Origin of the sequence: Prevotella sp. P4-119 (genome assembly GCF_002251345.1) — a bacterium.
Taxonomy (GTDB): domain Bacteria; phylum Bacteroidota; class Bacteroidia; order Bacteroidales; family Bacteroidaceae; genus Prevotella.
In genome coordinates this window covers 1-57,671 of sequence record NZ_NPJB01000022.1, presented here as the reverse complement: position 1 = coordinate 57,671, position 57,671 = coordinate 1, and the positions used below count along the sequence as shown (strand labels likewise).

40 protein-coding genes (1 of these 40 running past the window's edge) are annotated in these 57,671 nt (G+C 47.4%); 15 read left to right on the top strand and 25 right to left on the bottom strand.

Annotation, left to right across the window (positions count from 1 at the left end):
* Positions 1-1,075 carry the 3' portion of a sodium:alanine symporter family protein gene (locus CIK89_RS02105; protein ID WP_094389784.1) on the top strand. It extends 278 nt beyond the left edge of the window, so the window shows 1,075 of its 1,353 coding nt (coding positions 279-1,353); its start codon lies beyond the left edge, outside the window; the stop codon is at positions 1,073-1,075.
* Positions 1,076-1,147: 72 nt separating this feature from the next.
* Here CIK89_RS02105 and CIK89_RS02100 read toward each other — a convergent pair whose 3' ends face one another.
* The 9 genes from CIK89_RS02100 to CIK89_RS02060 all read right to left on the bottom strand — a co-directional run bounded on the left by CIK89_RS02100 (position 1,148) and on the right by CIK89_RS02060 (position 19,614).
* Positions 1,148-1,936, bottom strand: coding sequence for a sensor histidine kinase KdpD (locus CIK89_RS02100; protein WP_158214956.1), 789 nt, complete (start codon positions 1,934-1,936; stop codon positions 1,148-1,150).
* Between the two features lie 59 nt (positions 1,937-1,995).
* A complete protein-coding gene (gene tsaA, locus CIK89_RS02095) occupies positions 1,996-2,685 on the bottom strand; it encodes a tRNA (N6-threonylcarbamoyladenosine(37)-N6)-methyltransferase TrmO (RefSeq protein WP_094389782.1) in 690 nt (229 codons plus the stop codon).
* Positions 2,686-2,747: 62 nt separating this feature from the next.
* Positions 2,748-5,201, bottom strand: a complete 2,454-nt coding sequence (locus CIK89_RS02090) for a CotH kinase family protein (RefSeq protein ID WP_094389781.1) — start codon at positions 5,199-5,201, stop codon at positions 2,748-2,750.
* Between the two features lie 117 nt (positions 5,202-5,318).
* Positions 5,319-7,670 carry a TIM-barrel domain-containing protein gene (locus tag CIK89_RS02085; RefSeq protein ID WP_094389790.1) on the bottom strand — a complete coding sequence of 784 codons (2,352 nt, stop codon included), beginning with the start codon at positions 7,668-7,670 and terminating at the stop codon, positions 5,319-5,321.
* On the bottom strand, positions 7,670-10,027 hold the full coding sequence (locus CIK89_RS02080) for a glycoside hydrolase family 2 TIM barrel-domain containing protein (protein ID WP_094389780.1): 2,358 nt from the start codon (positions 10,025-10,027) through the stop codon (positions 7,670-7,672). The genes CIK89_RS02085 and CIK89_RS02080 overlap by 1 nt, the downstream gene beginning before the upstream one ends.
* 985 nt (positions 10,028-11,012) lie before the next feature.
* Complete coding sequence (locus CIK89_RS02075) at positions 11,013-14,015, bottom strand: TIM-barrel domain-containing protein (protein ID WP_094389779.1); 3,003 nt, start codon at positions 14,013-14,015, stop codon at positions 11,013-11,015.
* A gap of 37 nt (positions 14,016-14,052) precedes the next feature.
* Complete coding sequence (locus CIK89_RS02070) at positions 14,053-17,133, bottom strand: two-component regulator propeller domain-containing protein (RefSeq protein WP_158214955.1); 3,081 nt, start codon at positions 17,131-17,133, stop codon at positions 14,053-14,055.
* Positions 17,134-17,268: 135 nt separating this feature from the next.
* A complete protein-coding gene (locus tag CIK89_RS02065; protein WP_094389777.1) occupies positions 17,269-18,294 on the bottom strand; it encodes a LacI family DNA-binding transcriptional regulator in 1,026 nt (341 codons plus the stop codon).
* A 261-nt stretch (positions 18,295-18,555) separates the two neighbouring features.
* Entirely contained in the window at positions 18,556-19,614 is a 1,059-nt protein-coding gene (locus CIK89_RS02060; protein ID WP_094389776.1) for a DUF3810 domain-containing protein, read from the bottom strand.
* A gap of 509 nt (positions 19,615-20,123) precedes the next feature.
* On the opposite strand from CIK89_RS02060, the gene CIK89_RS02055 reads away from it, so the two are divergent.
* Together CIK89_RS02055 and CIK89_RS02050 are read left to right on the top strand one after the other, a co-directional pair.
* Complete coding sequence (locus CIK89_RS02055) at positions 20,124-20,660, top strand: DUF3237 domain-containing protein (protein ID WP_094389775.1); 537 nt, start codon at positions 20,124-20,126, stop codon at positions 20,658-20,660.
* Between the two features lie 44 nt (positions 20,661-20,704).
* The gene (locus CIK89_RS02050; protein ID WP_094389774.1) at positions 20,705-21,292 is read left to right on the top strand and encodes an epoxyqueuosine reductase QueH; all 588 of its coding nucleotides are present in this window, start codon (positions 20,705-20,707) and stop codon (positions 21,290-21,292) included.
* Positions 21,293-21,477: 185 nt separating this feature from the next.
* Here the strand turns inward: CIK89_RS02050 and CIK89_RS02045 are convergent, their stop codons facing one another.
* The 8 genes from CIK89_RS02045 to CIK89_RS02010 form a co-directional block, all read right to left on the bottom strand.
* Positions 21,478-22,089 carry a polysaccharide deacetylase family protein gene (locus CIK89_RS02045; protein WP_094389773.1) on the bottom strand — a complete coding sequence of 204 codons (612 nt, stop codon included), beginning with the start codon at positions 22,087-22,089 and terminating at the stop codon, positions 21,478-21,480.
* Positions 22,090-22,126: 37 nt separating this feature from the next.
* Positions 22,127-25,504, bottom strand: a complete 3,378-nt coding sequence (locus CIK89_RS02040; protein WP_094389772.1) for a DUF2723 domain-containing protein — start codon at positions 25,502-25,504, stop codon at positions 22,127-22,129.
* A gap of 89 nt (positions 25,505-25,593) precedes the next feature.
* Positions 25,594-26,046 carry a YqaA family protein gene (locus tag CIK89_RS02035; RefSeq protein ID WP_094389771.1) on the bottom strand — a complete coding sequence of 151 codons (453 nt, stop codon included), beginning with the start codon at positions 26,044-26,046 and terminating at the stop codon, positions 25,594-25,596.
* Positions 26,022-26,960 (bottom strand): hypothetical protein, encoded by a 939-nt coding sequence (locus CIK89_RS02030; RefSeq protein ID WP_144007329.1) that lies wholly within the window; start codon positions 26,958-26,960, stop codon positions 26,022-26,024. Before CIK89_RS02030 ends, CIK89_RS02035 begins: the two co-directional genes overlap by 25 nt.
* 16 nt (positions 26,961-26,976) lie before the next feature.
* Complete coding sequence (gene purD, locus CIK89_RS02025; protein WP_094389769.1) at positions 26,977-28,245, bottom strand: phosphoribosylamine--glycine ligase; 1,269 nt, start codon at positions 28,243-28,245, stop codon at positions 26,977-26,979.
* A gap of 39 nt (positions 28,246-28,284) precedes the next feature.
* Positions 28,285-29,517 carry a phosphoserine phosphatase SerB gene (gene serB / locus CIK89_RS02020; RefSeq protein ID WP_094389768.1) on the bottom strand — a complete coding sequence of 411 codons (1,233 nt, stop codon included), beginning with the start codon at positions 29,515-29,517 and terminating at the stop codon, positions 28,285-28,287.
* On the bottom strand, positions 29,514-31,742 hold the full coding sequence (locus tag CIK89_RS02015; RefSeq protein ID WP_371593167.1) for a DPP IV N-terminal domain-containing protein: 2,229 nt from the start codon (positions 31,740-31,742) through the stop codon (positions 29,514-29,516). Before CIK89_RS02015 ends, serB begins: the two co-directional genes overlap by 4 nt.
* On the bottom strand, positions 31,729-33,270 hold the full coding sequence (locus CIK89_RS02010) for a THUMP domain-containing protein (RefSeq protein ID WP_094389767.1): 1,542 nt from the start codon (positions 33,268-33,270) through the stop codon (positions 31,729-31,731). Before CIK89_RS02010 ends, CIK89_RS02015 begins: the two co-directional genes overlap by 14 nt.
* 127 nt (positions 33,271-33,397) lie before the next feature.
* Here CIK89_RS02010 and CIK89_RS02005 point away from each other — a divergent pair, with 127 nt between their 5' ends.
* From CIK89_RS02005 to CIK89_RS01965, 9 genes are all read left to right on the top strand, one after another.
* Positions 33,398-34,660, top strand: coding sequence for a HAMP domain-containing sensor histidine kinase (locus CIK89_RS02005; RefSeq protein WP_094389766.1), 1,263 nt, complete (start codon positions 33,398-33,400; stop codon positions 34,658-34,660).
* A gap of 336 nt (positions 34,661-34,996) precedes the next feature.
* Positions 34,997-35,833 (top strand): hypothetical protein, encoded by an 837-nt coding sequence (locus CIK89_RS02000; RefSeq protein ID WP_094389765.1) that lies wholly within the window; start codon positions 34,997-34,999, stop codon positions 35,831-35,833.
* On the top strand, positions 35,830-36,546 hold the full coding sequence (locus CIK89_RS01995; RefSeq protein WP_254046277.1) for an HAD family hydrolase: 717 nt from the start codon (positions 35,830-35,832) through the stop codon (positions 36,544-36,546). The genes CIK89_RS02000 and CIK89_RS01995 overlap by 4 nt, the downstream gene beginning before the upstream one ends.
* Positions 36,547-36,558: 12 nt before the next feature.
* Positions 36,559-37,887, top strand: a complete 1,329-nt coding sequence (locus tag CIK89_RS01990) for an inositol-3-phosphate synthase (RefSeq protein ID WP_094389764.1) — start codon at positions 36,559-36,561, stop codon at positions 37,885-37,887.
* Positions 37,871-40,480 carry a DUF5686 family protein gene (locus CIK89_RS01985; protein WP_094389763.1) on the top strand — a complete coding sequence of 870 codons (2,610 nt, stop codon included), beginning with the start codon at positions 37,871-37,873 and terminating at the stop codon, positions 40,478-40,480. The genes CIK89_RS01990 and CIK89_RS01985 overlap by 17 nt, the downstream gene beginning before the upstream one ends.
* Before the next feature lie 276 nt (positions 40,481-40,756).
* Complete coding sequence (locus tag CIK89_RS01980) at positions 40,757-41,512, top strand: head GIN domain-containing protein (protein WP_094389762.1); 756 nt, start codon at positions 40,757-40,759, stop codon at positions 41,510-41,512.
* Between the two features lie 80 nt (positions 41,513-41,592).
* Entirely contained in the window at positions 41,593-42,318 is a 726-nt protein-coding gene (locus CIK89_RS01975) for a sugar phosphate nucleotidyltransferase (protein WP_094389761.1), read from the top strand.
* Positions 42,319-42,345: 27 nt separating this feature from the next.
* The gene (locus CIK89_RS01970) at positions 42,346-43,299 is read left to right on the top strand and encodes a CDP-alcohol phosphatidyltransferase family protein (protein WP_094389760.1); all 954 of its coding nucleotides are present in this window, start codon (positions 42,346-42,348) and stop codon (positions 43,297-43,299) included.
* Positions 43,300-43,310: 11 nt separating this feature from the next.
* On the top strand, positions 43,311-43,958 hold the full coding sequence (locus tag CIK89_RS01965) for a response regulator transcription factor (RefSeq protein ID WP_094389759.1): 648 nt from the start codon (positions 43,311-43,313) through the stop codon (positions 43,956-43,958).
* On the opposite strand, the gene CIK89_RS13415 is transcribed toward CIK89_RS01965, so the two are convergent.
* From CIK89_RS13415 to CIK89_RS01945, 5 genes are all read right to left on the bottom strand, one after another.
* On the bottom strand, positions 43,917-44,066 hold the full coding sequence (locus CIK89_RS13415; RefSeq protein ID WP_158214683.1) for a hypothetical protein: 150 nt from the start codon (positions 44,064-44,066) through the stop codon (positions 43,917-43,919). The two genes, CIK89_RS01965 and CIK89_RS13415, sit on opposite strands and share 42 nt — an antisense overlap.
* A 429-nt stretch (positions 44,067-44,495) precedes the next feature.
* Positions 44,496-45,599 (bottom strand): cytochrome d ubiquinol oxidase subunit II, encoded by a 1,104-nt coding sequence (locus CIK89_RS01960; RefSeq protein WP_094389758.1) that lies wholly within the window; start codon positions 45,597-45,599, stop codon positions 44,496-44,498.
* Between the two features lie 47 nt (positions 45,600-45,646).
* Complete coding sequence (locus CIK89_RS01955; protein WP_094389757.1) at positions 45,647-47,209, bottom strand: cytochrome ubiquinol oxidase subunit I; 1,563 nt, start codon at positions 47,207-47,209, stop codon at positions 45,647-45,649.
* A 77-nt stretch (positions 47,210-47,286) separates the two neighbouring features.
* Positions 47,287-47,502 carry a DUF4492 domain-containing protein gene (locus tag CIK89_RS01950; protein ID WP_094389756.1) on the bottom strand — a complete coding sequence of 72 codons (216 nt, stop codon included), beginning with the start codon at positions 47,500-47,502 and terminating at the stop codon, positions 47,287-47,289.
* 266 nt (positions 47,503-47,768) lie between these two features.
* Complete coding sequence (locus CIK89_RS01945) at positions 47,769-49,055, bottom strand: GTP-binding protein (protein ID WP_094389755.1); 1,287 nt, start codon at positions 49,053-49,055, stop codon at positions 47,769-47,771.
* A 130-nt stretch (positions 49,056-49,185) separates the two neighbouring features.
* On the opposite strand from CIK89_RS01945, the gene rhaD reads away from it, so the two are divergent.
* Positions 49,186-49,995, top strand: coding sequence for a rhamnulose-1-phosphate aldolase (rhaD, locus tag CIK89_RS01940; protein WP_094389754.1), 810 nt, complete (start codon positions 49,186-49,188; stop codon positions 49,993-49,995).
* A 461-nt stretch (positions 49,996-50,456) separates the two neighbouring features.
* Here rhaD and CIK89_RS01935 read toward each other — a convergent pair whose 3' ends face one another.
* The 3 genes from CIK89_RS01935 to CIK89_RS01925 form a co-directional block, all read right to left on the bottom strand.
* A complete protein-coding gene (locus CIK89_RS01935) occupies positions 50,457-50,912 on the bottom strand; it encodes a transposase (RefSeq protein WP_094389753.1) in 456 nt (151 codons plus the stop codon).
* Between the two features lie 471 nt (positions 50,913-51,383).
* The gene (locus CIK89_RS01930; RefSeq protein WP_254046594.1) at positions 51,384-52,085 is read right to left on the bottom strand and encodes a peptidylprolyl isomerase; all 702 of its coding nucleotides are present in this window, start codon (positions 52,083-52,085) and stop codon (positions 51,384-51,386) included.
* Between the two features lie 101 nt (positions 52,086-52,186).
* On the bottom strand, positions 52,187-53,431 hold the full coding sequence (locus CIK89_RS01925) for an aminoacetone oxidase family FAD-binding enzyme (RefSeq protein ID WP_094389751.1): 1,245 nt from the start codon (positions 53,429-53,431) through the stop codon (positions 52,187-52,189).
* A gap of 163 nt (positions 53,432-53,594) precedes the next feature.
* Here CIK89_RS01925 and rbr point away from each other — a divergent pair, with 163 nt between their 5' ends.
* Both rbr and CIK89_RS01910 read left to right on the top strand, forming a co-directional pair.
* The gene (rbr, locus tag CIK89_RS01920) at positions 53,595-54,134 is read left to right on the top strand and encodes a rubrerythrin (RefSeq protein WP_094389750.1); all 540 of its coding nucleotides are present in this window, start codon (positions 53,595-53,597) and stop codon (positions 54,132-54,134) included.
* Positions 54,135-54,993: 859 nt separating this feature from the next.
* Positions 54,994-57,222, top strand: coding sequence for an exo-alpha-sialidase (locus tag CIK89_RS01910; protein WP_254046593.1), 2,229 nt, complete (start codon positions 54,994-54,996; stop codon positions 57,220-57,222).
* Positions 57,223-57,671: the final 449 nt, after the last annotated feature.

Sequence of the window (57,671 nt, the reverse complement as noted above, 5' to 3'; positions counted from 1 at the left end):
AGTATTGTGGTGTTGGCTGACTGGTGTATTTGGCATTGCCACCAAATATGCAGAGGGCCTACTGGCTATCAAATATCGCGAGAAGAAACCTGATGGCAAAGTGATTGGAGGACCTATGTTTGCGCTGGAGAAAGGATTGGGATGGCGTTGGGCAGCAATTCTCTTTGCCATTTTCACTGCCCTCGCCTCGTTTGGCATCGGCAATACGGTGCAAGCCAATGCCATTGCCACACTCGCTTACGAAACCTATGACATCTCACCCTATATCACAGGAACAGTCATCTGCCTACTCACTGGTGCTGTTATTTTAGGTGGTGTGAAGAGTATTGCACGTGTCTGCGCAACCCTGGTACCCCTCATGGCACTCTTTTACATTTTAGGTTGCATCTATATAATAGGAGTAAACATCGATTATGCATGGCCTGCCATCAAGCTCATCGTCACCTCGGCTTTCAGTCCGCAGGCAGCAGGAGGAGGTTTTGTAGGTACTACAGTCATGATGGCAGCACGTTATGGCATAGCACGCGGTCTTTTCAGCAACGAATCAGGACTCGGTTCTGCTCCCATCGTAGCTGCTGCCGCACAGACACGCAACCCAGTACGCCAAGCCTTGGTGTCCAGCACTGGTACATTTTGGGACACGGTAGTCATCTGTGCCATGACGGGAATTGTTATTGTAAGCAGTGTATTGGCATACCCCGACATTACTTTCGACAATGGTGCGGTACTGACCAAGATGGCATTTTCTAAAATTCCCATCATTGGTACACCTTTACTGACTTTCGGTCTGTTGACCTTTGCATTTTCCACTATCTTAGGTTGGTGCTATTATGGTGAACGCGCAGTAGAATATCTGAAAGGTCGTCGATGGATGCTTGTCTATCGGATGATTTTTATCGTTGCTGTATTTATAGGCAGCGTGATGCAGTTGGGTGTGGTATGGAACATGGCCGATTGTATGAATGCACTCATGGCAATTCCCAACCTGCTATCGCTCTTGGCGCTGAACGGCATCATCGTACACGAAACACGCAAATATCTGTGGCGCGACCATTTGGACAGAAGCGATCTGTAAGTCCGACAGGATGTGACACACCATCCCTTCGTGACGGAAAGAAAAACTATAATTTTGTTTCTGTATTACAGCCTACTTGATGGGCAATACCAGCACCACACGAGTTCCCTGACGTGCATAGAGTTCGTCGATAAAAAGCACACCTCCAATTTTTTGTGCCAACCGCTGGCAAATGCTCAAATCAAGTTCTGCCTCATCGCGCATATCGTCGGGCTGTTCAAACCAACTAAACAGGCGACTCAGACGATCTTTGGGAATTCCTGCACCAGTATCACTGACATCGAGTGTCAGCATACCCTCATTCTCTGTAGTGTTACACCCCACGACCACTTCCCCTTTTTCGGTAAAGCGACAGGCATTCTGAATCAACTTATTGAGGATAATCTCTATGACATGGCGATCACTTTCTATAAAGAACTCATCGCTCATGGTACGATGAAAATTCAACTTGACAGCCTGTCGATGATAAATGTTGGAGATATTGATTTCCAGACAACGTCGACAAAGTTCGTTAGGACTGAACTGTTCCCGTCTCACGTGTGCCACCTCATCTGAAGGATTAGTGAAGAGCATAAGTTCATTCAACAATGTATCGATGAAATAAGCATAGCCATTCAACTGTTCTGCCATATTGTGTTTTTCATTCTTGGAAAGGTATAAATCATCCTTTGAAAGCATCTTAGCCATGCGAGAAACTTGCCGAAGGGGAAGTTCTGACTCTTGAATAACATTCTTCAGAAAGATGCGATGCATCATTATATCACGTTCCAACACACGCATTCTTTTCCGCATCTGCCAAGCCCAACAGAAAGCCACCAGACAGCCCATAGCCAAGATAAGTATCAATACCATTTCCATCATGTCAACCATTTTTCGGACACAAATATATTAAAAATTTCCGTCATCTACAAATAATGCTGTTACTTTTTTTCTGGTACAGCGATACAAGGGATAATTTTCTTGACATACAACATGTTGCCGTCCACACAGAATACCACTTCATAGCCATCGAAAGGCATCACATACTGCCGGTCGGGATCTTCATGATAATGAGGACGAGGATCAAGCGCAAGTGCATCGGTCAGTGTCTGCACGATCTGTGGTGATAGGGTCTTCGTCAGTTCGTCAGGTATAACCACCTCCAACCGCTGCCACTGTTTGCGATCGGTAAAACCGCCCCGTGCACCAGGATGACTATCCACATAAGCCAAATAAGGTTTGATATCGTAGATAGGTGTGCCATCCATGAGGTCAGCCCCTGCCACTTCCACTACTCCATCTTCGGGACGCACCGCCACAATACGCACCGATGAGAGTCCGAGATTATTGGGTCGGAATGGCGAACGCGTTGCCCAAACCCCGACGCGCTCGTTTCCTCCCAACAATGGTGGTCGCACGGTAGGATGCTTACGTGCATCGACATTTTCAGAGAATCCCCATATCAGCCAGATGAAATCATACTCTTCCAATCCCCGCAGTGCCTCTGGTGTGGCATAATCGCGAGTGAGTTCTATGCGTCCATGCAACGTTTCTACGATACCACTCTGTCGTGGCAATCCGAATTTCGAGGTGAATGGTGATCGAAAATAAGCAATTGGTTGTATGTCCATAAGTATTCTATTTCGCGTTTAACGATGTTCAAATCATACTATTCTTCAACACTCCTTTCGATTTATCGTCGAGTAGAATCAGTTACTTTTGCAGCCTCATCGCCAACTTTCAGGATGCAGGTCTTGGCAGAAACTGCGAAGGAAAGCGGTGCACCAGTTGCTGTAGTCCGATGGAGTATTCTGCCTAATAGGTCATATACGCACACCTTGGTACCCTTCTCCACCTGGTCAACCTGTAGTGTTCCTGCAGCAAACGACCAGTGCCATGTTTTGGTATCAGGTTGCGTGATGGCAGTAGGTTCACCTATTACAGCGGTAATCTCCACCTTGTCGCAATCGGGTAGCGCCATAGTAAGGGTAGCTCCCGACTGCTGTATAGTAGTAGTGGCAATACCTTGATGCTGTACGATATTCCATGCTTTCACCTCCCGTCCGTCGGAGAGCACCCCATTGATCTGCATGGATCTATTCTTGAAGAATTTTCCGTCAAAGCATGCTTCTGTCAAGCGCACGCCATTGAATGTGATCGTCATGGCATTTCTGTCGCTTTCAGCCATCGTGGCATTGATGGTGAGTGGAACAGGATTTCCCACTTTATAGAAGTCGGAAATCTGCTGATAGAAACTCGGAATACGTTCGTTAAGCCATTTATGTGCTGTATTCAATTCGTTGGTATAATTTGGCCACCACTCGTTGACAAGCTTGCGATGGTGAGGATATTCCGTTTTGATCTGATTATACATATCATCCCATAGCAACCGTATATTCTTTTCCGACAAGAAGTCACCCAGATAGATGGCAGCACGGTCTATGAATTCCCGTTGAAAATCGGCATCTTCCATTAATCGGCGAAACAATCTTGTAGCCTCAGATGTATTTGCCCATGCGTGGTCTTTGTCATAATTGGGGTTGTAGAACCATTCAAAGGTTTTATAGGTAGCTGCCGAACCATAAAGCCCAAGTCCGAAGTCCGTATCTTTAGCCACCCATCGCCATCTGCCAGTTTCTGTGCGTGGTCTCCACCATACGATGTTATTGCCGGGAAAGTCCTGATTATTGTAGAAAAGATTCATGATCATCAGGTTGATATACTCCTTGCAATCCATCCATGTTTCATATTCTGCCAGGGTATGTCCATGTTCTTGATAGAACGCCTTGAAGCGGTTGAAATGTTCCCAATCGCCTACTTTCAGTTCCCATCCGTTTTCTATCATATCAATATCCTCCAATCCCTCATAGTTGGTATAGATATTATCTTCGTTGCTTCGTTCACGGATGTTGAGCATACCGTTGTACTTTCCGTTGATATAGACAATGGCAGGACGCCATGCCTGCCAATCAAGATCGACATAGGCAGCCATAGACCGTTGGATGACAGCATCGCGCATGTAGAGATAGTCGAAGTCGTTGCCGGCATTGCGCAGTGCGAGTGACTTATAATCGGTGATACCCGGTCGCTGGTCAGGGAAAAATTCATATTGAAGGCGCTTCGTACCAAATCGCTTGTTGGCATAAATAGCCATCGACTTCATCATATTATCACGTGAAGCACCTCCCATGACACGTGTTTCGCAGAGTTGGTTGAGCTGACTTTTACTACCTGCGGCAGTAAAAAGTTCCAAGTTGATGGGGCGTCGCCAGTTGTATTTATAGTTTTCCTGACTGCTGTTATAGTTGCCTTTCACCAGTATTCCTTGTTTGTTATCATAGAAATACACATTCTTAGTAACGATGGAAATAACGGGAAGCGTCATCTGTCGTCCGTGGAAGATATACGACTGGGTGACTGACCGAGGTGACAGATACCCCGTACAGAATGGTTTTGCGCGCACCACCTGTGAGGCGCTGATGGTGATTGGAGCGGTATATTGCAAACTTGATGCTATTGGTTCGCTACCATCTGTAGTATATCGGATGACAGTTTCTGCAGGCGCTCCGTCAGGAAGTGACAGGGTGAGTTTGAGAGTCTGCGCATTTTCCAAGACCCGTCCAGGTTCGCTGAATACCACATCGCCCAAGAGATCCTTGCAGGTAGATCCGCAGTTGGTGCCGCCTGGTGTTGGTATAGCCATATATCCCCATGTGTCGCTACCGTCTGTTTTGCGTCCATAGGCAATATTAGGCGCAGGCTGTTTTTTCATTTTGGTCAGTTTATCGACCACTTTATTGTTTTTGAACAGATAGATTTCGCCGTTCTTTCCCGACTCAAGGCGGAAATCAGTATGCATACCCGATGCCGCCTTGTCGCAATAGATGAGTACGCGATATCCTTTGTTGATAAGTGATGCCGGCAAAGCCCATGCCTTTTGAGCATCAGTGGTAAGTCCGATACTGTAGTTAGAAAGCTGTTCGCTACTTTCGCCATTGTTGTATAATTCCACCCACGAATCAGGAAATTCGTTCATGTCGTCCATGATACAGTCGATATTAGACTGCATGACTTCATTGATGACCAGTTGTGCGTGCATCGGTGCCGCCATGGTCATGGCTGCAAGTGCCACCCATATTGTTTTCATAGCATGTACCTATAATTGATAATAAAGCGTTATCGTATATACCAAAGAGGAATTGTAGTTATAAAAAATACCGGGTAATGAAACATTGTTGATGTTCATCCCCCGGCTCATGAATAGTTATTTCTCGATATGTTGCAGTTCCTTATCGCCAGGGCGGAACAGGAGTCCTGTACATTTGGTAGCATCGGCCTTATAGGCTTTCAGCTCGACCTTGTCCCATTTGATATCGCCTGTGTTTTGTGCGACAGGTACATGGGGAATGAGTGATCCATCCTTGACGAGGATGACGCAGGGAATCTCAGCAGTTGGGATAGTCTGATAGCCCCCCTCATAGACTTTTCCTGTCTGATAATCAATCCACTTTCCACGGGGCAGATATACGGTGCGGCTTTTTCCAGTTTCGAGCATTGGAGCAACAAGAATCTGCGAACCAAACATATACTCGTCTTCCACAAACCATGCACCTGGATCATCGGGGAATTCCACGAGCAGTGCACGTACCATAGGCAGTCCGCGCTCAGAGCAATCCTTTGCCTGTGCATAGACATAAGGCATGAGTTTGTATTTCATTTCTGCCGACTGGCGGAATGCTTTGGTAAAGCTTTCGCTGATGAGCCAAGGTTCGGTAGGAGGTGCTCCATGGGCACGTGTATGGCTTGAAAGGAATCCGAATGGCAGCCAACGACGGTAGAGATCGTCGGGACTCTTGGTGACAAAGCCACCCATGTCATGACTCCAGAAGGAGAATCCGCTGAGTCCGAATGACAAACCGCCACGGAGATCGCCCAACATACCTACGCTACCAATCTCGTTGGTAGCAGCATCGCCACCCCAATGGAGCGGATAGCGCTGGCTTCCAGCCCATGCGCTGCGAGCCCAGATGACACCTTCATGGTCGGGAGTATTGTCGCGCACAGCCTGCCAGAGTGCTTTGTTGTAGCGCAGGGGATAGAGGTTGTGCTCATAGAATCCTGTTTTACCGCTGGCATAGATGCCATCGTATGGTGCAGCCTCACCGAAGTCACACTTGATAGCGCTGACTCCTTGTTTGATGAGGTTAGCGATTTTGCCTTGATACCATGCTACGGTCTTGGGATTGCTGAGGTCGAGCACCGCATCTTCATAGCTCAATGTTCCGTTGCCGTTGTGTACAGCCATGCCGCCATCAACGAGTTCACGGAAGTAGCGGTTCTTCGGTGTGAAGTAGGGCAACTGCCAAAGACAGGTATGGAAACCGTCTTTCTTCATCGACTTGAGCATGGCTACTGGATCTTTGAAACGATCTTTGGCAAACTCATAGTCGCACTGCCAATCTACGCCAAACCATCCTGTATCGAAATGGATAACATCTGATGGTATCTTGTTGGCACGGAGTTTACGGGCAATGTCGAGTCCTTCCTCCTGAGAGAAATAGGTGATGCGGCTCATCCATGTGCCGAAAGTCCAGAGGGGAAGCATAGGTGACTTACCAGTGACGTCGGTATAAGCATTGAGCACGTCTTTCGGTTCACCGAAGAAGATGAAGAAGTCCATCGTTTCGTCGCCCATAAAGAGGCGCTGTGCACCGATGTAAGAGGCACCGAAATCAGCTGTTGTAGGTGCCGAGGTGTGCATGAAGATACCATATCCCCGATTAGAGAAATAGAAAGGCACGGGTTTATACATGCCATCGGTCTCTGGTCCTTGTGGATCGACTACCGAGATTTGCACTTTCTGTCCTACTTTGTTGAGCGATGTGAAACTTTCGCCGCAACCGTAGATGCGCTCGTTTGGTGAGAGCATCAGTACGGGATTGATGCTGCGCGAATTGTCTGAACCGCGTTTGATAAAGTTGAAGGGCAGGAGTTTCACCTGTGTACTGTCGTTATCGATGATGTGGCGGGTCTGCGTGAGCAGTTTGCCCTGTCCGTCGCGCAGCACGATACGGAACGGATACTTCTGTATTTCGAGTGAACCGTTATTGTTTTTATAGACAATAGCTTGGTCGGTAGCTTTCACGTTCCAGCGTCCACGACCGTTTTTAGCCTGTTCGCCAGTTTGCTGTGCAATAAATTCCGGTGAGAACATGGGGTCGTTGGCATCGTCCATTTTCGGCTCGATGGGTGAAGTGAAGATGGTGACACGAAGTGTGCGGTTGTCTATTTTCTGCACTTTGATGCGCAGGTTGGGGTCGTTGTCATACTGTGTGTCGGGGAAATCGAGCATCTTCATGCGCACAGGCCAATAGCCATTGAGGTTGAAAGCCTGTCGCGGTGCGAGACGGTAGCGTTTCCAGTTGAGCAGTCCTTCGCCCTTGTTGAGGTCGAAGCCAGCCAGACTGTCAGCCAGAAAATAAGTGTTGGAGAGGTCAGAGAACTCGCCCGACATATCTTTTGCCTGGCATTGCAGATACTGTACACCTGCCGATGTCTGTATCTGCGCAACGGCTGCCATAGGCAGGAGCGCTGCTGATAATAAGATTTTCTTCATCATAATTTGATAGTTGCTGTTGGTAGTCCGTATGATTTAGCAGTCAGCGTGCCATGTCCGTCGAGTACGACGAAGCATCTGCCGAAGAATGCTTTGCGCTTATTGTCCTTGAAGCGTTCGAGTGATGTCTGGTTTCCGTTATCCACACCGATGATGGTGGCATCGGTATCGAAAAACACTTGGTTCTCTGCCCAAGGGCATCGGTTGCCGTTCTCATCAACCACTTCCACCTTGACGAAGGTGGTGTTTTTACCTTGATAATCGATGCTGAGTTGCAAATGATGGGGCTGTCCGGCAGTATGGATAGTCTGCTGGCGCACCTCTTTACCGTCTTTGCGTGCCACGACCTTCACTTCTCCGGGTTCAAAGGTTACGCGCCACATCACATGATACTGGTGGCTATCTGCCTTGCGGCGCACGCCATGACTCTTGCCGTTGATGTAGAGTTCCACTTCGTCGGCTTGATTGTAGTAGCACCACATATCGATTTGTTCGCCATCGAGCCAGTTCCAATGGGGGAAGAGATGCAGAACAGGGCGATTGGTCCATTCGCTCTGATACATATAATAGACATCTTTAGGCTGACCAGCCAAGTCGATGATGCCGAAATAACTGCTGCGAGCAGGATAAGAATAAGGTGTGGGTTCGCCGATATAGTCGAAACCGGTCCATATAAACTGTCCACCGACATAGGGAGTATGCTTCACCACATCCCATGTTTCCTCGTGAGTACTGCTCCATGAGGCATGCATGTTATCGTAAGACGAGCATTTGAACGAAGGATCGGTATAGGGCAACCACCATTCCTTAGGTGCTTTGATGACAGAGTCGCTGGGCATGGTGTAAAATCCCGTTGTCTGCAGGGCTGAAACGCTTTCGGTCATGATAAACGGACGACCGGGGAAATTCTTGGGTACATCCTTAATCCACTGATGATGATAGTTGAAGCCTACAATATCGAGTGCCTTACCCTTGAACAGGTGGTTGTCGGGTGATGGTTCGTTACATCCTGCGGTGATGGGACGTGTCGTGTCGTAGCGACGCACAATGTCAGCCAAATGGTCTGCCAACAATGTATTGACGCTGGTTTCGCCATCCTTGGCAAGGGTCGAAGCATCGTGTCCGGCATTGAGTATGAGGTTGGCTTGCTCAAGAGTCAACGTATCAGCATCGGCAGACGACCACTGTTCGAGCACCTCATTGCCGATGCTCCACATCAGTATGGAGGGATGATTGCGGTCACGCAGTATCAAGTCGGCAAGGTCGCGCTCGTGCCATTCGTCGAAGAAGCGTGCATAGTCGTTTTGAGTCTTACGGCGGCGCCACATGTCAAACGACTCGTCCATGACGATAAGTCCCATGGTGTCGCACATGTTGAGTAGTTCGGGAGCAGGCGGATTGTGTGATGAACGAATGGCATTCACACCCATTTCCTTCAGTCGCACGAGTTTGCGGTGCATGGCATCTTCGTTGACCACAGCACCCAAACAACCGAAATCGTGGTGTTCGCAAACCCCGTTGAGCTTCATGTTCTTGCCATTGAGCCAGAAACCTGTCTTGGCATCGAAGCGGAACGAGCGGAATCCGGTGTTGGTCCACACCTCATCGACCACTTTTCCACCTACCAGCACTTGCGTGCGTACCTTATAGATATAGGGGTCATCAACCGACCACAGATGGGGACGGCGCACTTTCAAACCAACTGCTCGTCCTTGGGCATCAAACACTTGGTTGCGCACCTTATAGGCTTTGCCCTGACTTTCCACATCAGCAGTCACGGAGATACGTCCGTCGGGATTGGCAACCACATGCACTCCCCAGTGTTTCACATGCACATCGGCGGTTTTGGTAAACCACACATGGCGGTAGATACCGCATCCGCTATACCATCTGGAATTAGGCTGATCGCTATTATCCACACGCACAGCCACCACGTTGCGACCGGCTATGAGATAAGGTGTGATGTCGTATTCAAACGAGCTATAACCGTAAGGGCGGTAGCCCACTTCCTTACCGTTGATATAGACACGGGCATTCATATACACTCCGTCGAACTCAATGAAGTAGCGTTCTCCTTGTTTTTTCTGCAGATTGAAAGTCTTGCGATACCATCCAATGCCGCCAGGAAGTGCTCCCCCACCCGCTCCTGATGGGTTAGAACAGAGAAAATCACCCTCCACAGCCCAATCGTGTGGTAGGTTTAGTGCACGCCAATGCGTATCATGATAATCGGTTTTTGACATTTGTGCCGAGTCTGCCAGCACAAATCGCCATCCGTTGTCAAAGTTCTGGCGGTCGCGTGCCTGTGCGGTCAACATACAGCCAATGGCACATGCCAGAATAAAGAATCTATACATAAGAAATTAGTATTGGTAAATCGTTGGGCAAAGTTAGCGATTTTCAGCAAGAAGACAAAGGCTTTCTGTCATTTTTTTACCTCCACCCAACGGCAACTGCTATGATTTTTCCAGCAAATTTATGAAGATGGATGGAAATGAGAACTTTCATTACCAGAAAACAACTTCTGTCTATCGTTGTATTAAGCATCATTTTAATTTGAATCTGCGCTTAACCATACGGGGCTGTTGAATGATATTGAGACGAATCAAGGATGTAGCGCACCAAAGGAGAAATCTAACAAAAACAGATCAATGAGCATCGGCGAACTTCCTTTATATTATGTACGCGTATATGCGCACGCACACGCGACGTCGTAAAAATCGACCACTCGACCACCAGAATCAGATAAGTGACTACAGCACAACACCATAACGGGTGGTCGAACCTTCTGTTTTTTAGATTTTCGACCACCATTCGACCACCCCTGCAACGCCCTGAGTATACAAAACATAAACAATTAACTAACGCCATGAAAGGACAAAAGTAAAGCGTGATCCTATTTCCCTTATAAAAAGCTATCGTTTATCAACGTTTTTCCAAACCTTGATAATCTTTTTATCCAACGTTGGATAATACCCTTATCAAATATTGGATAATACTTTTATCAAATATTGGATAATACTTTTATCAAATATTGGATAACATCTTTATCAATCGTTGAAAAGATCTTTTTCAAACGTTAGACAATACTTTTGCAAAACATGGGGTAATACTTTTGCAAAACATGGGGTAATACTTTTGCAAAACATTGGAAATGCCTTGGCAAAATAACGGGCAATATCTTGTACATGGTAAATGGAGCATATAGACAACTTGTATATAGAAGAAGGGCGATGTCAGTACGATGGTTATGCAGGTGGTCAATGGGTAGTCATTGGGTATTATATAAGACAAGAGGGGTGTGCCGTATGGCACACCCCTCCTATTGCAATATCTTTAAAATCAGAGTTTCACGCTAACAGCCTTACCGCTGTACTGCACCATTTTACCCTCAGGATTGTCGAGGTTGAGGTCGCGGGGCTGGTCTTTCTTCACGAGTACTACATTGAAACGACGGTTTTTCAGCATACCCTTGAAAGCACCATTGCGCTTGCCGAAGCTGACAGTTTTGTCGGCATCGTTATAGGCAATCTCGATGGTGGCATACTTACCCTTCTCGTAGTTGTAGTTGGTTCCCTCGTCTTCGTAGAGTTGGAACGATCCGTCCTGACCCTCATAGACATAGAGATTGATGAGTTCGGCAGGTTTCTCGTCGCACCACTCCATGGCAGGACCAAATGGAATGATGGCACCTTCACGTACGAAAACAGGAATCTTCTCGTAGGGTGCATCAACTACCAAATGCTGACCACCATCATAGTGTTCGCCAGTATAGAAATCATACCAACCACACTGTTTGGGGAAATATACGCTACGGTTGCGAGCCTTGTAGTAGCCAACAGGACAAGCCATGAGCGCAGGACCAAACATCCACTGGTTGCCGATATTCTCCACTTCCTTATCGCCATTGAAATCCATAACGAGTGCACGCATCAGCGTATAGTCTTTGAAGTGAGCCCATGCAGCCATGCTGTACATATAAGGCATCAAGCGATAGCGCAACTGGTCGTAATAAACAAACGACTTATAGGCAGGATGATTGTCGGGAGCGATGTTCCAGATTTCGCGAGTAGGCCACTGACCATGCGAACGGAACAAGGGGATGAAGGCTCCAAACTGATTCCAGCGAGCCTGGAGTTCACGCCATTCCTTCAAATCTTCGTTCTCTTCACCTGTTTCGTTGAAGAGTTTCTGAGCCGCAACATAGCGGTTTTCTACACAGAAGCCACCTTGGTCCATTCCCCAGAAAGGCACACCCGACATAGAATAGTTGAGTCCGGCTGTCATCTGAGCGCGCATATCCTCCCAACGGGTGCCGATATCACCACTCCAAGTGGCTGTAGAATAGCGCTGTTCACCAGCGAAACCGCTACGGGTGAGCAGGAACACACGAGGTTCGTTGGCTTTACCCTTCCATACCGAACGCTGTCCGTTGTAGATAGCATCGGCATTGACGGTAGAATAGGCATTGAAATATTCGGTAGAAGTGCCGAGGGCAGTAGGTCCGCAAAGTGCTTTGCGATACCACATCGGAGTGCAGTCGCGCACATTAGGCTCTGAGGCATCCATCCACCAAGCATCGATGCCAGGCACACCATTCTTATTAAACTTGCTATAGAGATGGTCGTCCATCTGTTTCCAGAAGAGTTTGCGAGCTCCTTCATCATAGGCATCATACATCGAACCACGGAAGCCAAGCCAGTCGTGGATATCGTCCTTGACAGCCTGACGATACATCCATCCCTTCTCATCGAGTTCCTTATAGTGTTCGGTGGTGTCGTAGAACTTAGGCCATACACTAATCATGAAGCGTCCGTGCATAGCGTGAACAGAGTCGAGCATAGCCTGTGGGTTGGGATAACGGCTTGCTTCAAAGTCGTGAGCACCCCAATCGGGCAGATTCCAGTAGTTCCAGTCCTGCACGATATTGTCGATAGGAATGTGGCGACGACGGAACTCTGCGAGGTTATCCTCGATGTCCTGACTGCTCTGATAGCGTTCGCGGCTCTGCCAGAAGCCGAGCACCCATTTCGGATAGAGCGATGCTTTTCCTGTCAAAGTGCGATAGCCGCTGATGACATCATCGAAATTCTGACCTGCAATGAAGTAGTAATCCATATCGCGCGCCATCTCGCTCCAGATACTGAGTTGCTCACGCTCTGTCTTATTGCGAGGTTGTGAGACACGCAGTCCGCAATAGGAATCGCCACCATCGGGTTGCCACTCAATGCGCAACTGTGCCTTCTTACCCTTGGTCAGTTCGGTGCTAAACTTATAGCTGTTGGGGTTCCATGCGGTACGCCAACGCTCAGGCACCACCTCCTTGCCATCGATATACACCTTGATATAACCGGCATAGTAGAGGATAAACTGATAGAGTTGCTTCTCATTCTTGCCAGCCTTGGCACAACGACCACAACATTCAGGCTCGATAAATCCTTCGTATGTCACAGTGGCACCTTGGAGATTGAAGCCCTTGGGGAGGTTCTTCAGACCACCATTATCGGTCTTGTTGGCAATTTCTGAAGTTGGAGGACAAGCATACTCATAATAGATGCTATCCTCATCGCGCACCAGTTTCTTACCATTCTTATCGACGTAGGTACCAGTCAGATGACCTTCTTTACCGCGACGGTCGTAGAGTTTGAAGGCGCGGTTCAGCTGCAAATAGTCGTTAGGATTGCCAAAGCGGCAATAACTGTAGCTGTCCCACAGGATACCATAGTTCTTGTTGGAGAGTACGAAAGGAATAGAGACCTTGGTGTTATATTGGAACAGGTCTTCGTTTTTGCCTTTCATATTAAATTCCTCAGACTGATGCTGTCCCAATCCATAGAAGGCTTCATCGGAAGGACTGTCGAAAAGCATCTGCCAAGTCAGTCCGTGCTTCATCTCTTCGGTCACTCCACCGATGTTGCGCACACCGTATTCGCGCTCAGGGACTGTGAAGTTCTGGAATTTCTTGCCATCCTTAGCCTCTTTAAGCAGTTGTTTTCCTGTGGCATCAAAAAATACGATCGCACCCGTTGCCTTATTGACTACGGCAGTCACATTCTTCGCTTTGACTATTACAGACTGCTCGTCCTCACTTATCGTATAGTTTTTTTTGGCAGGAGCTATCTGCGGTACAATCATCAGACTGGGTTTCTTGACAGGTAATGCACTCTCGGATGTGGCGCGCACACGGATGATGTTGTCGTTCATCACCTCAAGACAGATAACTTTGGCCTGACCACCATCGGGTTTGACCATTACCTTGTTGCCATTCTGCTGCACTTCTGCTGCAGCCATTGTCAATGCGGTCATTGAGAACGCACCGACCATGAGGGTTTTAATAATATTCATTTGATCATTTAGGGTTATTATATACTACTTTTTTCAATTATTTTATTTCATCGTCAGCATGGTCGTCGTCCATAATTTCAGCTTCTTCCACCATGCCTTTTGCTGGCAAGTCGATCACCATGATGGTTCCGCCACCAGGGTTGTCCTTCACTTCGATGGTGCCACCATGTGCCACTATGATGTCTTTGACAAGAGCGAGTTCGAGTTCGTCAACACCTGCTGTATGGTCAAACATATGTGGTTTATACTCATCAGCCACTCCGATACCATTGTCAGCCACTTGAATCTGTACGTTACCATTGTCCTTTCGAATGAGCCCAACACTAATGTGGCAGTTCTTGGCGGCAAATTTCTGTGAATTGGTAAACAAGATGTTGAGCATGCGCTTGATCAGAACGACGTCAAACTCCATAAAGAGTTCGTCGATAAGCATGACATTGCTAATCTTTACACCCTTGTTGCCTTTCACATATTCAGCACATTGCTTCTTAATCACTGCTACAAGGTCGGCATATTCCGTATGCATCATAAGGTGGCGCACAGGTTCTTCAACAACAGCATCTCCTGTTGCTGGCTGTTCTGCTGCCATCGATGCTTTCATCTCTGCCATCCATTGGCGCTTCTCCATCTCAAGGCGCAATGCGAAGGCGGCTTGGCGTTTAGCCTGACGACGCATATAATTCTTGCGCCACCACCAAATGCCAAAGGCGGCAACCAGCAACAGCATCATGATCATCCACCATGAACGCCAGAACGGAGGCTGTATAATAATGGTGAGTGTTGCCTCTTCACTACCAATGGTACCATCGTCGTTGAGCATGCGTACGCGCAGGGTATAAGATCCTGAAGGCAGACTCATATAAGTAATGTTGGGGTTGGCTTCTTCGGTTCTAATCCAGTCGTTGTTCACACCATCGAGGCGATAGAGGAAGCGCGAGCGGTGATGGATTTCGCCATTGGAACTTCCCAACTGAATGGTAAACTGGTCGTTGTATTTCAAGCGAACGGCACGACAGATGTTCAGTGCCTTACGTAATATGATGCGACCGTCAATCTTTTCACCAACCTTTACGTCCTGTTCAAAGAGTTTCAGGCCGCTGAATACGGGATATTCCTTATACTTCTCTTCGCGCATCAGCTTCGGATTGATGACATCAAGACCTTCCTGACCACCCACCAGGATAAGTCCATCGGCAGTCTTACAGATGGCACGCTGGTTGAACGGACCGTTCTGGAGACCGTCGTTGCTATTGAAAGTGCGGATGATAAAGTTCCATCGTCCGTCTTTTTGCTGCGGGATGACGTTTGATACGCCATGATCAGTCACCAACCATACCGTGTGGTTGTTGTCTTCCACCATGGCATTGACGGTAGAACCAATGAGTCCGGAACGCATATCAATCAGATAGACAGCATTGGTCTTCGTGTCCCAGATGGTTGCACCCGATGAAGAGCCCTGCCAGGCAAGTCCCCGACTGTCCTCCATAGTACATATTGAGGATTCGGTAATACCGATGCCCTCTTTATTGTCAATAATATTGCGATTGATAATCTTGCCAGAAACGGGATTCACAATCGAATAGAAATTGGAATGGGATACCATCAACCAGTTTTTCTTCGTCAAATTGACAGTCGAGATATAGTCTGATACCAAGATAGAGTTATGGCTGGTGATAGGTGTGTCAAAGCGTCCTGCACGGGTTAAGCGCTGAATACCGTTACCCAATGTGCCAATCCAGATATTGCCCTGACGGTCTTCACATATCGACCAGATATTGTTATTGGCCAATTCACCCGGTTTACCCGATGAGCGGAAATTAGTGATAGCACCACCACGGAAACGTATCAGTCCACCTTCATAGGTTCCAAACCATACGGTACCGTCACGTGAAACCAACGAACTGACCATGGTATTGGTGGCAATGCCACTGTTGTTGCGGTCGAAAACAACCTGTTCGCCAGTTTTACGATCCATGCGAATGATACCCGCATCATTGGTTCCCAGCCAGAAGAAGGATTTATCGGAAGTGATGGTGGTGATATTTCCCAGATCAAGATGGCGGAAATTGGAGAGTCCCTCTTTAAACATATTGACGCCATTCATATAGGTACCAATCCAAATACGACCCTGCTGGTCGCGATAAAGAAAGCGGAGGGTGTTTTCGCTGATAGACGTACCGTCGTTTTTCTGAGTCAAGAACTGGCGCACCTCATGCGCTTGGCGGTCAACAAGAAAGAGTCCTGTATGGTCGGTAGCTATCCAAACGCGCTTTTTGCTATCCGAACAAATATCCCAAATGCTCAGTCCGTCAGGCAATTCCACGCCCCAGCGTTTCGCCAGTTCTTTATAAGAAAGAATCCAACGTCCTTTCGACTTCACAAAACAGCCTACCACGGTTATCATCCAGAGATTACCATCGGCATCGGTACGCAACTTACATTCCTGATTGTTGAAGAGTCCTTTCTCACGAATATAAGCATCTTTCCAACTAATCCAGTTTTTCTCTCTGTTGAAACAGAACACCTCACCATTGTGTGAAGATACCAACAAGCTCTTGCCTATCTCTGCAAAACTCGATACACCAAAGTCGGAATTGAACTCTTGGCGGCCATAACCGAAATTAAACTGCTTGGCTTCTTTGGTATAAGGATTATAATGCCAGAAACCAGTATCATAGGTTTTTACCCAAAAATGATGATGCTTGTCTATATAAAGGCGCTCGATACCACCCGCCACGCCGTGTTGCTGCAACCAACGCTCAGGATGTCTGTCACATGACTCGGTTACTGGGTCGAAGATGGTATAGTTCATACCCTGCTTCAACCATAGTTTTCCATCGTATGCCTCATAGATCTCATCCACATAATTGTTGCGTAGCGTAGTGGTATCTTTGGCGTATGAGTAGAATGTCTTGATACGATATCCGTCGTATCGATTAAGGCCATAGGGAGTTCCTATCCATACAAATCCCTTGGAGTCGCGCTTCACACAAAGAATCTGTGAGTTGCTCAGTCCGTCACGGGTATCAAGTCGGCTAAACTTAATGTCATCAATAGCAGCACCGACTGTCAGCACAAAGCTGACCATCAGCGTCAGTAACATGATCATCCTTCTCATATTTACAGTCATTAGCATCAATGCCAGAGGCATTTATTTTAGGTTTTACGAGTTATATATAATATGGTGCAAATGTACTCTTTTTTATTGAAAAGACCAAACATAGTCAGCCTTTTTTGGTCCTCGACCTACTACTTACTGCGGTTTTTTAGCCGAGGTACCACGGATGACCAACTTTTGTGGCACAATTTTGTGATATACGCCTGTATCACCTGCAATATTCTTGAGCAGCAATTGACAGGCTGTTGCACCCATTTGGTGAGCCTGATCGACGATGGCTGACATTTGCGGCGTGACGAATGCAGCATGCACGTCATCGGTAAAGCCGATGAGTGCCACATCGTCGGGTATGCGCAATCCTGCCTCACGAATGGCATTGAATGCGGCAAAGGTGATGATATCGTTGAAAGCCACTATGGCATCAGGTTTCTGCTCTTTAAGTAGGGTAACAGTATTGGAAAGTACGGCATCATAATCTATCGATCCGCATTTCACAAGTTCACGCTCGATGGGAATCTGATTTTCACGAAGTGCTTCAAGATAACCATGTTTACGACGCTGAACCATATCGAGGTGGTTAGGACCGCCGATAAAGGCTATGCGACGACTACCGGTATCTATCAAATGCTGAGTAGCCATCTGGGCGGCTTGGTCACCATTGGCTGTGACACACGAGAAGCGCTCTTTCAGACAAGTACGACCAAAGAATACCAAAGGAATGCCCATCTCTGCAATCTCCTCAAAGTGGCTGTAATCAGTAGTGGATTGTGACAAACAAGCTATAATGCCCTCCACATGGAGATTGATAAAGTTGTCGATGGCTTGTGTTTCAATATCAAATGATTCATGGCTATTGGCACTAATGACGCTATAGCCCGATCGTTTGGCCTCATCTTCTATGCCATCGAGTACCGCAGCATAATAGTGGGTCACCAAATTGGGCAGCACCACGCCAATAATCTTTGGAGCTTCTTTACGCAAACTCTGTGCAAAAGGGTTGGGGCGATAGTTGCGTAGTTTGGCTAAAGCCTTCACCTTTTCCTGCATTTCATGGCCTATTTCCGAAGAACTGCGCAGGGCACGACTGACTGTAGCAATACTCACATTGAGCTCTTTAGCCAGGTCCTTCAACGATGTTCTATGTTGCTTTCTATTGTTCATTGCTGCAAAAATACAAAAAAACTCGCAATGGCGCAAACGTTTACGTGTATTTTTTCATTCATTTTCTGTTTTTTATCATAAAATGTACATACCTTTGCATCAGCAAACAAGAAATAATTTTGTGCATAACAAAGAAAGAGTAATGAATAGTTGATAATAAGTTAGTTAGAAAACAGAAACTGGGATTGTCGCGAGACACACCCAGTTTTTTTTGTATCAGCCATTACCTATCCGTCTATAACACATTGTTTTATAGTCTATTCAACGGCGTTGCATCTGTCCTTGGCGTTGCTCCCATGAGAATATCAGCGCCACCACTTGCGAATAACTCTTCCGTCCGCCATCAACCCGATTGGTTCTCAGATAAAACTCATAGACCGCATTTTGCAAGTTGCCCAACCAGGTACTGTATTTCGAACGCCAATAGTTGCGGTCGGCAGATGCCATCTGCCTGATTTCCGGTCGTACATATTGCAGGAAATCTTCGGCTGCCACATCACCAAGTACAGCATCTACACTACGCAACACATGAAAGAAGATGGCATAATAGCCACAAAAGCGCATCGTGCGGTCGGCAGATGAAGTACAAACCTGATAGGCATAGAAATTGGCTTCACCCTCGTTGGTGATGCCAAGTAGATGAGCATACTCGTGGGCAAACGTGGATGGATACTCGTGGGCACGCAAATCGCCATTGAGCGTAAACTCGCAGAAGAAAGGACCCATACTGCCGGTCACTCCTACCTTGGAACTCAACGGAGTGAAAAGCATGGTCTTGGCTTGCGTATGAACATGGAAAGGGGCATGGACACCCATATTCTGCTGGGCTAAACGCTTATAACCTGCCACCACCAAAGACGGCACTCGCAGAGTATCATAAATGGCTGTTTTACTATAAGTGGCATTCAAGCTATCGGCATAACGCCATGCAAAATGTCGCAGTTGATCATTGTTGGCTTCATAACGGGGTGTATGACTTCGATGATAAAAATCAGACTGGGCATAGTTTAATCCCCATGCCAGATAGAACCACACATAGACCCACAACAGATACTCACCCACCCCAGCAATGGCATAGCCCACAGTTTTATTCTTCCGACGAACAGCATAGAACGGAAATGCCACAATACCGATGATACTCAAGGCTATAAACAAGTCGCCTATGGCAAAGGGCACATATCCTGACAAGAATGTCAAAACGGTAGCAACACATGGATAGACCGCTTGGGCATAATAGTCACCCAACCCACCTATACCTTGTACGGCAACAACGATTACCAAGAATACTACGAGTATCTTTCTACGTCTATTCCACTTCATATTCTATCGCATCTTTCAGAAAGATGCAGCAAAGATACACTTTTCTCTTCAATCCACAAAGGATGTTTATCGCTTTTTCTTCTATACTTCAGCCATCGGGAATGATACTATCCTACCGACATAAAACACATCCCGAACGGATCCCGAAGGCATCCCGAAGGAAAACAGCACCAATAGTATCGTCCATAAACAGGAATAGCATTGTCGTTTGCAATAGCCATAAAAATATCAAAAGGCAACACCCACCATCACGATGGACATTGCCCCAAACCTAAATTGATAATTATGATTTGTGTTTATGAAAGTCGGTATTGTGGTCGTGCATCTCTTCATTCGTCTATAGAAATGATTTTTGATTGCCGGTGCAAAGGTAGCAATTATGACGCCATATCATTTTAACATAACGGAATATCGGCACCTCATGTTTTGGTGCAAATCTGCCATTAGATTTGGGTATAAAGAAAAAAGATAGTAACTTTGCAGACCAACCAACAATTCAACGGCTGACAATGAAAAAGACTATTCTATACTTGATGACAACAATGGCTTGGCTACTGATGCTTGCCACGCCACTAACGGCCATGGCTCAGGAACCAACTACGCCACAACTCACTCACGTACTGACATTACATGTAGCATGTTCACCAGCACAAACATTGGGAAATACTGCTATGGGCAAACGCATCGTCATACCGATTATAGGCGGACACTTCGAAGGAACACATCCCAACGGCAGCAGTTTCAAAGGAGATGTCTTGGCAGGCGGTGCAGACTATCAACTGGTAGATACCATACGCAACCGTACTCATCTTGAAGCCATCTACAACATCCGTACAGCAGATGGAGTGATGATTCATGTGCGTAACGAGGGAGTTCTGGCCAACCCTATCCTTCCCAACGGGAAAACGGGTTTCTACTTCAACACAACACCTGTGTTTGAGGCACCCACCGAGAGTTGTTATGCTTGGCTCAATGACGCAACCTTTGTTTGCACACCATTTTTCGAGCAGAACACTATCGGCTTGAAAGTTTGGAAAGTTAATTGACGGACCATAGAATTGTTGCTGACACAGACATCCTATACTACACAATGAAAAAAAAGAAAAACGATATCGAAATTCCAGAAGGCATCAACCGCATCATGCTACATGCCTGTTGTGCTCCATGTTCTTCAGCCATTGTAGAATGGATGCTGGCACACGATGTGCACCCAACTATCTTCTACTTCAATCCAAACATCTGGCCACATGAAGAATATGAAATCCGCAAAGAAGAAAGCAAGCGCCACGCCACTTCACTCGGCATCGAGTGGATAGATGGCGACTACAATCATGAAACATGGCTTGCGGCTATCAAAGGGCTGGAGGGCGAACCTGAACGGGGAGGCCGCTGTCTGCAATGTTTCCGTATGCGACTCATTGCCACTGCCATGGAGGCACAACAACGTGGTTTCACCACGATTGCCACCACCCTTGCCACATCACGTTGGAAGAGTCTTGACCAAATAGCAGCAGCAGGAAAAATGGCAGAAGAGGCTGTGCCAGGCATCCACTTCTGGGCGCAAAACTGGCGCAAAGGAGGACTGCAGGAGCGTCGCAACGAACTGTTAAAGCAATACCAGTTTTACAACCAGCAGTATTGTGGATGTGAATTCAGCATGAGAAAGGAACAGGAATAAACCATATTCTGTATGGTCCGAACATGGGCATCCATCACATTCAAAGATGCGGTGGTGTGCTGCAAATCCTACATTTACAGTCATATATTCTGTTTTTACAGCATCGCATGTGCACCTGCGCACATACGCACGCATGAGTATGCGTGCGCGTACATATTATGATTGTACAGAAACAAAAAAGGTGTTCATTCGAACACCTTAAATTCATAGCCTTGCTCACGCAACCATTCTATACTTGCTGGCAATGCCGTTTTCAGTTTATCAATACTCTTGAGAGAATCGTGGAATGTGATGATGGAACCGTTGCGAGCATAGCGTTTCACATTAGCCAACACATCTTCTGCCGTCATCCACTTGGAATAGTCTCGCGTGACAAGATCCCACATCACTATGCGATACTTTCGACCTAAGATGGCATACTGTTCCCATCGCATCCAACCATGTGGCGGGCGCACCAAATCAGTATGAAGATAGGCATTAGCCTTTTCTACATTATAGCAATACTGATGGATGCTATGACGGAAACCACTAATATGGTTGTGTGTATGATTACCCACCCGATGACCTTCGTCGATGACACGCTGCAACAATTCGGGATACTTACGAGCATTGTCGCCCACCATAAAAAAGGTGGCTTTGATGCCATAATGTCTAAGCGTATCAAGAATAAATGGCGTGGCCTCGGGGATGGGACCGTCATCGAAGGTCAGATATACTGACCGTTCGTGACGGTTCATCCGCCAAGTGGCTCTGGGATATAGCCACCTTAGCCATATTGCCGGTTGTTCTATTATCACTTGCAGTTAATACTTTTCATATTATCACTATCCACGATCAGCGATCTATGCCCTGTGCACCGCCACGCTCCTCAAAGGTGCGTATCATGCGGCTATACTGCTCGTAGTGTTTGTTGAACCATTGCTGATCTATCTGCTGAGCCACGAGAAGTATCTGCTGCAAATAGTAAGCATGGGCATAAGCATTATTCTTAGAGAAGGCAAACTGCTCTGCATTGAGTTTGTTGTACCAATTGAGGTATTGCTGAGAATTGTGCCACATCTCATTGAGCACCTTGATGGCTTTCTGCTTCTGACCTACCTGATACCATCCTTCTGCAATATCAAGCGAACCCGATGAGAATTCATGCGGGATATTATATGAAGGAAGCATCTTGTCAATGTAGGCAAGAACTTCAGCGGCACGCTTCTTGTCACCTTCCTCAATGAGTTTGTTGGCCAACTGCGACATGATACGACGATGGCTGTAGCACATGCGCATCACAGTCTCATCGATATATATGCCCTTTTGGTTGAGTCCACCAAACTTGAAACGATGCATCACGTTATCATAGGTGCGCTTCGTATCGAAGTTGCGTGCGCCTTGAGCATTGGTAGTGAATGGTGTGATACGATATGCCAATCCTTCAGTCACCACATTGTTGCCAAGGTTGATATAACTACTCTCACCAACAGTTGCAGCCACGTAGATGGGGCGTTTCCAGTTACACTCAGCCAACATCTCCAGAATCATCAAGTCGCCTTTGTAGAGTGCACTCTTGCCTGCAAGCGAGATAACCATGCGGTCGGGAATGCTATCACTTGCCATCATCATACCACTCTTGCGTACTGCCTCCTTGTCGATAGTCATATAGAGTGTGTCGGTTGGAATGACGTGGAGTTCTGAATTTTTGGAACGTGCCCAATACTTCAATACATTCTTCAACTCAAATGGGTCATCACCAAACTGTGCTTTGGCAGTTTCGGGATCTTGCTTATAGAAATCGAGAACAGCCTGCTTCATATGAGGATCGATGGGCACATACTCGTTGGTACCAGTAACATACTCCAAACGATTCCATTTAATGGGAATGCCAGGAGAGGTATAAGCAGGACGACGCATCTGGTCTATATACCAATCGGTCTGCAGATACGACAGGTTGCAAACGCGCGCATCGGTGCGCACACCTTCTACATCCTGATTGTACCACAAGGGGAATGTATCGTTATCACCATTGGTATAGATGATAGGATTGCCCTCATTCTGCAGCGACATCAGATAGTTTTGTCCAAAGTCACGGCACGAATAACGACCACTTCGGTCATGATCATCCCATGTCTGACTACCCATTTGTATGGGAACAGCCAATGCCACTACAGCAATAACTGCGGCAACCAACACATTTTCTTTCTTCAGCTTGCGGTTCAACAGGTCGATGAGAGCTGCAACACCCATACCACACCAGATGGCAAAAGCATAGAACGAACCCGCATAAGCATAGTCGCGTTCACGTACCTGCTCAGGATTCTGATTAAGGTAGATGACAATAGCCAAACCTGTCATGAAGAACAGGAAGAACACAACCCAGAACTGGCGGATGCCCACTGGTTCTATATCTTCTTTGTCGCTACCGGGCACACGACGTTTGCGAGTGTACCACGACTGCCAGAAGAGTCCGATAAGACCGAGCATCAATGGCATCATATAGAATACATTGTGGCCTTTGTTGTTTTTCAACTCATCGGGCAATGTCGATTGGTCTCCCAGACGCCAGTTGTCCAACCAACTGAAACCACTTATCCAGTTGCCATGTTCCAATTCGCCCTGACCTTGAATATCATTCTGACGGCCTGCGAAATTCCACATGAAATAGCGCCAATACATGAAATTGCACTGGTATGAGAGGAAGAAACGAATGTTCTGCAACATGCTCGGCATCTTCACCGTAACCATCTCGCCACAACGATCGTATGCTTCTTCACTTCCATCGGGCTCTTCGCCCAACCAACTACGATATGATGCAGCCTTACCTGAATCCCACATACGCGGGAACAGCATATTCTGAGCATATACATAGTCGTCCTTAGTACGTGCTACGAAGTATTCATCCTTCTCGTCGGCAGATGCTTTCTCCTTGCGCTGCCAAACAGGTGCGCCCTTTGTTGAGACTGGACGGCAATAGTCGCCCGCCTTCTCCAAAGCCACCTGTGAGGTATAAGCCTGACCGTAAAGCAACGGACGCTGTCCGTACTGGTCACGAGCGAGATAGTCGCCAAGGGTAAATATATCCTCTGGAGAGTTCTGGTCCATTGGTGGATTGGCTGCCGAACGAATGACGATGACAGCATATGACGAATAACCAATGAGGAGCATCATCATGCAGAGCAGAGATGTATTCTTGATACGTGAGGTGATGAGCAACTTGCCTTGGCGCTTATATTGAAGTACCAGCCAAATCAGAGCCAATACAACAATGCCGATAAGCACTGCTGACCAGCCATAGCCAAAGAAAGGAATACCCAACATGGCTACAGACAACAGAAATGCTATATTCTGACGTTTCAGACTTTGATCCTTGTAGGACTCATAGATCGCCCATACCAATGTGGCAATAAGCAGGATGATATAAACAATCTCACCTGTATTGAACGGACAACCAAACACGTTGACAAACAACAGTTCGAACCATCCACCCACACGAACAATACCCGGCACAAGACCATAGAGCACAGCGCCCAAGATAACTACTGATATCACCAAAGCGGCAATAGAGCCATACAGATCTTTACGTGAATCGGGCTGGGGACACTTGCGATAGTAATATACCAGTACGATGGCAGGCAGACACAACAAGTTGAGCAAGTGAACACCAATCGAGAGGCCTGTCATATACATGATAAGCACCAGCCAACGGTCGGAATGAGGCTCGTCGGCATGTTCTTCCCACTTCAGGATCAGCCAGAATACCAAAGCGGTAAATGCCGAAGAATAGGCATACACCTCACCCTCAACAGCTGAGAACCAGAAGGTATCGCTGAACGTATAAATCAGCGCACCTACCAGTGCCGAGCCTTCAATGGCTATGGTTTTGGCGGGTGTCAACTCGCTCCAATCCTTGACCAACAAGCGTCGAACAAGATGCGAGATAGACCAGAACAGGAACAGAATGGTTACTGCCGAGAGCAATGCGCTCATCGTATTGACCATACGTGCTACCTGCGAGGGGTCGCTGGCAAAATGTGAAAACAGATTGGCGGTAAGCATGAAGAACGGTGCACCCGGTGGATGTCCGACTTCGAGTTTATAGCCCGTAGAGATAAATTCGGGACAGTCCCAGAAAGAGGCTGTCGGTTCAATAGTAGAGCAATAAACAAAGGCGGCAATCAAAAAGGTGACCCACCCCAGTATATTGTCTAACAGTCGAAATTGTTTCATTGTGTATTATTAATTATGATCTTAATTACCTAATAAAATACAAAAGTACAATATTTCTATCGAAGCGCCGTATCTTTCAGCAATTTTAACTAGATAAAGATGCTTGCACCATAGATGAGCAACACATAGCGTAGTAACTTACCTATGCTGATGCTGACCAATGAGATGACTATATTGGCACGCATCAAGCCAAGAGCGATGGTAATACCACTGCCCAAAATAGGCAGAAAGGCAAAGAATCCCATCCATGCACCACGGCCACCCATGAAACGCGTAGCCTTGTCGATACTCTCTTTCTTGACGTGGAGATACTTCTCTATCCACTCCAAACGCCCCATTCGTCCAACGCCATAATTGAAACATGATCCCAACACATTACCTATCGTACCATAGACTATAAGGCCTATAGGGTCAAGCCCTGCCGCCATCAGTCCCACCATGACTGCTTCACTGGAAAAAGGGAAGAACGAACCAGCCACAAAAGCAGCTATAAGCATTCCCCAATAACCATAACTAATCAGAAAAGTAGTGATGATGTCCATAGATTATAAATTGTCAGAAGTACAGCCATGAATAGCAACACCTGGAAGGTGATATTAGTGATACGGGTATGGGTAAGCGCCAGATAATGGGCCAGCAAGGGCGACACAAATACAATAAGCATGCGAGTAAGAATGTTGTAAAGCGTTGGCTGTAGCAACAAACATGCAAACATCAGCAATACCGACCAACTGAAGACATGGTAAAGTTGACGCACACGTATGCGGTCGAGATAACTTGTGCGAATATAATGCACTATACCTATTACACTTATCAGCGCCAATAGCAACAGCACAGCAACCTGACTCCCATCCCACGCGCTGAAGTCAAAGGGTTGACTCCATTCTGTCAATGCCATGAAATGGTCAGTTATCTGGTCGATACTCTGTTGATACACCGACCAGCATGTCCAAAACCAATAGGGAGTGAGCAAGCCAAAGAAGCCGGCAAAAAATGTACGCCACGACAAAGAGTGAAGCACAACACCATGCATCAACAACAGTAATGGTATCAAACATACTATCTGGACAAATGACAAACTGGCAAGTCCTATACACAGATAGGCATAATAGGAACTTCCCACCGATGTGCCATCTTGATATGTTCGGAAAATCATCAGCAAGGCACCAACCACACACACTTGTACCCATGCACCTTCGGTTGAAGCAAACAATGGACATGCCACTGCCGAAAGTACCAAGAAGACACACGACACCATACGTGAATAAATACGGATGAGCGCATTGCTGTTGTTCAACTCTATCATCAGATAGGTCGAGACAACAAAGCACGCAAAAGATGCCCACCAATCTCCTTGTGTGAGTCCTGCCAATAACCACACCCCCGTCACACAAAGTACGGTGACAGGTAGTGTGAGTTTGCTTTCTGATATTCTATTCTGCAGTAGTTTCGTCATGCTTGAGAGCTATCGCTTAAAGGTCTGCACCTATATCACGACGGAAATACTTGTCGGTAAACTGAATTTTCTGGGCTTCTTCAAATGATTTCTGCAGAGCCTCGGCCTTGTCCTTACCATAAGACGAAACGGCAATTACACGTCCGCCATTGGTTACCACCTGACCATCCTTAAGGGCAGTTCCGCTATGGAACACGATACTTCCCTCCACCTGGTCAATACCGGTAATAGGATAGCCTTTCTTATATTCCTGCGGATAACCACCGCTAACAAGCATAACACATACAGCAGCTCGTTCGTCAAATGCTATTTCGCGCTCGTCGAGATTGCCTTCAGCCACTCCCTCAAACAAATCTACGATATCGCTTTTCAATCGCAACATGACACTTTCGGTTTCTGGGTCACCCATACGGCAGTTGTATTCGATAACCATCGGTTCCCCTTCAACATTGATAAGACCGAAGAATATGAATCCCTTATAGTCAATATTTTCAGCTTTCAAACCTTCCACAGTAGGACGGATAATACGGTCCTCCACCTTCTGCATCCACTCCTTAGTGGCGAAAGGTACAGGTGTAACACTACCCATACCACCAGTATTCAAACCGGTATCATGTTCGCCAATGCGCTTATAGTCCTTGGCTTCAGGCAGAATTTTATAGTGATCGCCATCGGTCAGCACGAACACCGAGCACTCAATACCACTCAAGAATTCCTCAATAACCACTTGCGAAGAGGCATTGCCAAACATTCCGCCAAGCATTTCTTTGAGTTCCTTTTGTGCTTCTTCAAGTGTAGGCAGAATCAAGACGCCCTTGCCTGCACAGAGTCCATCTGCCTTCAGTACGTATGGAGCTTGCAAGGTTTCGAGGAAACACAATCCGTCTTCAAGATGTTCCCCGTCAAAAGTCTGATAGCGTGCAGTAGGAATCTGATGACGTTGCATAAATGCTTTTGCAAAGTCTTTCGATCCTTCCAGTACTGCACCTTGTTTAGAAGGACCTATCACTGGGATGTCCTTGGTGCGTGAATCGGCTTTCAACTCATCATAAATACCTTTTACCAATGGGTCTTCTGGACCTACGATAACCATATCTATGGCTTTCTCTACACAGAAAGTCTTGATGGTTTCGAAGTCATCAGCCTTCATGGCCACATTCTCACCACAGTTGCCAGTACCGGCATTGCCTGGGGCGATGTAGAGTTGCTCACATTTCGGACTTTGGGAGATTTTCCATGCCAGGGCGTGTTCACGTCCGCCGCTGCCTAAAAGTAATATTTTCATATCTTGTTACACCTTAATTATATTAATGGAATGGTTATTTTATAACTTGCCTTGCTCGCCAAGGTAGGAATCTTTAAATCCAAGGAAATAAAGCACGCCGTCAAGTCCAATGGTATTGATGCTTTGCTTGGCATTGGCAACCACGCGCGGTTTGGCATGGAATGCGATACCCAGTCCTGCTTCTGATATCATGGGCAAGTCGTTGGCTCCATCACCTACGGCAATGGTCTGTGCAAGATTGACTTTCTCTACCTGAGCGATGAGTTTGAGGAGTTCCGCTTTCCGGTGTCCGTCAACTATATCCCCAACATAACGTCCAGTCAACTTGCCGTTATCGTCAATCTCCAGTTCGTTAGCATAGACATAGTCAATACCATATCGACGTTGGAGATATTCGCCAAAATAGGTAAATCCTCCACTGAGGATGGCAATCTTATACCCGTAACGCTTGAGGATAGTCATCAGCCGGTCCACACCTTCTGTTATTGGGAGATGTTCAGCAATATCCTTCATCACGCTGACATCCAATCCCTTCAACAATGCAACGCGTCTGGTGAAGCTCTCTTTGAAGTCTATTTCACCACGCATAGCACTCTCGGTAATGGCGCGCACCTCTGCACCTACTCCTGCCCGATCTGCCAGTTCGTCGATACATTCAGTTTGTATAAGTGTCGAGTCCATATCAAAACAGATGAGCCGTCGCATTCTGCGGAACATATCGTCGCGTTGGAACGAGAAATCAATTTCCATATCTTTCGACACCTGCATGAGTTTGCTTTGCATCTCCTTGCGGTTGTTGGGTTCGCCACGGAGAGAGAATTCGATACAAGCTCGCACATGGTTTGTTGGATTCTTGATGCTCTTTCTACCTGTCAGTCTGAGGATGCTGTCGATATTAAGCCCCTGCTCGGTGATAATCAGCGATGCTGCCTCTATCTGCCGTGCATCCAACTGGCGTCCCATAACTGTTAGGATATAACGGTTTTTGCCTTGATGTCCCACCCAGTCTTCATATTCATCGTCAGTAATAGGCGAGAATCCGATGTTGACTCCCAGTTCTGTGGCTTTAAACAAAAGTTCTTTCATGACTTGTCCAGAATGTGCTTCCTTCAAGCGCATGAGTATTCCCAGCGAAAGTGTTGAGTGGATATCGGCCTGACCGATATCGAGAATCTGCGCATCATACCGAGCAAGGATTCCCATGACTGAGGCCGTCAATCCAGGGCGGTCCTGACCTGTGATGCGCACAAGTATCTGTTCTTCTTGGTTCATTTCAGATAATCTTCAAAATATTGTGTAATACGTTCATGCAGATGCACGCTCTGATGTCCCCGCATATTGTGTGGTTCGCCCGGATATACAAAGAAGTCGGGCTGTGTTCCTGCTGCGATACATGCTTTAAGGAAAGTGAGGCAATGTTGTGGCACTACTGTCACATCATTAAGTCCCTGTATGATTTGCAGTTTTCCTTTGAGATTCTTAGCCTGATAGAGCAATGATGTTTTTTTGTAACCTTCCGGATTGCTTTGTGGAGTTCCCATATAGCGTTCGCCATACATCACTTCGTACCAATGCCAGTCGATAACAGGGCCACCAGCCACACCAACTTTGAAGACATCGGGATAATTGGTCATCAACGAAATGGTCATAAATCCACCAAAACTCCATCCGTGTACACCGATTCGGTCTGCATCCACATAAGATAGTGTCTTTAGGAATTCCACTCCCTTCATCTGATCTTTCATTTCTTCCTGTCCCAGTTGATGGAATGTAGCCTGTTCGAAATCCTTGCCACGATGTTCACTTCCGCGGTTATCGAGGATAAAGGTGATGTATCCTTTGCCTGCCATATAGCTTTCCCATCCACGGCTACTATAATGCCAACGTGCATCGACGTTGTGTGCATGAGGTCCTCCATAGACATATACTACAGTAGGATATTTCTTGTTAGGATCAAAATCCGCAGGTTTCACCATACGGTAATAGAGATCGGTAACGCCATCTGCTGCTTTAATGGTACCACAACTGAACTGCGGAATAGAATATCCCGTCCAAGGATCTTTTGCCTGGAAATAAGAAACGGCCTTTGCCTTAGTGGTTTGCACGATTTCTATACGACGTGGAACGGTCGGAGTAGAATAGTTATCGAGGATATAGTTGCCGCTTCCGCTGAGTTTGGCATTATGCCAACCCTCGCCATTTCCTAATAATGTTCGTTTGCCGGTCTTTACACTTACCGCATAGATATTCTGTTGGATAGGACTCTTTTCGTTGCTGGCAATGATAATGGTCTTCTGTTTGGCATTAAAACCAATCATTTCCAGGACCTCCCACTTGCCAGCGGTCAGTTGACTGACTTCGAGTGATTCGGTATTGCCGGCCATTCTGCTACCGTGCTTGCCAAGTGAACAAAGGTACAGGTGATTATATCCATCCTGACGACTCTGCATGATAAATGAGTTAGCATCCCATGGCAAGAAGACGATGGGATGTAGAGGTTCCACATACTTCTCGTCGGTTTCTCGATAGAGTTCAGCAGTTTTATTGCCTGTTTCTGCACTATAAGCGACCAGGCGACAGTCGTTCTGCTTGCGGTTCAATTCAAACATATAAACCGTTTTGCTGTCTGGACTCCATGCCACATTGGTGAAATAGCGGTCTGTGGGATCGCCAGCCTTGAGATAAACAGTCTTTCCTGTAGTAAGGTCATACACACCTACAGTCACCTGATGTGAAGTCTCGCCAGCCATAGGATATTTGTCGGGAGCCGGTGTAGCGATGCAGGAATGTTTTTCTTCTGGGTCGAAACCGATTTCCGGGATATCCACTTGTGGATAATCGGTCACCATCGACTGGTCCATTCTATAAAAGGCCAGTTTGTTTCCATCGGGACTCCAGAATGTTCCTTTACTGATGCCGAACTCATCACGATGCACAGCCTGTCCATAAACCACTTCTCTACTGCCGTCGGTTGAGAGTTGCACAGTCTGTTGCTTATGGTTGCAGACAAACAGGTTGTTGTCTTTCAAGAAAGCATAGGCTGTCTGTTGAGCATTGGTTTCCAACAGATTTTCACCGTCTTTCAACTCGAAAGAGCTGACCAAGGCATGTTTTTTGAAATCGACCATATAGGTTTTGCTACCTTGGCTAATCACCACAACGCTCTTGTTTGCGAATGGAAATTCTGCATTATATAGCGTACGAACCTTAATATCCTTTGTTGGTGCAATCCACTGGTTAATCTGGCTGACATCAAAGAGACGGTTTTCTTTACCGTTAGCTTTATCTACCAGATAACAAGCATCCACATCGAGGCGAACGAGTTGGTCTCCCCACCATGCAGTCCACCGGTTCTCCGGCACCATATTCCGATAGTTTGTACCACCGAAATTAAGGTCCTCAAGTGTAAAATTCTTCTGTGCGTTCATTGGAGATACAGTCATCAACATAGTCATGCAGACCATCAACGCCTTACTACAATATTTAATCATTGTCATCTTCTAATCTTCTTTTGTTACGGTCAAAGCCACGTCCACCGCCGCGTTGCTTTTTACCTCCACTTCGGTCAAAGCGCTCATGCCCCCCACGGTTCTCGCTCTTGCGATAGGGTTTGCGGTCATCGCGCGAATAACGGTCATCACCACGATCGTCACGTGAATAGCGGTCGTTGCGTCCGCCACGTTTCTGGAAGCGGTCATCACGGCGGTCGCCTTTAAATTCGCGTTTCTCTAAAGAGCGGAATCGAAATGTGCGTATGTCTGCCTCTTCGTTTTCTTCTTTCTCGTCAAGTCGTTTTTTGAATTCACGATTCTGCTTGAAGCGGCGTTTCTCAGCCATCTGACGTTTCTCTTCGTCGGTTTTGACGGTACCGCCTTCTGCACGGAAGTCTTTCATCTTTCCGTCAAATATCTGATATTTGCGGAACTCACATTCCAAGCTGCCATTGTAAACGGGAATCTTGATGCTTGGCTTAAGACCGATCTGATCGAAGCACTCCTCACGATAGCTGAGTATCCAAGCGTCGTTGTTGAGGAATTGATGTTTCAGGCGTTCGCCAATCATCTTGTAAGTGCCAAGCAGGTCAGGGGTAGAGATGCGTTCTCCGTATGGCGGATTGGTAACAATAATGCTTTTCTCCTTCGGTTGTGTGAAGTTTTTGAAATCAGCCTCCTCTACGGTAATATCGTTGAGAAGCCCAGCAGCACGCACATTAAGGCGCGCTGTATTGACTGCCTTGATATCAACGTCATAGCCATAGATATGGTGAGTAAATTCTCTTTCGCTGGAATCGTCATTATAGATGCGGTCGAACAGATCGCTATCGAAATCGGGCCATTTTTCAAAAGCATACTCCTTACGGAATAGTCCTGGAGCCATATTGTGGGCAATGAGTGCTGCCTCAACGAGCAAAGTACCGCTTCCACACATAGGATCGATGAAGTCGGTTTCGCCTTGCCATCCTGTCATGAGAATCATACCGGCAGCCAACACCTCATTGAGCGGAGCTTCTACCGACTCCTGACGATAGCCGCGACGATGGAGCGATTCACCACTTGAATCGAGCGACAGCGTACATTTGTCTTCTGCGATATGGATATTCAGACGGATATCAGGATTTGCCACCGAGATATTGGGGCGTTTTCCTGTCTTTTCGCGAAATTGGTCAACAATGGCATCCTTCACTTTATAGGCCACAAACTTAGAATGGCGGAACTCTTCCGAGAACACCACAGAGTCAACGGCAAACGTTTTGTCTAAGCCGATGTACTCTGACCAATCGATTTTTTGCACCTCCCGATAGACATCATCAGCCGACAGAGCCTTGAAATGCTTAATGGGTTTAAGAATACGGATAGCAGTATGCAACTGAAAATTGGCACGATACATCATTTCTTTATCGCCCATAAAGGACACCATGCGGCGTCCTATTTGCACTTCGTTTGCGCCCAGTTGCGTCAATTCCTTCGCCAAGACGGATTCCAATCCCATAAAGGTCTTGGCGATCAGTTCAAATTCTTGTGTCATTATGTGTATTTATAAATATGGTGCAAAGTTAACTGAAATGCCGCAAATTGCAAAATAATTCCCGTTTTTTTTCATTATTCTAAATCTTTTATGTAATTTTGCCCATCGCAATATTGCCAATTCCAATATGACAAACCTAACAGACACCATATTTCTATCTATCCGTTCATGGCTGACAGCCGATGTTCTTGCATGGATTATAAGCATTCCACTTATTATTTTTTTGGCAATTTCTTGGTTTGTGCTGACACGCAGAGTCAAACGATTAAAGACTCAAGTAGAGGCCATGTCCGACGAAGTTGGCAACATTGAATACGACTTGGTGCTTAAAGCAATGAAGCTCTCCACTTGGCGAGTTGACGTACCTTCGATGACCATCAACGTAGAGAGCGACTATCGTGAAGGTAAAGACCTTTTCATACCGCAAAAGGGAACTCCTGTAGAAAAGATTTTCAAACACATCGCCACCGAACAAGTGCAAGCAGTTCGCAACGCCTTTCTCAACCTTGCGGCAGGACGCGAGGAAGAAACCTATCAGGAATACCAAATGACTAATGCAGCAGGAAAAAAATATTGGGCTGCCATGTTTGCCACCATTGAGAAGCGGGATCTGAACGGGCGCCCACTAACCATAGTAGGAGCAACCACATGCATAGACACCACCAAGCAGGTGGAACAAGAACTACTCGAAGCTCGCAACCACGCCGAAGAGAGCGACAGACTGAAATCAGCATTCCTTGCCAACATCACTCACGAAGTACGCACACCTCTCCACGCCATTGTCGGATTTAGCGATATTCTACCTTTGGCACAGAGCGATGAGGAGCGCCAGAATCTGATAGACCTCATCAAGCAGAATAATGCACATCTGCTACGCCTATTCGATGACATGATGAACGTCTCCAAACTGGAAGCAGGAAGCTACCAAACTATAGAAAATACAGACGTCAGCATACTGGAAGTCTTGCGTGAGATTGCCGACAAATACACCACACCATGCAAAGAAAAAGGATTAACAATTGTTGTTGATAATACAAACAACCACCTATTACAAACCGACCACGACCGCCTAAAGGAAATTATCAATCAATATGTCAGCAACGCAGTCAAGTTTACCGAGACTGGAGAAATCCGTTTGGGCTACACAAAGAAAACCGATCGCATCAGCATTTGGGTAAGAGACACAGGCATCGGCATTCCTGCTGACAAATGCAACGACCTTCTTTTCGAACGCTTCGTGAAGGTCAACGAATTTGTTCCAGGCACGGGAATTGGCCTAAGCATCTGCCGCAATTTGGCAAAGAGTCTGAAAGCCAAGGTTGGAGTAGAATCGGTCATGGGCAAAGGTTCCATATTCTGGATTGATTTTTTCAACGAGAGAAAAGAGTAAATTGGAGACATCATATCGCCTTGACATGCTTACCGCCACCCTTCGGGATGCCTTCGGGATGCCTCCGGGATGGTTTCTGAATAGCTTCGGAACATTTTCAAACCGATTTCAAAATCGTATTTCCCTACGCAACAAGACTCCGAAATCCATCATCACGTCCTTTTTGCAGCCAGCCCCCGTTTATTTGCCAACAAACGGCAATAATCGCCATTATTTTGTAAGAAAATAAATAAAAAAGGCAAAACTTTACGTAGAAAACAAAAAAATGTTCAAAAGTTTTCTATATTTGAATAATAAGGAGTATCTTTGTATGCTTTTTAATGCGTAATATAAAATATGTACGACAGTCAAATAGTCATGATAAGCCGGGCCCATCGGTATTCGCCCAACAGCGTAGAGAAGGACACGGCCATATTACATGAAGTCGGTTGCAGATTGCTCGACAAAGGGCTTCGTATAGCAACATATTCGGAAGACGAGAAAGAAAAACCGCTTCCTCAAGCAGAGGTGTATGTGACCATGGGACGCGACGAAACGGTGCTGCAAGAGCTTAAAAGAAAGCAACAGCAAGGCGCCATCGTCATCAACAGTCCGGAAGGCATTATCACCTGCTGTCAGCGCTACCAACAAATGAAGATGCTGGAAAGCGCCGGAATAAATGTTGCACCGCATAAAGGCAACAACGGTTATTGGGTCAAACGAGGCGATGCTTCGGCGCAGACATCAGCGGATGTACTGTTCCGCCCAGACTACGAAAGCGCCATGACCACGGCAAATGAGATGAAAGCCAAGGGGATAACGGAAATTGACATACGGGCACACATCACCGGAGACCTTGTGAAGTTTTACGGTGTCACCGATACAGACTTTTTCTGCTACTACTATCCAGGCGATGATGGGCAAAGCAAATTCGGCGACGAACAGCGCAACGGCAAGCCCGCCCACTATCCGTTTGACAAAAAACAATTGCAGCAGATGGCCAACCAAGCCGCAACACTACTGCAGACAGGCATCTACGGAGGTGACTGCATCATACAGCCAGACGGAACCCCCGTATTGATAGACTTCAACGACTGGCCCAGTTTCTCAAGATGCCGGACCGAAGCAGCCCAAGCCATTGTAGAACACATCGTTCAGAAGGCAGGACTGCAAACAATAAAAAAAAGGAAATGACAGAACTGACAAACATGCTTAAGACGAAAGGCTATATTTTCGACTATGGCGGAACACTCGACACCGGAGGCTGCCATTGGGGAAAAGTACTGTGGCACACCTACCAACAGGCAGGCGTACCCGTGACCGAAGCCCGCTTTCGCGATGCATACGTGCACGGCGAGCGGACATTGGCCAAGAATCCTATCATACAGCCAGACTACACATTCCGTCAAACCCTCGACTCTAAGCTGCACATCGAGATGGAATATCTCGACTGTCTGAACTACCACGACCAAGTACTCGACCTGCTTTATACCGAGGTGTGCAGACACACCGCAGAAAGTCGTGCAGTACTCCTGCAACTCAAAGAGCGAGTGCCCATGGTACTGGTGAGCAACTTCTACGGCAACATCTCAACCGTACTCCGCGAATTCGGATTCGATGGCATCTTCGACCATATCATAGAGTCGGCGGTGGTCGGCGTACGCAAACCGGACCCACGCATCTTCCAACTCGGAGTAGAAGCCCTCGGCATGAAAGCCGACGAAGTAACCGTAGTAGGCGACAGCATCGACAAAGACATCATCCCCGCCCATCGGGCAGGATGCAATACCGTATGGATACGAGGCGAACAATGGACTGATGACCCAGTAGATGAATCACAGGCCAATCTCGCTATCGACAACCTCACAGAACTGTTAGACAACAATAATATAAAATACATATATTAAAAACTAAGTGTAATGAAACAAACTAATGTTAAGCCTGCTGAAGGCAAATTGGGAATTATGGTAGTTGGCTGCGGCGCCGTTGCCACTACATTCATGACTGGTGTACTCATGACTCGCAAGGGACTGACCAAACCTGTCGGCTCCATGACGCAGTATGACAAAATTCGTATCGGCCGTGGCACAGACAAGAAGTATCTCCACTACAAGGATATCGTTCCCCTCGCCGATCTGAACGACATCGTGTTCGGCACATGGGATGTTTACCCCCAGAATGCCTATCAGGCTGCCATGTACGCTGAAGTTCTGAAAGAGAAAGATATCGAGCCCGTACGCGACGAACTGGAAAAGATCGTTCCTATGAAGGCCGCTTTCGACAAAAACTACGCTAAGCGTCTGGATGGCGACAACGTGAAAGACTGCAAAACACGTTGGGAAATGGTTGAAGCCCTGCGGCAGGACATCCGCGACTTCAAAGCAAAGAACGGCTGCGCACGCATCGTTGTTATCTGGGCTGCCTCTACCGAAATCTACGTACCCGTTGACGAGAAAATCCACGGCACACTCGCAGCACTCGAAGAAGCTATGAAGGCCGACGACCGCGAGCACATCGCACCATCTATGTGCTATGCTTACGCAGCCCTCACCGAAGGTGCACCCTTCATCATGGGCGCTCCAAACACCACCGTAGATATTCCCGCCATGTGGGAACTCGCCGAAAAGACCAAGATGCCTATCGCAGGTAAAGACTTCAAAACAGGTCAGACACTTGTTAAGTCAGGCTTCGCTCCTATCATCGGCACACGTTGCCTCGGTCTGAACGGATGGTTCTCTACCAACATCCTCGGCAACCGCGACGGTCTCGTGCTCGACGAACCCGCAAACTTCCACACCAAGGAAGTCAGCAAGCTCTCTACTCTTGAGACCATTCTGAAGCCAGACGTACAGCCCGACCTCTACGGCCACGGCAACGATGAGGATACTCAATACTACCACAAAGTACGTATCAACTACTATCCTCCCCGCAACGACAACAAGGAAGGATGGGACAACATCGACATCTTTGGATGGATGGGATACCCCATGCAGATCAAGATCAACTTCCTCTGCCGCGACTCTATCCTCGCCGCTCCGCTGTTGCTCGACCTCACTCTGTTGAGTGACCTGGCTGCACGTGCAGGACGCTTCGGCATCCAACGCTTCCTGAGTTTCTTCCTCAAAGCACCTATGCACGACTACACTCAGGGCGAAGAGGCTGTCAACAACCTCTACCAGCAATACACCATGTTGAAGAATGCTATCCGCGAAATGGGTGGTTATGAAGCCGATGAAGAAATCGATTAAACTCTATTTTATAATATTAGTAATGTCCTTGTGCCTGCCCACGCAGGCACAAGGATTGCTTTCAGGATACGTCATCGACGCTCAGACCAAAGACAGCATACCCATGGCGAGCGTCGTTTATAAAACCCATAAAGAAGCTGTTGTATCAAGCATCGAGGGCCGCTACACCATTCAGAAGAGGGTTGGCTGGGCCTTGACCTTTAGTGCCGTAGGCTATATTTCACAGACGATTCAGATTACTGACCGCACCCCCATGCGGCTCGACATCCGTCTGAAGCCCGATACAAAGATGCTAAAGGGAGTCACCGTCCGTGCCAAGCGCCAACGCTACAGCCGCAAAAACAATCCGGCAGTAGAACTGATGCGCAAGGTCATCGAACACAAGAAGATGACCGACCTCGCCAACAACGACTTCTACCAATACAATAAGTATCAGAAGCTCACCATGGCGGCCAACGAAATAACGCCGGAAATGCTCCAGAACCCTAAGTTCAAGAACAAGAAATGGCTGACCGACCAGGTTGAGAACTGCCCCTATAACAACAAGTTGATATTGCCCCTATCGGTAGATGAGACCGTCACCAAACGACTTTATCGCCGCAGGCCACACGATGAAAAGAACATCATCATCGGACAGAGTTCTACAGGAATAGGCGATCTTTTCCAAACTGGCGATATCATCACGACGATGCTGAAAGATGTGTTCACCGATGTAAATATCTACGACGACCAGATCCGACTGTTGCAATATCCCTTCACCTCACCTATTGGCAAAGGAGCCATCGGCTTCTACCGATTTTATATAGAGGACACCGTCAAGGTAGATCGCGACAGTTGCATCCATCTGCAGTTTCTTCCCAACAACCAGCAGGACTTCGGATTCCGTGGCGACATCTACATTTTGAAGGACTCGTCCTATCAGGTGAAACGTTGCCAACTGACCATTCCGCGGCGCAGCGACGTCAATTTCGTAGAAAACCTTCGTGTCGATCAGGAATTTACCCAGTTGCCCAATGGCGAATGGGTACTCTCTGTTGATGACATGATTGTGGAGATGAAGATTGCAAGTTTCCTCCATAAAATCATTGTCATACGTAACACACGCCTCACAGACTATGCTTTCGATGAGTTGCCCAAACAGCTCTTCAAAGGCAAAAAGAAAGATGTGCGCGAGGCCGATGCCATGATGCGTGGCGATGCTTTCTGGGCTCAATACCGTCAGGTGGAACTAACCAAAGGCGAGAATTCCATGGATGCCTTCATCAAAGGACTGCAGAACATCAAGGGCTTCAAGTATATCATCTTCGGTGCAAAGGCACTCATCGAAAACTTTGTAGAGACCGGCAATCCGTCGAAAGTTGATATCGGACCTATCAACACCATGATATCCAACAACTTTGTTGACGGTATGCGACTGCGTGCTTCTGCCCAGACCACAGCCAATCTCAACAAGCATTGGTTCTTCTCCGGCTACTATGCCCACGGCATGAAGTCACACAAGAACTACTATAAAGGCGAAGTGACTTACTCGTTCAACAAGAAGGAGTATCTCCCACGTGAGTTCCCTAAACGCACGCTGAGTTTCACCTCTACCTACGATGTGATGTCGCCCTCAGACAAGTTCATGCATACCGACAAGGACAACGTGTTTACTGCATTCAAGTGGAGCAAAGTAGATGCTATGATGTTCTACAACCGACAGCAGATCACCTTCGAACGTGAGGAAGACTTCGGTTTCAAGACTACTTTCAGCATCAAGACCGAAGACAACGAAGCCTGCGGTAATCTGCGTTTCACTCCTATGAACGAATACACGGCATGGAAAAATATTGCTGGCAACGGTGAAGATAACATCATTTCACCCTATCCGACAACAGCAGTTCAGCCATCTCACCATATTCGCACAACAGAAATACGTGCCGCTCTGGAGTATTGTCCCGGTGCCACCTATATCAATACCAAACAGCGCCGTTTGAAGATCAATCTTGATGCACCGGTGTTCTCTGTCAGCCACACCCTGGGTCTGAAGAATGTATTGGGCGGTGACTACAGCTACAACTATACCGAAGCAGGCATTTACAAACGCTTCTGGATGAACAGCTGGGGAAAGATTGACTGCTATCTCAAGGGTGGAATACAATGGGAGAAAGTGCCGTTCCTGCTGCTCTGCATGCCTGAGACCAACCTCTCATACATCATTCAGGACAACACGTTCAACCTGATCAACAACATGGAGTTTCTCAACGACCGCTATGTTTCTGCCGATATCAGTTGGGACCTCAACGGTAAAATCTTCAACCGCATCCCATTGCTCAAAAAGTTGAAATGGCGTGAATATATCGGCGTGAAGATGCTGTGGGGCGAACTCTCCGACAAGAACAACCCCAACATGCAGACCGACAGTCCTATCGTGATGGCATTCCCCACAGGTTCGCATATCATGGATCCCCATCGTCCCTACTGGGAATTGGCATTGGGTATTCACAATATCTTCAAGATCATGCATGTGGAATATGTGCGCCGCCTCAACTACAACGACCTGCCGAGTGCCCACAAGCACGGCATCCGTTTCATGGTGCGCATGACTTTCTAACCGCTATCGACAGTACATTTTCTGCATACACCACCTATCAGGGCTGGATTCCTACAATTGGAAATCCAGCCCTGATTGTCATTCTGCACCTATTCCTTTGATGGAAAATCCATTTCTATTTATCATTTCCACCCTATATGATTATCATACCCTTGCTGTCTGACCCATTCCATAAAATCACATTACTTGCGGAAAAAAAATCGGTTGCCTGCAACTTTTCCACACTATGTATCGTCAAAAGGTCAGAAACATCACAAAAACAAAAAATATTAGACTATGAAAAAAATCATGTTTTTAATGCTGACTGCCATCGTCACCATGACATCATGCAAGGAAATGAAGATTACCGCCGACTCGCAATCGCCACAGGTTACCACCATTCGCAACGAAGTGAAAGACTTTGAAGCCATTGAGATTTACGGTTCGGTCAATGTTGTTTATCAACAAGCCAATACGTATCATGTATCAGTAAAAGCCCCGCAGTCGCTTCTTAAGAATGTAGAGACCTCCGTTTCTGACAAGCGGTTGAAGATTATGATCAAGACCCCCGACACCTTTTTCAACGTCGGCAATAGCGACGATGTAACCGTTACCGTCAGCTCTCCCGACCTTGTCGGCATCTTCTTGAAAGGTTCTGGCGATTTCAAATGCAACGGTCATATCGATACCGACAATATGATGATTGATCTGCGTGGTAGCGGCGATATCGACCTTCAGAGCCTCATCTGCGACAATCTGAAAGTGGTTCTTTCCGGAAGTGGCGACATCGATCTCCCCAATGTTACGGCACGCAACACCAATCTTTCCCTCATCGGTTCGGGTGACATCGACATCACGCAGCACCAAGTCATCGCCACACGGATGGATTTGAAAGGTTCGGGCGATATCGAGTTGAAAGCCGTTGACTGCGGAACCATCGAGAGTCAGGTCATCGGTTCGGGCAATATCAACATTGAAGGAACAGCCCAAAGGGAGCGCCACGACGTCAAAGGTTCAGGCGATGTATATACCAACAAACTGGTATTAAGATAAAAAACGACAGTATCTTGCTCGTTTTTCACGAATAATGTGTAATTTTGCGCTTGCAAAGTTACACATTATTTATATATAAGATGAAATATGCAATAATTGCGGCCGGCGAAGGCAGCCGATTGGCAGCCGAGGGAATTGACTCTCCCAAACCGTTGGTCAAGGTAGGCGGCGAGTATCTGATAGACCGTCTGATACGTGTTTTCATGGATAATGATGCAGAAGAAATAGTTGTCATCTGCAACGATCTCACCACTTTGGTAGCTCAACACTTGGTAGAACTGCAGCGCGACGGACTGAAAGGACGCCCCATTCCTCTGCGCTTCTGCGTTCAGAGCACTCCCAGTTCGATGCACAGTTTCCATGTCATCAGCCCCTATCTCTCCGACAGTCCTTTTGTATTGACCACCGTCGATACCATTTTCCGCGAAGAAGAATTTAGCAACTACGTGAAAGCCTTCCGTCAACAGATTGCCGACGGACATACCGATGGCGTGATGGGCGTCACCGACTACATCGATGACGAAAAGCCACTCTATGTCGAAACCGACGATACGCTCCGTATTCTCAATTTTCTCGACCATCAAGAGCATCCCCGTTACATCTCCGGCGGCATATACGGTCTCACCTCGTCAGCCATCGAAACACTTAATGGCTGCATGGAACGTGGCGAAAGCCGCATGCGCAATTTCCAGCGTGCCCTGCTGACCGACGGTCGTCAGCTGACGGCTTGGGCATTCTCCAAAGTACTCGACATCGACCATGCCGATGATATCAAGAAGGCAGAAGCCTTCCTCGCCGGTCAATAACAGATATTTCTCATTCACAATACGATTATGACAAACGAACATAAAACCTTCCGCGAACTGCTTCGTGCATCCTTCAAGTCAGACGATACCGAAGAGTGGCTTGATGTGCATTTCACACGTCCTATCGGTTTGGCGTTTGCGCTTTTCTGGAACCGTTTCGGTGTGCATCCCAACGTCATCACCATCATTTCCTTCTTCCTTGGCGCTGCTGCCGGAGTGATGTTCTATTTCCCCGACCTCTATCACAACATTGCAGGAGTCATTCTCCTGATGTTTGCTAACTTCTGCGACTCTACCGACGGACAGATGGCGCGCCTTACTGGCAAGAAAACCCTTGTAGGCCGTGTGCTCGATGGACTATCCGGCGATGTATGGTTTCTCTTCATCTACGTAGCCATCTTCCTTCGCACAGGTAATATGTTTTATGACGAAATAGGCTATTCTGCCTACTTCATAGCCTTTGCCATTGCCGCTTGGGCAGGTTTCGGCTGCCACTCCCGTCAGAGTTCCTTAGCCGATTACTATCGTCAGATTCATCTTTTCTTCCTGTTAGGCAAGGAAGGCAGCGAGCTCGACAACTCTGCCGAACAGCGTAAGATAGCCGATTCGATGCCCAAAGAGCGTTGGTTTGCCCGCCTATTCTATTCCAACTATGCCGGCTACTGCAAATCACAAGAAGACCGCACTCCTAAGTTTCAGGCATTCTATGAGCAGTTGCGCCAGCGTTATTCCAATCCTGCCACTATTCCGCAATCGTTGCGCGACGAGTTCCGCCGAGGTTCTCTTCCGCTGATGAAATACACCAATCTGCTGACTTTCAACAGCCGTGCCATCATTGTCTATCTGTCGTGTCTGCTGGGTGTGCCCTACGTTTATCCTATTTTGGAGATTACGGCCTATGCCGTGATGTATGCACACATGCGCCGCAGCCATGAGCGCCTGTCCGAACAGATGACCAAGCGACTTGCTTCCTTCCAATAGTTTCTTGCCCCATGAACTGTCACATCATCCTTGCCGACAATCAAGACATCACCCGTGCGGGCATTCTGTATGTTTGCAGTCAGGCCGACCAGTGGTCAACGGATAGTGCTGAAGACAAATGCGGACTTATTGAATTATTGAAAAACGATAGTGAAGCGGTGGTTGTGATGGACTATACGCTGTTTGACGTCAATGATGTTGACGAGCTCGACATTCTGCATCTTCGTTTTCCCGATGTGCAATGGGTGATGTTCAGCACCGACCTTTCCGGCGATTTTGTACGCCGTTTGCTGGCGCTGAGTCCCCGTTTCAGCATTTTGCTCAAGGAATCTCCCTTGCAAGAAGTGCGCGAATGTCTGTCTGCCGCCTGTCGCCATCAGCGCTACATCTGCCAGCGCATGGCAGAAATGCTATTGGCGCCAAGTCAGGAGAAGCAAGAGGAAGACATTCGCCTGACGCCCACAGAGACCGAGATCCTCAAGGATATTGCGCTCGGTCTTACCACGAAAGAGATTGCCGAGCGCCGTTTCTCCAGTTTCCATACCGTCAACACCCATCGCAAAAACATCTTCCGCAAGTTGGGTGTCAACAATGCACACGAGGCTACCAAGTATGCGCTACGTGCCGGCCTCGTCGATTCTGCCGAGTATTACATCTGAGTATTCGCCGCATATCTCATCCGCCCTTGAGCTACATGCATCTGACTGTTGGTCTGTCACCAGCTGACTTAACTCTTGCAGTCCATCGGCAGCAATAGTCTGTGGCATGCGCTTTTGCCGTATAGGGTTTCGACCGATGTTGAAAGTGGTGCTGCCACAGGTCGTGCAAGCGTCGCTTAACAACCTAACAAGCAACACCTTACATTCCTATAGCGCATGCTTCTAAAGGCAAATCAATTTGTTTTGCTCAGCAATTCAATTTGTTTTGCTCAGCAATTCAATTTGTTTTGCTCAGCAAATCAATTTGTTTTGCTCAGCAATTTAATTTGTTTTACTCAGCAAATTCATTGAAATTACTCAGCAAATTCATTGAAATTACTCAGCAAATTCATTGAAATTGCCGAGCAAGGGAATATCTGAACCACATCAACAGACCATTGCCGAGTGAGCCAAGCAATAGGCAAACACCTAAAAAAATATATCCGCAGCAAAGCCACGGATATATTAGCATGTTTGCAAAGCCTATCGGCAACGTCGCTATTTTCTGTCCATCACGCGCCAAACGTAGGCTATATAGCCGAAAACAAAAGGCACGAGGAGCGAAACATAAAACATGGTGCGAAGCGTAAACTCGCTGCTGCAACTGTTGGCAATGGTCAGTGAGCACTGCAAATCGGCATTCGACGGATAGTAGGCTGTATTGCCCCACCCTGCCACCAACAGCAGCGACAACACCACAAGCACCACGCCAATACCGGCAGGCCATATTCCTTTGACATAGGTGGCACTGAAAATGGTGCGCGCCACGCCGTAGAGCAACAGCACAACACCAATCACCGTGAGCACTGCGAGCGGCCACAACTGGAGATAGTTGTGCAGATATTTCATCGGTTCCATAAACACAGCACCCGTGGCAGGGTCAACGGCAAAGCCATCCTTCAGTAGCGTGCGCACAAAGAAAGCAAGGAAAAACACCAGGAATGGTATCGTACATCCCACCAGTCTTACTGAACCGCGCGAACGGATATCCTCGTCATCAACATTGTTCATAATATACAGGATGCCCAAGATACGCGCCAAGAACATCACGGCAAAGCCCAATGCAAGGTTCCAAGGGTCGAGCAGTGCGTCAAGACCTGCCGAAGCGTTGGCCCACCGACTGATGACCGGTGCGCCAAGATCGGTGAGCGATGCTTTCTCGACAATGAAGTTTGACCCATTGAAGAAGGTGGCAACAGCCCCACCCAACAGCAACGGACCCACTATGCCGTTGATCACAAGAAACCACTGATAGGTGCGCTTGCCGAGCAGATTGCCTTTGCAGTGCTGAAACTCATAGCTCACAGCCTGCAACACAAACGAGAAGAGAATAATCATCCACAGCCAGTAAGCTCCGCCGAAACTTGTACTGTAGAATAATGGGAAGGAGGCGAAGAATGCACCACCGAAGGTTACGAGTGTGGTAAACGTGATTTCCCACTTCCGGCCAGTGGACTCCATCACTTTGCGCTGTCCCTCTTCGGTACGTCCCAGACTATAGACCAGCGAATTGGCACCCTGCACAAAGAGCAGAAATACGAGCAATGCGCCAAGCAGCGACACCACAAACCACCAGTATTGTTGAAGAAATGTATAAGTCATAACAGTGTTCTTTTTTAGTGTTGGAAATTGAATATTGGATGTAATCTCTATTCTTGTGCCGACTTATAGTTCTTGATGACACGACACATGATGCTGACTTCTGCTATCAGCAGAACGGTAAACAGCACGAGGAAGATGAAGAAGGTCAGCGAAACGCTACCTGCCTTCAGGTCGGAAACTGCGGCTACCGTGGGCAACATATCCTGTATAGCCCATGGCTGACGACCCAGTTCTGCCACTATCCAACCTGCTTCGCTGGCAATATAAACCAGTGGTAGCATCGCAACAGCCGTTATCCAGAGCCATCTGCCACTCCTGGTGATGTCTTTTCGCCATGCCACAAAACCTATAACGATGAAGAACAGCAACAGCAGACTGCCCACTCCTACCATGACGCGGAAGGCGTAGAAGTTGATGGGGATATAGGGCACGAGTTCTGCACGGTCTTTGATGTAACCATAACCAAAGTATGGCATGTCGGCCTTCAACTGTTCTGCGAGTTGTGGCAAACGGCTGTCGTTGGCATTGGCAGCTTTCACTTTGCGGTATTCGGCAAGCGTGGCAATGGCATTGCGACCACGCTCCATCTTCTCCTCAGCCGACAGTTCGCGCGTACCGTCCTTGCGCGTATAGCCGTTGAGCAGATCGTTCACTCCAGGCACATATCCGTCGGTGGAATGAGTGGCAAGGATAGAGAGTCCGTAAGGCACAGTTATGCGCAAAGGCATCTCGCCTCCCTGGGCATAATCGGGTTGAGCAAAGGGATTGAGCGCACCGACCACGGTCAGTCCGACACCCTCACCACCATCGTAGAGTGCCTCCATAGCAGCAAGTTTCATGGGTTGTTTCTCTGCCACCATTACCGCAGAACCATCGCCTGTATGTATGGCAGCCAGCGAAGCCACCAGTCCCACGATGCTTGCAACCTTGATGCTTTGACGTGCAAGTTCCTTCTCTCTGCCACGCAACAGATACCAGCAACTCACGGCACAAACAAACACAGCACCCACAATCCATGTGGAAGTGACGGTGTGGAAGAATTTATCAACAGCCATCGGCGACAGTGCCACCTCCATAAAACTCGTCATCTCGTTGCGCACAGTATCGGGATTGAACTCGCAACCCACAGGATACTGCATCCATGAGTTTGCCACAAGTATCCACCATGCAGATATCGTAGCACCGATACCGGTAAGCCATGTGGATGCAAGATGGAATCCGCGCGACACTTTGTCCCATCCGAAGAACATCACTGCCACAAACGTACTCTCCATGAAGAAGGCTACAATACCCTCTATGGCAAGTGGAGCGCCGAATATGTCGCCTACAAACCAGGAATAATTGCTCCAGTTGGTGCCAAACTCAAACTCAAGTATGATGCCTGTGGCTACGCCCATGGCAAAATTGACACCAAACAAACGCTGCCAAAACTGCGACAGTTGGCGCCAAAATGGTTTTCCCGTACGGTAATAGATGGTTTCCATAATGCCCATCACTACAGCCAAGCCCAATGTTAGCGGCACAAACAACCAGTGGTAAATGGCTGTCAGAGCAAACTGGGCACGCGACCAATCAATGAGTGCGGGGTCGATTGTCAGAAGATGATTCATAAGCTTTATTTTTTTTATTATTGATTATTTTTCTATTTGCTTGCTTCACTGTCAGGCTGTATTGTCAGCACAGATACCTACCGGCGCGTCAGTTCGCCTGCCACAAATGTGGCGCGGTCGCCGTTTTTGGCTTGTCTGCCCACCACATCGGGGAAGAAAAACAACTTCAACACGGCGAATATCACAATGAGTTTGATGATGATAACGGTCCACAGCGTGCGACCTATGGTCATGCTGCGAAATCCATCTCGATAGAATCGATACACCTTATATATAATATTCTTGTCTGACATGCAGGATAGTAGTATTTTTAATTGCCAATGACTCTGTTGGAGCAATTATTTTGCAAATATATGAAATAATCTGGGAAATCTACAAAAACTGGGCTGTTTTTTTTATTCATAAGCTATTTGATTGACGTCCACCGACACGCTGTAGGATATTGCCACGACTACATGCAACAGGTATTTTGCGACCTATATGAAAAGAGGGTAAACAAAAAAAAATCGGAGAGCGGCACACTAACCGATCTCCGACTTGTAAGTCTTATCACGTGCGATTACCACGTCACCTTGTCGCTCAGGCAGAAATCGAGCGCATCGGTAATGGCTTTGCGATCCATGTGCTGACCGATAAACACCAGTTTCTGCATGCGGTCGCCATACATCGGATTCCAGTCGCGACGCAAGTCTTCGTTCATCGCCATCATGTCGCGCAACTCGTCTTCGGGCATGGTAGCATACCATTGACCGGCTCCCTGAAGTCCCATCTGGCGGCCTGCCTGCTCAAACACATAACAGCGGTCGGGCTCATCGACAAACCAGCAGATGCCTTTGCAGCGGATAACGCCCTTGGGCCACTGCCGCGCAACAAAATTATCGAAGTAGTTGATGTCGAAAGGTTTGCGGGCATAATACACAAAACTGCCAATGCCATACTCTTCCACTTCGCCGCCTTTATGGTCGTGGTGGTGGTGATGATGGTGGTGGTGATGTTCTTCTTCGTCGTCGTCATCATCGTCATGATGGTGGTGGTGATGTTCTTCCTCGTTGTCATCATCGTCGTCATGATGGTGGTGGTGATGTTCTTCTTCTTCGTCGTCATCATCTTCATGGTGATGTTCTATCTCGTCAATCCACGCAGCCGACGTGGCTACGGCATCAAAGTCAAAACCGTGGGTGTTCACCAGTTTATCCAAATCCACGTCACCATAGTCGCATGTGATAATCTCTGCCTTGGGTTGCAGTGCATGGATGATTTGCTTGATCTTCTCCAACTCCTCTGCCGACACCTCAGAAGCCTTGTTGAGCAGGATGGTGTTGCAGAATTCTATCTGCTGGATAACCAGGTTTTCAATGTCTTCCTCACCAATATTCTGGCTGGTCAGCGCCTCACCGCTGCCAAACTCATCGCGCATACGCAATGCATCGACCACGGTAACAATGCTGTCAAGGCGCAGTATCGCGTCTTTCGTATATTCCGGACCCAAGGTGGGGATGGAGCAGATGGTCTGTGCGATAGGTGCAGGTTCGCAAATACCACTCGCCTCTATCACGATATAGTCGAAGCGCTGCATGGCAGCAATGTCTTTCAACTGTTCCACGAGATCCATCTTGAGCGTACAACAGATGCAGCCATTCTGCAAAGCCACAAGGCTGTCGTCCTTCTGATTGACCACACCGCCCTGCTGAATGAGGTTGGCGTCGATGTTCACCTCACCAATATCGTTGACCACAACAGCAAACTTGATGCCTTTCTTATTGGTCAAGATGCGGTTCAACAAGGTGGTTTTTCCGCTGCCCAGATAACCCGTGAGCAGCAATACAGGTAATTCCTTCTTATTCATCGTCGTTTTGTATTTGGTTTCTTCGAGACGCAAAATTACTGAAAATATATGAAATATCATGAACAAATAGCGTTAAATATCAGAAAAATGACTACCTTTGCACCATTCAAACTACAAATCTACAAACAAAATGAAAAGTATATTGGAACAACGTCCTGCACTGACACAGGAAATTGAGAAGATTGCAGAAGTGGCAGGATACCTCTGGCAAAACGGATGGGCAGAGCGCAACGGTGGAAACATCACCGTCAATGTCACCGAACTCGTTGATGACGAAATCAGGCAGATGCCTCCCATCAGCGATGCAATACCCATTGGGGTGACTCTCCCTGAACTTAAAAATACCTATTTCTATTGTAAAGGTACGGGTAAGCGCATGCGCGATTTAGCAAGAAAGCCCATGGCAAACGGTAGCATCATACGCATTCTCGACGACTGCGCATCGTATGTAATCATTGCCGACGAGCCCGTCATGCCTACCAGCGAACTGCCAAGCCACCTCACCGTACATGCACAGCTCATTGCCACAGGCAGCAACTACCGTGCTACGGTACACACCCACCCCATCGAACTGGTAGCAATGAGCCACAACCGCGAGATGCTGGGCAAGGATGTGCTCACCAATCTGCTCTGGTCGATGATACCGGAAACCAAGGCTTTCTGTCCGCTCGGACTGGGCATTGTGCCTTACGAACTGCCGGGATCTAATACGCTCGCTCAGGCCACACTCCATCAGTTGGAAGACTATGATGTGGTGCTTTGGGAGAAACATGGTGTCTTTGCCAAAGGTATCGATGTGATGGATGCCTTCGACCAGATTGACGTTCTCTCCAAGAGTGCTAAGATTTATGTCAACGCAAGAGCCATGGGTTTCATGCCCGAAGGTATGAGTCAGGAGCAAATGCAGGAGATGAGTCGCGCATTCAATCTGCCGAAATAACAATAAATAAAAACACAAGTCCACCCCCGTTCCATCAGAAAGAGGGCGGATTTGTGTTATATACTCATTGAAAAGGTCTTCTAACATTTTACTTTTGTCCTTTCAGGACGTTCGGTAAAATAACCCCACACACCCACAGGGTGTTACCCTGGGCTAAGGAAACCATTGGGCCTTCAGCCCGTTGTGGTTGTGTGATTATTACCCACGACACGTTTTGCAACGTCGGATTGTTGCAGATGAAAAACATCACGAATGGTTGTGTGATTATTACCCACGACACGTTTTGCAACGCCGGATTGTTGCAGATGAAAAACATCACGAATGGTGTGTGATTATTACCCATGTACACGTTCTGCAACCAACGCCCCGAACGGGGCAATATTTCCATAGCCCAGGGTAACACCCTGGGTTTTTATGCCTCTTTTACCTATACGCCCTGTAAGGGCAACAGTAAAATCAAGCTAGTCAGAGAACACATACTTCTCATCATATTCTATGTTATATAGCTTCAAGAATTGCTTGTATTCCTCTTGGAATGTTGTCTTCTTATGATGCGCTTTCTGGTTTTTGATGTATGCTAACGTTTTATCGACTACAGATTGACTGACCGATAATGCTGCATATCCCCCCTGCCACGCAAACATTGAATAATGTGGTGATAATGATTTAATCCATCTGCTACTATTGCGCTTCAATGTTTCCAAGAGATTTGCAATAGAAATCTCACGCCCTAACAGACACAATACATGCACATGGTCACCTGTGCCATCAACCCAAATATTTAGACAATTTGCATCGTTGACGAGGTGCCCTATATACGCATGCACCCGATCGAGATCATCATCAAGAATACATGGGCTAGATGTCTTGATGTGGAAGATAATATGCAAATAGATTTTGCAAAGTGATTGTGACATATGATTTTTACTTTTGTCCTTACAGGACGTTTATTAATTTGTTAACATTCACATCCGCAGGGCGTTGCCCTGGGCTAAGGAAACCATTGGGCTTTCAGCCCGTTGTCCTTTGTTTATGCGGTCATTATATTTCCATCCGCAGGGCGGTGTTCTAACTAAGGAAACCATTGGGCTTTCAGCCCGTTGTCCTTTGTTTATGCGGTCATTATATTCTCACCAGCAGGGCGATGTCCTAACTAAGAAAACCATTGGGCTTTCGGCCTGTTGTGGTTGTGTGATTATACCACATGCACACGTTCTGCAACCAACGCCCCGAACGGGGCAATATCTTCATAGCCCAGGGTAACACCCTGGGGTTCTATGCCTATTTTTACCTATACGCCCTGTAAGGGCAACAGTAACGTCAGCAGGGCTAAGAAAACCCATTGGGCTCTATGTTGCGCCGGATTGCAGATTCACAACCGTAGCATATCACTTGCGAATAGTAGCCCGGAGAATAACCACATCCTCCAACGGACGGTCACCATGGTCGTGATCCACAGGAGTCTGTTGGATGCGATCAACCACATCCAGTCCTTCGATGACCTCGCCAAACACAGTATAACCGCCATCCAGATGGGGCACACCACCATATTTTATATAGTTCTGTTGCATCACTGAATCGGGAATGACATAAGCTCTGCCCTCACGGCGAAGTTGGTCGGCATAGTATTCCATCTGCCGAGGCGAGAAATTGCGACCCCACGTGATGTAGAAATCATGCGACGAGGAGGCAAACTCAGGATTGGTATCATCTCCCTCGCGCGCGGCACAGAGTTGTCCGCGACGATGATAATGCGCCGGATAACGGATTTCTGCAGGCACACGGCGCTCCACATCATACTGCACTGTATCGCCGGCAGACACTTGACGGGCTTGCGGATTGCCGGCTTGAATCATGAAATTACGAATGACACGCTGAAACGTGCAGCCATTATAATAGCCCGTTCGCACCCGATCCAAGAAATTGTCGCGGTGTAAGGGGGTGTCGTTGTAAAGCCGCAGAACAATGGTACCCATGGTGGTTTCCATCACCACCTCGTGTTGCGTAGTGTCGGCAGCGGTCTGTGCCGATAGCGTGGCGGTGCCGGTCAGCATCAGCATCATCCACATCAGTGTTTTCTTCATATTCATCTTCATATTTGTTTTAGACCGCCCCACTGCCCCATGACCAAGGGAAGGAACGGCCGGTTGTTTCTATTCTTACATCTCGTTTGCCTCCGACAGACTGTCGGTCAATGGCACTTCTTGTTGATGGCAACGGCAACGGTATGCCCCATGGTCCAAGCTGCCTGCAGGTTGAAACCGCCTGTGACGGCATCTACATCGAGCACCTCACCTGCAAAATAAAGACCTTCATGCTGCTTACATTCTAAGGTAGAGAGGTTGACATTGGAAAGGGCCACACCTCCACAGGTCACAAACTCTTCCTTAAACCTACACTTACCTGTCATCCGATAGACATCGGCAGTCAGCGTATTCACCAATCGATTGATCTGTTTCTTCTGAAGTTCTGCCCAACGCTGTCCGCCACGTATCTGCGATCGGTCAACCAACAGTTGCCAAAGTCGGCTGTTCAAATGGGGCGGATACACAGTAGATACCTGTTTGCGACCATGTGCCACACTCATCTCCCCTATCATGGCCTCCACTTCAGGGAGCGTCATCGCTCCACACCAGTTGATGCAAAGGTCGTGCTGATAACCACAGCCGTGCAAATGGCGTGCTGCACGACTCGACAGTTTCAGTACGGCAGGGCCGCTCATGCCCCAATGGGTGATGAGCAACGGACCTTCGCCTCGGAATTTAGTACCGGGAAGGGCGGCGGTCGCATGTTCTACCACGGTTCCCGTCAACTGGGTCAGAGCGCGGTCGGCAACACATACGCTGAAGAGCGATGGCACTGGCGACACCATTTCTAAATCCAAACCGGCAAGCATCTGCAGACCCTGCATCGTCGGACTGCCTCCTGTCGTCACTACCGCCATGTCGGCAGTAACGGTTGGTTGCGGAACGTTATCGGCCGGTGAGAAAGTCAACCGATAGCACTCATCCTCATGGGCAATAGCGCTGACACGATGACCTAACTTCAGCGTCACGCCCAACTGACGCATCAGCGACAACAGCGTATCTACTATTTCCATCGCATACTGCGATTTGGGAAACACACACTCATCGGTTTGCGTCACTAAGCGCACCCCTTCGCGCTCAAACCATCGGCAGACATCGGCAGCAGAAAAGCCTTTCAGCAGTCGCTTCATCAGTTTTTCACCACGCGGATATACTGCGGCAAGGTGTTCCACTTGCCGGAACGAGTTGGTCAGATTACACCGTCCACCTCCTGTCACTGCCACTTTGGCCAACGCCTTACGACCGCCTTCATAGACCGTGACATCTGCGTGAGGCAACAGGCGCTTGACCGCTATGGCACAAAAGCAGCCCGCGGCACCGCCTCCTATGATTGCTATCGTTTGTTTCATTATGCGAAGATACTAAAAAAATGGCAAAACATGTGTTTTTTCATGTTTTTTCCATTATTTACCATTCGATTTCTTTTATTTTCAAACAACCTATTGGAATAATCCGTAACTTTGCATCGTGAACAATAAACATCAATGATATAAACTAAACACAATAAAGACTATGACAACAAAGTATTCTGGAACACAGACTGAGAAGAATCTCGAGGCCGCATTCGCTGGCGAGTCGCAAGCACGTAACAAATATACCTATTTCGCATCAAAAGCAAAAAAGGAAGGTTTCGAACAAATTGCTGAACTCTTTCAAAAAACTGCCGACAACGAGAAAGAGCATGCTAAAATGTGGTTCAAAGAACTCAACGGCATTGGAGACACCGCTCAAAACCTGGCTGCTGCTGCAGAAGGGGAAAACTACGAGTGGACTGATATGTATGAGGGATTTGCTAAAACCGCAGAAGAGGAAGGCTTCGCTGACTTGGCAATAAAATTCCGCCTGGTGGCTGCTATCGAGAAACGCCACGAAGAGCGTTATCGCGCACTGCTTCACAACGTAGAAATGAAGGAGGTATTTGCTAAGAGTGAAGTGAAAGTATGGGAATGTCGCAACTGCGGACACATCGTAGTTGGTGAGAAAGCACCAGAGGTTTGCCCTGTATGCGCTCATCCTCAAGCCTACTTCGAAATCCACAAAGACAACTTCTAAGCGTTGACAACCTATCATCTATATTCCATCCGGCAGATATTCCTTTTCTGCCGGATGGTTTTTGATTGATTGGGTGTTTGATTGAAATACAATACCCGAAAACTGATTTCCCCCCAAAACATCTTGCGAAGCAACCCCAAAAAATCCACGGAACACACGAAGAACACGGATTTTTTTTAATGTCACACGGAAATCACAGAAATCACGGAAAAGATTCTAGTTAAAAATTTTTATTCGAGATTCTAGTTAAGATTTCGAGCATCTCCGATGCGATCCATATTAAATCGCTCCCAAAAGCAACGTACTGTTGCGCATTTTCAGTTAGGATTTTCGTTAAAGATTTTGTTTCCAGCCTACCAGGTAATTACTTTTGTCCTTACAGGACGTTGGCTAAATAATACAAAGCCCCCCAGGGTGTTACCCTGGGCTAAGGAAACCATTGGGCTTTCAGCCCGCCATAATTCCGTATATCCGTAATATCCGTATAAATTCCGATGATCCGATGATTGATTTCTGGCCAAAGGCCATATAAAAAAAAGATTTCCTCCAAAGATTTCTTGCCGTAGGCAACCCCCAAAAAAATCCGTCTAAGTTCCGTTTAAATTCCAATGATCCGATGATTGATTTCTGGCCAAAGGCCATATTTAAAAAAAGATTTCCTCCAAAGATTTCTTGCCGTAGGCACCCCCCCAAAAAATCCGTTTAAATTCCGATCATACGATCATACGATGATAAAAAAGCGAAGCAACATCCCATCAAAAGCTTTTTTGCATTTTTCACACAAAGTTTTGTGGTTTTCTTCAGAATAATGACTACCTTTACAGCCCAATACTAATAACCCAACATGATATTCAGGAATATGAAGAAACACTTTCTGTTAACCATCGCTTGCCTGTTGACAGGCATGACTGCTTCAGCACAACAATACCAATGGAAGAATGTACCTATCGTCGGCGGAGGATTCGTAGATGGGTTTATTCTTCATCCGACTAACCCTGACGTACGCTTCTGCAGAACAGATATGGGAGGCGCATACCGATGGGATGCGGTCAACAAAGAGTGGATACAGATGCTCGACTGGGTGTCGCTCGACAATCAAAATCTGCAAGGGGTGGAGAGCGTGGCTATCGACCCCAACAATGACCAAAAGGTGTATCTGGCCTGTGGCACTTATACAATTAAGACGGGAAGTATTCTGAAATCAAACGACGGAGGCAGATCATTCATCGAGGTGAAAGTGCCCATTGCCATGGGAGGCAACGAGAACGGACGTGGCAACGGCGAACGAATGATGGTTGATCCGCTCAATTCACGCAATATCTACTTCGGAACACGGCTCAACGGACTCTGGAGGTCGGTTGACGAAGGAATGACATGGAAGCGCGTGGACACTTTTCCTGATGTCACAGAACAGACGGACTTCTCCAATCCCCAAAACCGCATGAACAGAGGCAGCGGCATCATTGCCGTTGTATTCGACAAAAAAGAGAAGAAAGGCAACGATGCAAAGAATATCTTTGTGGCTGTTTCGCTCAAAGACCGACAGAGCATTTTTGTCAGCCGCGATGCCGGAAAGAGTTGGAAAGCCGTTGACAATCAACCCGTCGGACTGCGCCCCACCCACATGGTCATGGCTGCCGACAGAAAACTGTATATCAGTTATGCCGATTCGCCAGGACCGTCACCCATGACCGATGGCGCACTGTGGGCTTACGATATCAAGAAGAACACATGGACGGACATCTCTCCTTTGAAATTCGACAAGGGCAAGAAATCGGGATTCGGATATGCTGCAGTTGCTGTCGATGCACACCATCCGCAACATATCATTGTAAGCACACACGGACTAGGGAAGAAATACGGCTACGGTGACGAGGAAATGTTTCGCAGTACCGATGGCGGTAAACAATGGATACCACTCTTCAAACATGGTTACAGATACGACCATAGCAAAGCTCCTTATACGAAGATGGCACCGCTCCACTGGATGTTCGACATAGAGATCGACCCCTGCAATGCCGATCATGCCTATTTCACTACTGGTTTCGGAGGTTGGGAAACGTTCAATCTCTCTGCTGGCGAACGACAGGGCGACACCATCGTGTGGAGCATTGCCACTAAGGGAGTTGAGGAAACTGTACCCCTCGAACTCTATGCTCCTCCAACGGGAGCAAGCATAGTAAGCGGTGTGGGAGACTACGGCGGATATACGCATTTCGACATCACCAAACCAGTACCGGAGGGCATGCACTACGCTCCATATTTCGGCAATACCGACGGAGTAACTGGCGCATGGAACAAACCTGACGTCATGGTGCGCGTGGGTGTCATCTTCAACCATCTATTCGACATTCCACCTATCTCGTATTCTGAAGATGGCGGACGCACATGGAAGCCATGCGCAAATGCTCCTGTAGAAAAAGCGGAGAGCGGACACATCGCTGTCAATGCCGATGCCTCGGTATGGATATGGACGCCGCGCGGTGCCCTACCCTCATTCACTACCGACAAAGGGGAATCGTGGAACACATGTCAAGGTCTCCCCAAAAACATCAAAGTCATCGCCGACAAAGTAAATCCACAACGCTTCTATGCTGTCGATGTGATCAACAAAACACTCTATACCAGTATAGATGCGGGTAGAACCTTCACTTCAAAACCGCTCAACATCACATTGCGAACCACCGAAAAGAAAAAACGGGGCGACAATCGGGGCGGTCAAGATCGCATATACGCCATGCCCGACCGCGAAGGCGACCTATGGCTTGCCGCCTACGACGGACTGTATCATCTCAACGCTGACTTACAGGCCGTGGGTGCCATGCCTCATGTCAGCACCCTCTATGCTTTCGGTTTTGGCAAGTCACGCATAGAAGATGGCTATCCCGCCCTATATATAATAGGTGTAGTAGATGGCGTCTATGGTTTCTTCCGTTCTGACGACTCTGGCAACAACTGGGTGCGCATCAACGATGACAACCACCAGTATGGTCTTGTCCTCCACATTTGCGGAGACATGCAAGAATACGGCCGCGTTTATGTGGGTACACACGGAAGAGGACTCGTATGCGGTTCTCTCCGCCAATAGCACACGGAAAATGTCACACGGACGACACGGCGTAGGCAACTAAAAAAAATCCACGGAGCACACGGAGTACACGGAGAAAGATTTCAGTTAAAGATTATTCTAAAGATTTTCGTTAAGATTTCGAGCATCTCTGATGCGATCCATAATAAAGTCCTTCCCAGAAGCGAGGAACTCGAGCGCATTTTAAGTTGAGATTTTTGTTAAGGATTCGTTTACTGCCTCCTTGAATTACAGATTATTTCTTGCGAAGCAACATCTTAAAAAAGATTTCCTCCAAAGATTTACCTATGGTTTGTTTTGTCGTGACTCAGCATAGTGAAAGCGAACGTTTTCGTTAAGCCAGATGAGCAGAATAAAGCTCGCTTTAATTCTGCCATGGCGAGAAAAGGTGCCATGAAATGGAACTCTCACTCTGTCTTCGCTACTCCAAAACATCTAGCCTTCAGGCT

Coding starts and splice junctions, on each gene's coding strand:
- CIK89_RS01950 (WP_094389756.1), bottom strand. CDS start 47,502: ATGTCAGACAAGAATATTATATATAAGGTGTATCGATTCTATCGAGAT.
- CIK89_RS01925 (WP_094389751.1), bottom strand. CDS start 53,431: ATGAAACAAACGATAGCAATCATAGGAGGCGGTGCCGCGGGCTGCTTT.
- CIK89_RS02055 (WP_094389775.1), top strand. CDS start 20,124: ATGAAAAAGACTATTCTATACTTGATGACAACAATGGCTTGGCTACTG.
- rhaD (WP_094389754.1), top strand. CDS start 49,186: ATGAAAAGTATATTGGAACAACGTCCTGCACTGACACAGGAAATTGAG.
- CIK89_RS01975 (WP_094389761.1), top strand. CDS start 41,593: ATGAAATATGCAATAATTGCGGCCGGCGAAGGCAGCCGATTGGCAGCC.
- serB (WP_094389768.1), bottom strand. CDS start 29,517: ATGAACCAAGAAGAACAGATACTTGTGCGCATCACAGGTCAGGACCGC.
- CIK89_RS01985 (WP_094389763.1), top strand. CDS start 37,871: ATGAAGAAATCGATTAAACTCTATTTTATAATATTAGTAATGTCCTTG.
- CIK89_RS02000 (WP_094389765.1), top strand. CDS start 34,997: ATGTACGACAGTCAAATAGTCATGATAAGCCGGGCCCATCGGTATTCG.
- CIK89_RS02060 (WP_094389776.1), bottom strand. CDS start 19,614: ATGAAGTGGAATAGACGTAGAAAGATACTCGTAGTATTCTTGGTAATC.
- CIK89_RS02065 (WP_094389777.1), bottom strand. CDS start 18,294: ATGAACAATAGAAAGCAACATAGAACATCGTTGAAGGACCTGGCTAAA.
- CIK89_RS02015 (WP_371593167.1), bottom strand. CDS start 31,742: ATGACAATGATTAAATATTGTAGTAAGGCGTTGATGGTCTGCATGACT.
- CIK89_RS01960 (WP_094389758.1), bottom strand. CDS start 45,599: ATGACTTATACATTTCTTCAACAATACTGGTGGTTTGTGGTGTCGCTG.
- CIK89_RS01970 (WP_094389760.1), top strand. CDS start 42,346: ATGACAAACGAACATAAAACCTTCCGCGAACTGCTTCGTGCATCCTTC.
- CIK89_RS02090 (WP_094389781.1), bottom strand. CDS start 5,201: ATGAAAACAATATGGGTGGCACTTGCAGCCATGACCATGGCGGCACCG.
- CIK89_RS02030 (WP_144007329.1), bottom strand. CDS start 26,960: ATGACGAAACTACTGCAGAATAGAATATCAGAAAGCAAACTCACACTA.
- CIK89_RS02005 (WP_094389766.1), top strand. CDS start 33,398: ATGACAAACCTAACAGACACCATATTTCTATCTATCCGTTCATGGCTG.
- CIK89_RS02080 (WP_094389780.1), bottom strand. CDS start 10,027: ATGTATAGATTCTTTATTCTGGCATGTGCCATTGGCTGTATGTTGACC.
- CIK89_RS13415 (WP_158214683.1), bottom strand. CDS start 44,066: ATGCCACAGACTATTGCTGCCGATGGACTGCAAGAGTTAAGTCAGCTG.
- CIK89_RS02070 (WP_158214955.1), bottom strand. CDS start 17,133: ATGAGAAGGATGATCATGTTACTGACGCTGATGGTCAGCTTTGTGCTG.
- CIK89_RS02035 (WP_094389771.1), bottom strand. CDS start 26,046: ATGGACATCATCACTACTTTTCTGATTAGTTATGGTTATTGGGGAATG.
- CIK89_RS02010 (WP_094389767.1), bottom strand. CDS start 33,270: ATGACACAAGAATTTGAACTGATCGCCAAGACCTTTATGGGATTGGAA.
- purD (WP_094389769.1), bottom strand. CDS start 28,245: ATGAAAATATTACTTTTAGGCAGCGGCGGACGTGAACACGCCCTGGCA.
- CIK89_RS01935 (WP_094389753.1), bottom strand. CDS start 50,912: ATGTCACAATCACTTTGCAAAATCTATTTGCATATTATCTTCCACATC.
- CIK89_RS01990 (WP_094389764.1), top strand. CDS start 36,559: ATGAAACAAACTAATGTTAAGCCTGCTGAAGGCAAATTGGGAATTATG.
- CIK89_RS02040 (WP_094389772.1), bottom strand. CDS start 25,504: ATGAAACAATTTCGACTGTTAGACAATATACTGGGGTGGGTCACCTTT.
- CIK89_RS02075 (WP_094389779.1), bottom strand. CDS start 14,015: ATGAATATTATTAAAACCCTCATGGTCGGTGCGTTCTCAATGACCGCA.
- CIK89_RS02085 (WP_094389790.1), bottom strand. CDS start 7,670: ATGAAGAAAATCTTATTATCAGCAGCGCTCCTGCCTATGGCAGCCGTT.
- tsaA (WP_094389782.1), bottom strand. CDS start 2,685: ATGGACATACAACCAATTGCTTATTTTCGATCACCATTCACCTCGAAA.
- CIK89_RS02100 (WP_158214956.1), bottom strand. CDS start 1,936: ATGATGGAAATGGTATTGATACTTATCTTGGCTATGGGCTGTCTGGTG.
- CIK89_RS01965 (WP_094389759.1), top strand. CDS start 43,311: ATGAACTGTCACATCATCCTTGCCGACAATCAAGACATCACCCGTGCG.
- rbr (WP_094389750.1), top strand. CDS start 53,595: ATGACAACAAAGTATTCTGGAACACAGACTGAGAAGAATCTCGAGGCC.
- CIK89_RS01955 (WP_094389757.1), bottom strand. CDS start 47,209: ATGAATCATCTTCTGACAATCGACCCCGCACTCATTGATTGGTCGCGT.
- CIK89_RS01945 (WP_094389755.1), bottom strand. CDS start 49,055: ATGAATAAGAAGGAATTACCTGTATTGCTGCTCACGGGTTATCTGGGC.
- CIK89_RS01995 (WP_254046277.1), top strand. CDS start 35,830: ATGACAGAACTGACAAACATGCTTAAGACGAAAGGCTATATTTTCGAC.
- CIK89_RS02050 (WP_094389774.1), top strand. CDS start 20,705: ATGAAAAAAAAGAAAAACGATATCGAAATTCCAGAAGGCATCAACCGC.
- CIK89_RS01930 (WP_254046594.1), bottom strand. CDS start 52,085: ATGAATATGAAGAAAACACTGATGTGGATGATGCTGATGCTGACCGGC.
- CIK89_RS01980 (WP_094389762.1), top strand. CDS start 40,757: ATGAAAAAAATCATGTTTTTAATGCTGACTGCCATCGTCACCATGACA.
- CIK89_RS01910 (WP_254046593.1), top strand. CDS start 54,994: ATGAAGAAACACTTTCTGTTAACCATCGCTTGCCTGTTGACAGGCATG.